Source organism: Thioalkalivibrio sp. AKL10 (genome assembly GCF_000381845.1).
GTDB lineage: Bacteria > Pseudomonadota > Gammaproteobacteria > Ectothiorhodospirales > Ectothiorhodospiraceae > Thioalkalivibrio > Thioalkalivibrio versutus.
Genome location: NZ_KB907147.1, coordinates 1 through 57,435, shown reverse-complemented (window position 1 = coordinate 57,435; position 57,435 = coordinate 1). Strand labels below are relative to the sequence as shown.

The 57,435-nt window shown below is 65.6% G+C and carries 49 protein-coding genes, 2 tRNA genes and 1 pseudogene (1 of these 52 only partly in view); 19 read left to right on the top strand and 33 right to left on the bottom strand.

The window, feature by feature from the left end; genetic code table 11:
- Positions 1–525, bottom strand: partial view of a phosphatidylserine/phosphatidylglycerophosphate/cardiolipin synthase family protein gene (locus G333_RS0113965; protein ID WP_019628729.1) — the 5' portion only. The gene continues 744 nt to the left of window position 1, outside the view; 525 of the gene's 1,269 nt are visible here — the first part of the coding sequence; its start codon is at positions 523–525; its stop codon lies beyond the left edge, outside the window.
- 183 nt (positions 526–708) lie between these two features.
- Between G333_RS0113965 and G333_RS0113960 the strand changes: the two genes are divergently transcribed.
- A complete protein-coding gene (locus tag G333_RS0113960; RefSeq protein ID WP_019628728.1) occupies positions 709–3,867 on the top strand; it encodes an error-prone DNA polymerase in 3,159 nt (1,052 codons plus the stop codon).
- A 44-nt stretch (positions 3,868–3,911) separates the two neighbouring features.
- Here G333_RS0113960 and G333_RS0113955 read toward each other — a convergent pair whose 3' ends face one another.
- Together G333_RS0113955 and G333_RS0113950 are read right to left on the bottom strand one after the other, a co-directional pair.
- Entirely contained in the window at positions 3,912–5,342 is a 1,431-nt protein-coding gene (locus G333_RS0113955; RefSeq protein ID WP_018169661.1) for a mannose-1-phosphate guanylyltransferase/mannose-6-phosphate isomerase, read from the bottom strand.
- A gap of 5 nt (positions 5,343–5,347) precedes the next feature.
- The gene (locus G333_RS0113950; protein WP_019628727.1) at positions 5,348–6,691 is read right to left on the bottom strand and encodes a phosphomannomutase/phosphoglucomutase; all 1,344 of its coding nucleotides are present in this window, start codon (positions 6,689–6,691) and stop codon (positions 5,348–5,350) included.
- Between the two features lie 183 nt (positions 6,692–6,874).
- On the opposite strand from G333_RS0113950, the gene G333_RS0113945 reads away from it, so the two are divergent.
- A complete protein-coding gene (locus G333_RS0113945; protein ID WP_019628726.1) occupies positions 6,875–7,636 on the top strand; it encodes a class I SAM-dependent methyltransferase in 762 nt (253 codons plus the stop codon).
- Between the two features lie 109 nt (positions 7,637–7,745).
- On the opposite strand, the gene G333_RS0113940 is transcribed toward G333_RS0113945, so the two are convergent.
- The 4 genes from G333_RS0113940 to G333_RS0113925 all read right to left on the bottom strand — a co-directional run bounded on the left by G333_RS0113940 (position 7,746) and on the right by G333_RS0113925 (position 11,371).
- Positions 7,746–9,020, bottom strand: a complete 1,275-nt coding sequence (locus G333_RS0113940; RefSeq protein ID WP_018951370.1) for a diguanylate cyclase — start codon at positions 9,018–9,020, stop codon at positions 7,746–7,748.
- Between the two features lie 84 nt (positions 9,021–9,104).
- Positions 9,105–9,497, bottom strand: a complete 393-nt coding sequence (locus G333_RS0113935) for a CBS domain-containing protein (RefSeq protein WP_018145798.1) — start codon at positions 9,495–9,497, stop codon at positions 9,105–9,107.
- An 11-nt stretch (positions 9,498–9,508) separates the two neighbouring features.
- Complete coding sequence (locus G333_RS0113930; protein ID WP_018145799.1) at positions 9,509–9,856, bottom strand: hypothetical protein; 348 nt, start codon at positions 9,854–9,856, stop codon at positions 9,509–9,511.
- Positions 9,857–9,859: 3 nt separating this feature from the next.
- Positions 9,860–11,371 carry a DUF1538 domain-containing protein gene (locus G333_RS0113925; protein ID WP_019628725.1) on the bottom strand — a complete coding sequence of 504 codons (1,512 nt, stop codon included), beginning with the start codon at positions 11,369–11,371 and terminating at the stop codon, positions 9,860–9,862.
- A gap of 60 nt (positions 11,372–11,431) precedes the next feature.
- Here G333_RS0113925 and G333_RS0113920 point away from each other — a divergent pair, with 60 nt between their 5' ends.
- Both G333_RS0113920 and G333_RS14405 read left to right on the top strand, forming a co-directional pair.
- Positions 11,432–12,136: an SDR family NAD(P)-dependent oxidoreductase gene (locus G333_RS0113920; protein ID WP_019611664.1), complete on the top strand. Its 705-nt coding sequence runs from the start codon at positions 11,432–11,434 to the stop codon at positions 12,134–12,136.
- Positions 12,137–12,230: 94 nt separating this feature from the next.
- Positions 12,231–12,878: pseudogene (locus G333_RS14405) on the top strand (OmpW family protein).
- A gap of 27 nt (positions 12,879–12,905) precedes the next feature.
- Here the strand turns inward: G333_RS14405 and G333_RS0113910 are convergent.
- Genes G333_RS0113910 through G333_RS0113900 form a run of 3 tightly spaced genes read right to left on the bottom strand, consistent with a single transcriptional unit; the run spans position 12,906 to position 16,443 of the window.
- Positions 12,906–13,328: an HIT domain-containing protein gene (locus G333_RS0113910; protein ID WP_019628722.1), complete on the bottom strand. Its 423-nt coding sequence runs from the start codon at positions 13,326–13,328 to the stop codon at positions 12,906–12,908.
- Positions 13,318–15,282 (bottom strand): M1 family metallopeptidase, encoded by a 1,965-nt coding sequence (locus tag G333_RS0113905; RefSeq protein ID WP_026340973.1) that lies wholly within the window; start codon positions 15,280–15,282, stop codon positions 13,318–13,320. The genes G333_RS0113910 and G333_RS0113905 overlap by 11 nt, the downstream gene beginning before the upstream one ends.
- A gap of 3 nt (positions 15,283–15,285) precedes the next feature.
- A complete protein-coding gene (locus G333_RS0113900) occupies positions 15,286–16,443 on the bottom strand; it encodes a ChaN family lipoprotein (RefSeq protein ID WP_019628720.1) in 1,158 nt (385 codons plus the stop codon).
- A 160-nt stretch (positions 16,444–16,603) separates the two neighbouring features.
- Here G333_RS0113900 and G333_RS0113895 point away from each other — a divergent pair, with 160 nt between their 5' ends.
- Positions 16,604–17,383 (top strand): FkbM family methyltransferase, encoded by a 780-nt coding sequence (locus tag G333_RS0113895; protein ID WP_019628719.1) that lies wholly within the window; start codon positions 16,604–16,606, stop codon positions 17,381–17,383.
- Positions 17,384–17,428: 45 nt separating this feature from the next.
- Entirely contained in the window at positions 17,429–18,232 is an 804-nt protein-coding gene (locus G333_RS0113890) for a creatininase family protein (RefSeq protein ID WP_019628718.1), read from the top strand.
- Between the two features lie 16 nt (positions 18,233–18,248).
- Here G333_RS0113890 and ribA read toward each other — a convergent pair whose 3' ends face one another.
- Positions 18,249–19,394 carry a GTP cyclohydrolase II RibA gene (gene ribA / locus G333_RS0113885; protein WP_019568336.1) on the bottom strand — a complete coding sequence of 382 codons (1,146 nt, stop codon included), beginning with the start codon at positions 19,392–19,394 and terminating at the stop codon, positions 18,249–18,251.
- A gap of 149 nt (positions 19,395–19,543) precedes the next feature.
- Here ribA and G333_RS0113880 point away from each other — a divergent pair, with 149 nt between their 5' ends.
- Positions 19,544–20,329 (top strand): RibD family protein, encoded by a 786-nt coding sequence (locus G333_RS0113880; RefSeq protein ID WP_018145809.1) that lies wholly within the window; start codon positions 19,544–19,546, stop codon positions 20,327–20,329.
- 52 nt (positions 20,330–20,381) lie between these two features.
- Here the strand turns inward: G333_RS0113880 and thrC are convergent, their stop codons facing one another.
- The 3 genes from thrC to alaC form a co-directional block, all read right to left on the bottom strand.
- Positions 20,382–21,524 carry a threonine synthase gene (gene thrC / locus G333_RS0113875; RefSeq protein ID WP_026289478.1) on the bottom strand — a complete coding sequence of 381 codons (1,143 nt, stop codon included), beginning with the start codon at positions 21,522–21,524 and terminating at the stop codon, positions 20,382–20,384.
- 39 nt (positions 21,525–21,563) lie between these two features.
- Positions 21,564–22,877 carry a homoserine dehydrogenase gene (locus G333_RS0113870; protein ID WP_018145811.1) on the bottom strand — a complete coding sequence of 438 codons (1,314 nt, stop codon included), beginning with the start codon at positions 22,875–22,877 and terminating at the stop codon, positions 21,564–21,566.
- Between the two features lie 73 nt (positions 22,878–22,950).
- Entirely contained in the window at positions 22,951–24,174 is a 1,224-nt protein-coding gene (gene alaC / locus G333_RS0113865; protein ID WP_018937712.1) for an alanine transaminase, read from the bottom strand.
- A 189-nt stretch (positions 24,175–24,363) separates the two neighbouring features.
- On the opposite strand from alaC, the gene G333_RS0113860 reads away from it, so the two are divergent.
- Complete coding sequence (locus G333_RS0113860) at positions 24,364–24,738, top strand: Mth938-like domain-containing protein (RefSeq protein WP_018145813.1); 375 nt, start codon at positions 24,364–24,366, stop codon at positions 24,736–24,738.
- Between the two features lie 55 nt (positions 24,739–24,793).
- On the opposite strand, the gene rpoS is transcribed toward G333_RS0113860, so the two are convergent.
- From rpoS to surE, 5 genes are read right to left on the bottom strand one after another with little or no spacing between them, the layout of a single operon-like run.
- Positions 24,794–25,870, bottom strand: a complete 1,077-nt coding sequence (gene rpoS / locus G333_RS0113855; protein WP_018650210.1) for an RNA polymerase sigma factor RpoS — start codon at positions 25,868–25,870, stop codon at positions 24,794–24,796.
- 23 nt (positions 25,871–25,893) lie between these two features.
- A complete protein-coding gene (locus G333_RS0113850; protein ID WP_019628717.1) occupies positions 25,894–26,664 on the bottom strand; it encodes a peptidoglycan DD-metalloendopeptidase family protein in 771 nt (256 codons plus the stop codon).
- A gap of 1 nt (position 26,665) precedes the next feature.
- Complete coding sequence (locus G333_RS0113845) at positions 26,666–27,250, bottom strand: YqaA family protein (protein ID WP_018145816.1); 585 nt, start codon at positions 27,248–27,250, stop codon at positions 26,666–26,668.
- Positions 27,251–27,309: 59 nt separating this feature from the next.
- Positions 27,310–27,975 (bottom strand): protein-L-isoaspartate(D-aspartate) O-methyltransferase, encoded by a 666-nt coding sequence (locus G333_RS0113840; RefSeq protein WP_018169643.1) that lies wholly within the window; start codon positions 27,973–27,975, stop codon positions 27,310–27,312.
- Entirely contained in the window at positions 27,965–28,735 is a 771-nt protein-coding gene (gene surE / locus G333_RS0113835; protein WP_018145818.1) for a 5'/3'-nucleotidase SurE, read from the bottom strand. The genes G333_RS0113840 and surE overlap by 11 nt, the downstream gene beginning before the upstream one ends.
- Positions 28,736–28,845: 110 nt before the next feature.
- Between surE and G333_RS0113830 the strand changes: the two genes are divergently transcribed.
- From G333_RS0113830 to G333_RS0113820, 3 genes are all read left to right on the top strand, one after another.
- Entirely contained in the window at positions 28,846–29,403 is a 558-nt protein-coding gene (locus G333_RS0113830) for a Smr/MutS family protein (RefSeq protein ID WP_018650212.1), read from the top strand.
- A gap of 252 nt (positions 29,404–29,655) precedes the next feature.
- A complete protein-coding gene (locus G333_RS0113825; RefSeq protein ID WP_018650213.1) occupies positions 29,656–30,264 on the top strand; it encodes a DUF3365 domain-containing protein in 609 nt (202 codons plus the stop codon).
- Positions 30,265–30,487: 223 nt separating this feature from the next.
- Entirely contained in the window at positions 30,488–30,919 is a 432-nt protein-coding gene (locus G333_RS0113820; protein WP_018650214.1) for a PAS sensor domain-containing protein, read from the top strand.
- A 7-nt stretch (positions 30,920–30,926) separates the two neighbouring features.
- Here the strand turns inward: G333_RS0113820 and truD are convergent, their stop codons facing one another.
- The 5 genes from truD to mrcB are packed head-to-tail and all read right to left on the bottom strand — an operon-like array spanning position 30,927 to position 37,575.
- The gene (gene truD / locus G333_RS0113815; RefSeq protein WP_019628716.1) at positions 30,927–31,982 is read right to left on the bottom strand and encodes a tRNA pseudouridine(13) synthase TruD; all 1,056 of its coding nucleotides are present in this window, start codon (positions 31,980–31,982) and stop codon (positions 30,927–30,929) included.
- A gap of 14 nt (positions 31,983–31,996) precedes the next feature.
- Entirely contained in the window at positions 31,997–32,680 is a 684-nt protein-coding gene (gene tsaB / locus G333_RS0113810) for a tRNA (adenosine(37)-N6)-threonylcarbamoyltransferase complex dimerization subunit type 1 TsaB (protein WP_018176882.1), read from the bottom strand.
- On the bottom strand, positions 32,671–34,632 hold the full coding sequence (locus G333_RS0113805) for an ATP-dependent DNA helicase (RefSeq protein WP_019628715.1): 1,962 nt from the start codon (positions 34,630–34,632) through the stop codon (positions 32,671–32,673). Before G333_RS0113805 ends, tsaB begins: the two co-directional genes overlap by 10 nt.
- A 19-nt stretch (positions 34,633–34,651) precedes the next feature.
- Positions 34,652–35,224, bottom strand: coding sequence for a tetratricopeptide repeat protein (locus G333_RS0113800; RefSeq protein WP_019628714.1), 573 nt, complete (start codon positions 35,222–35,224; stop codon positions 34,652–34,654).
- Positions 35,221–37,575: a penicillin-binding protein 1B gene (gene mrcB, locus G333_RS0113795; protein WP_155986128.1), complete on the bottom strand. Its 2,355-nt coding sequence runs from the start codon at positions 37,573–37,575 to the stop codon at positions 35,221–35,223. Before mrcB ends, G333_RS0113800 begins: the two co-directional genes overlap by 4 nt.
- A 140-nt stretch (positions 37,576–37,715) precedes the next feature.
- On the opposite strand from mrcB, the gene G333_RS0113790 reads away from it, so the two are divergent.
- From G333_RS0113790 to G333_RS0113775, 4 genes are all read left to right on the top strand, one after another.
- Complete coding sequence (locus G333_RS0113790) at positions 37,716–39,278, top strand: bifunctional aminoglycoside phosphotransferase/ATP-binding protein (protein WP_026340971.1); 1,563 nt, start codon at positions 37,716–37,718, stop codon at positions 39,276–39,278.
- A gap of 117 nt (positions 39,279–39,395) precedes the next feature.
- Positions 39,396–40,196, top strand: coding sequence for a hypothetical protein (locus G333_RS0113785; RefSeq protein ID WP_019628711.1), 801 nt, complete (start codon positions 39,396–39,398; stop codon positions 40,194–40,196).
- Positions 40,174–40,725 carry a C40 family peptidase gene (locus G333_RS0113780; protein WP_231368507.1) on the top strand — a complete coding sequence of 184 codons (552 nt, stop codon included), beginning with the start codon at positions 40,174–40,176 and terminating at the stop codon, positions 40,723–40,725. The genes G333_RS0113785 and G333_RS0113780 overlap by 23 nt, the downstream gene beginning before the upstream one ends.
- Positions 40,726–40,824: 99 nt before the next feature.
- Positions 40,825–41,343, top strand: a complete 519-nt coding sequence (locus G333_RS0113775; protein ID WP_018169632.1) for a DUF302 domain-containing protein — start codon at positions 40,825–40,827, stop codon at positions 41,341–41,343.
- A gap of 117 nt (positions 41,344–41,460) precedes the next feature.
- Here G333_RS0113775 and secF read toward each other — a convergent pair whose 3' ends face one another.
- The 5 genes from secF to queA all read right to left on the bottom strand — a co-directional run bounded on the left by secF (position 41,461) and on the right by queA (position 46,908).
- Positions 41,461–42,408, bottom strand: a complete 948-nt coding sequence (gene secF, locus G333_RS0113770) for a protein translocase subunit SecF (protein ID WP_018937722.1) — start codon at positions 42,406–42,408, stop codon at positions 41,461–41,463.
- Between the two features lie 14 nt (positions 42,409–42,422).
- Positions 42,423–44,291: a protein translocase subunit SecD gene (gene secD / locus G333_RS0113765; protein WP_019628710.1), complete on the bottom strand. Its 1,869-nt coding sequence runs from the start codon at positions 44,289–44,291 to the stop codon at positions 42,423–42,425.
- Between the two features lie 21 nt (positions 44,292–44,312).
- Entirely contained in the window at positions 44,313–44,642 is a 330-nt protein-coding gene (yajC, locus tag G333_RS0113760) for a preprotein translocase subunit YajC (RefSeq protein WP_018145833.1), read from the bottom strand.
- 84 nt (positions 44,643–44,726) lie between these two features.
- Positions 44,727–45,842: a tRNA guanosine(34) transglycosylase Tgt gene (tgt, locus tag G333_RS0113755; RefSeq protein ID WP_018937724.1), complete on the bottom strand. Its 1,116-nt coding sequence runs from the start codon at positions 45,840–45,842 to the stop codon at positions 44,727–44,729.
- Entirely contained in the window at positions 45,832–46,908 is a 1,077-nt protein-coding gene (queA, locus tag G333_RS0113750) for a tRNA preQ1(34) S-adenosylmethionine ribosyltransferase-isomerase QueA (protein ID WP_018650223.1), read from the bottom strand. The genes tgt and queA overlap by 11 nt, the downstream gene beginning before the upstream one ends.
- A 104-nt stretch (positions 46,909–47,012) precedes the next feature.
- On the opposite strand from queA, the gene G333_RS0113745 reads away from it, so the two are divergent.
- Both G333_RS0113745 and G333_RS0113740 read left to right on the top strand, forming a co-directional pair.
- A tRNA-Leu gene (locus tag G333_RS0113745) sits at positions 47,013–47,099 on the top strand.
- 68 nt (positions 47,100–47,167) lie between these two features.
- A tRNA-Thr gene (locus G333_RS0113740) sits at positions 47,168–47,243 on the top strand.
- Positions 47,244–47,472: 229 nt separating this feature from the next.
- On the opposite strand, the gene G333_RS0113735 is transcribed toward G333_RS0113740, so the two are convergent.
- Positions 47,473–48,861 carry a TolC family outer membrane protein gene (locus tag G333_RS0113735; protein WP_019628709.1) on the bottom strand — a complete coding sequence of 463 codons (1,389 nt, stop codon included), beginning with the start codon at positions 48,859–48,861 and terminating at the stop codon, positions 47,473–47,475.
- Between the two features lie 349 nt (positions 48,862–49,210).
- Here G333_RS0113735 and G333_RS0113730 point away from each other — a divergent pair, with 349 nt between their 5' ends.
- Both G333_RS0113730 and G333_RS0113725 read left to right on the top strand, forming a co-directional pair.
- Positions 49,211–49,939, top strand: a complete 729-nt coding sequence (locus tag G333_RS0113730) for a transglutaminase-like cysteine peptidase (protein ID WP_019628708.1) — start codon at positions 49,211–49,213, stop codon at positions 49,937–49,939.
- Positions 49,940–49,953: 14 nt separating this feature from the next.
- Complete coding sequence (locus tag G333_RS0113725; RefSeq protein WP_026340969.1) at positions 49,954–51,861, top strand: LapD/MoxY N-terminal periplasmic domain-containing protein; 1,908 nt, start codon at positions 49,954–49,956, stop codon at positions 51,859–51,861.
- A 464-nt stretch (positions 51,862–52,325) separates the two neighbouring features.
- Here G333_RS0113725 and G333_RS14400 read toward each other — a convergent pair whose 3' ends face one another.
- The 3 genes from G333_RS14400 to G333_RS14395 form a co-directional block, all read right to left on the bottom strand.
- Positions 52,326–54,578, bottom strand: a complete 2,253-nt coding sequence (locus G333_RS14400) for a retention module-containing protein (protein WP_155986127.1) — start codon at positions 54,576–54,578, stop codon at positions 52,326–52,328.
- A gap of 142 nt (positions 54,579–54,720) precedes the next feature.
- Positions 54,721–55,050, bottom strand: a complete 330-nt coding sequence (locus tag G333_RS0113715) for a hypothetical protein (protein ID WP_019628705.1) — start codon at positions 55,048–55,050, stop codon at positions 54,721–54,723.
- A gap of 102 nt (positions 55,051–55,152) precedes the next feature.
- On the bottom strand, positions 55,153–57,435 hold a 2,283-nt coding region (locus tag G333_RS14395; RefSeq protein ID WP_019628704.1), incomplete at its 5' end, for an Ig-like domain-containing protein.

Genomic DNA, 57,435 nt, shown 5'->3' with positions numbered 1-57,435 from the left:
GCCGGTATGACCGTCCACCACCAATAGCTTGCGGTGCGTGCGGTGATTGAAGCGCGACAACTGGTACCAGGACGGCTCGCGCCAGCGCACCAGCTCCACCCCGGCCTCTTCCATGCGCTCGAACATCTCCGGGTCAGCATCGCGCGAACCAAGGAAATCCAGCATGGCATGCACCCGAACCCCGCGTTCCGCCGCACGCGCCAGGGCCTCGGAGAAGATCGCCGCCTGCTCGCCCCAGTACTCGTATACCTCGAAGGTGACCGAATGCTCGGCGTTTTCGATCGCCTCGATCTTGGCCGCGTAGATGGCCTCGCCGTCCTGTAACAGGTCAATGCGGTTGCCGCTCACGATCGGCTGCTGCAGGAGCAGGCCCATGTCCCGCCGGAACTGCTCCGACGAAGTCCCGTACTCCAGCGCCAGCGGCTCTTTCAGCCGGTCCGGTTTCGGCAACGCATTGAACAGCACCACATTCCCCAGCGCAAAGATCAGGGCAATCAACACCATCGGGAGCAGGACGTAGCGCATGGGGTCTCCAGGCACGCAGCGAATACATGAGGATTTTCGCTCAGTGTACACAGACGATTACAACAAACTGGGGAGCGGTTCGTCAGAGGCCTGGAATCCCGGCACCACGTTCAAGCGTAATGGGTTGGCGATCCCTGCGGTCATTGTGGGGCGATTTCCAAATACTGTATATATCGACAGTATATGGAAATCGAAGCCCATACCCCCACTCGCAAGCATCCTGTCGCCCCCCCGGCCTATGCCGAACTGACGACGCTCAGCAACTTCTCGTTCCTGCGCGGGGCTTCGCACCCGGAGGAACTGGTCGAGCAGGCGCAGGCACTGGGCTACCGCGCGCTGGCGCTGACCGATATCGCCTCGCTGGCTGGTGTAGTACGAGCGCACTCGGCAGCAAAGGAATGTGGGTTACACCTGATCCTGGGGGCGACCTTCCGGCTGGCCGATGGCCCCACCCTGACGCTTCTGGTGCGCAATCCCACGGGATACGCCGCCCTGTGTCGATTGATCACTCGGGCCCGCGGCGCGGCGAACAAGGGACACTACCACCTGACGCGCGCCGACCTGGCTACCCTGCCCGCCGAGAGCCGCACCGGCTGGCACAGCCTGCTGCGGGTCGAGGCCGACAGCCCAGGGGCGTCGCTCGCCGAAGCGGCCCACTGGCTGTCCGGATGGGCCGCCCCAGGTCAGGGCCACCTGGCCGTGAGCCAGTTGCGTACCCCCGAAGATGCCACCCTGACGGCCCGCGCCCGGGCGCTGGGAACCGCCACTGGACTCCCGCTCGTCGCCTGCGGCGACGTGCACATGCACCGGCGCGGCCGGCGCGCCCTGCAGGACGTGCTTACTGCCCTGCGCCTGCGTTCGACGGTCGCGGAGGCGGCGCATGAACGCTTCCCCAATGGGGAACGCTGCCTGCGCCCGCGGGCCGAGCTGGCCACGCTGTATCCCGCCGCCTGGCTTGAGGCCAGTGTGACCATCGCGCGGGACTGCGACTTCTCGCTGGACGCGGTCACCTACCGCTACCCCACCGACCCGTTGCCGAAGACCATGACCCCGTCCGCCTACCTGCGCGAGGAGACCCTCAAGGGCGCGCTCAAGCGTTGGCCCGATGGCATCCCGGCCCCGGTGCGCGAACAGATCGAACGCGAACTGGGCATCATCCGCGAGTTGGGCTACGAGCCGTACTTCCTGACCGTCTACGACATCGTGTGCTTTGCCCGAGGCCGCGGGATCCTGTGCCAGGGGCGCGGCTCGGCCGCCAATTCGGCCGTGTGTTATGCCCTTGGTATCACCGCGGTCGATCCCTCGCGCTCCAGTATGCTGTTCGAGCGCTTCATCTCCGCCGAGCGCGGCGAGCCGCCGGACATCGACGTCGACTTCGAGCACGAACGCCGCGAGGAGGTGATCCAGTACATCTACCGGCGCTACGGCCGCGAGCGCGCCGCGCTGGCCTGCACGGTGATCCGCTACCGCCGCCGCAGCGCCCTGCGCGATGTCGGCCGGGCGCTGGGTATCTCGCGTGCACGGCTGGATGCGCTGACCGCCAACCTCGCCTGGTGGGACGACGGCATCCCCGCCGAGCGCTTGCGCGAGGTCGGGCTGGACCCGGACGGCGCGCTGGCCCGGCAGTGGCAGACGCTGACCGCCGAGCTGCTCGGCTTCCCGCGCCACCTGTCGCAGCACACCGGCGGCTTCGTGATCGCCGACGGCCGGCTGGACGAACTGGTGCCCATAGAAAACGCGGCGATGCCGGAGCGCTCGGTGATCCAGTGGGACAAGGACGACCTGGACGCGGTGGGCCTGCTGAAGATCGACGTGCTGGCGCTGGGGATGCTTTCCTGCGTGCGCCGCGCGCTGGAGCTGATGGCGCATCACCGGGGCCGCGACTGGGGCCTGGCCGACATCCCCGCCGAGGACCCGGCCGTCTATCGCATGCTGCAGAAGGCCGACACCCTGGGCGTGTTCCAGATCGAGTCGCGCGCGCAGATGAGCATGCTGCCGCGCCTGAAGCCCGCGAACTTCTACGACCTGGTGATCGAAATCGCCATCGTGCGCCCCGGCCCGATCCAGGGCGAGATGGTGCACCCGTATCTCAAGCGCCGCGCCCACCCGGAGCGGGTGCGCTATCCGAACGCAGAGGTAAAACGCGTGCTCGGACGCACGCTGGGCGTGCCGATCTTCCAGGAGCAGGTAATCGAGCTGGCGATGGTCGCGGCCGGTTTCTCCGCCGGCGAGGCGGACGGGCTGCGCCGCGCGATCGGCGCCTGGCGCCGCACCGGCCAGCTCGCGCGCTACCGCGAGCGCCTGATGGACGGCATGCGCGAACGCGGCTATCCGGAGAGATTCGCCGAGCAGCTGTACAAGCAGGTCCTCGGCTTCGGCGAATACGGCTTCCCCGAGTCGCACTCGGCGAGCTTTGCGCTGATCACCTATGTCTCGTCCTGGCTCAAGTGCCACGAGCCCGCGATCTTCGCCTGCGCCCTGCTGAACAGCCAGCCGATGGGCTTCTACGCCCCGGCGCAGATCGTCGCCGACGCCCGCCGCCACGGCGTGGAGGTCCGCCCGGTGGACGTGCGCCACAGCGGCTGGGAGTGCACGGTGGAACCGCTGGCCGGGAGCGACGCGCTGGCCCTGCGCCTGGGCCTGAACCGCGTCGGCGGGCTGGCCCGCGACGTCGCCGAGCGCGTGGTCGCCGCCCGCGTTGAACGGGCCTTCGCGGACGTCCCGGACCTGGTGGCCCGCGCCGCCCTCACCCGCGCCCAGGCCAATCGCCTGGCCCGCGCCGACGCCCTGAAGGGCCTGGCCGGCAACCGCCACCAGGCGCGCTGGGCGACCGAGGCGGTGGAGGAACCCCTGCCGCTGTTCGCCGAGGGACCGGGCGAGACCGTGCGCGAGGCCGACGTGACCCCGTTGCTGCCCCGCCCGGATGCGGTGGACGACCTGGTGCAGGACTACGCCACCACCGGGCTGAGCCTGGGCCCGCACCCGCTGGAACTGATGCGCCCGTCCCTGGAACAGCACCGCCTGGCCACCGCTTCCAGGCTACTCGAACAACCCAGCTACAGTGGCGCGCGCTACGCCGGGCTCGTGATCACCCGCCAGCGCCCCGGCTCGGCCAACGGCACGGTATTCCTGACCCTGGAGGACGAGACCGGTACGTTGAACCTGATCGTCTGGCCGGACCGGGTGGAACGCTTTCGCGCCGAGGTCCTGCACGGCCGCCTGCTGGAGGCCCACGGCGAGTGGCAGTACAGCGAGGGCGTCGGCCACCTGATCGTGCAGCGCCTGATCGACCGCAGCACCTGGCTCGGCGAACTCGCCACCCACTCCCGCGACTTCGGCTAATTCCGACCTATCGAACGCAAACTCTTGCAAGCATATCCATCACATCAAACGCGGCCGTAGAGGTCCTCCAACCGCACGATGTCGTCCTCGCCGAGGTAGCCACCCGACTGGATTTCGATCAGTTCCAGCGGGATCGAGCCCGGATTCTCCAGCGAGTGCAGTTGCCCGATCGGCACGTAGGTCGACTGGTTCTCGGTCACCAAATAGGTCTCCTCGCCGTTTCGCACCTTCGCAGTACCGCTGACCACCACCCAATGCTCTGCGCGATGGTGATGCATCTGCAGCGAGAGCTTCGCCCCCGGTTTTACGGTGATGCGCTTGACCTGGTAACGGTGCCCCACATCGACGCATTCGTAGCACCCCCATGGGCGGTACACCGAGGTGTGATCCACGTGTTCACTGCGGTTGTCCGCTTTCAGGCGCTCCACGATGAGTTTGACGTCCTGGACGCGGTCGCGGTCGGCAACCAGTACGGCGTCACGGGTGGCGACCACGGCCAGGTTGCGCAGGCCAATGCCGGCGACCAGCAGGCCGTCGGCATCCACCACGCAGCCCTCGCTATCTTCCAGCAAGCAGTCCCCACGCAGGGTGTTGCCCTGCTCATCCATGCCACGCACGCCCGCCAGAGCGGACCACGAGCCGATGTCGCTCCAACCGGCGGCCAGCGGTGTGACGGCGGCGTGCTCGGTGCGCTCCATCACGGCGTAGTCCACCGAGATGTTCGGGGCCGCGGCGAAGGCCTCCGGGTCCACCCGCAGGAAGTCGAGGTCCTCGCGGGCTCCCTCCAGCGCGGCGCGACAAGCCTCGACGATGCCCGGTTCGAAACGCTGCAACTCCTGCATGTACAGCGAGGCGCGGAACACGAACATGCCGCTGTTCCAGAGGTAATCGCCACTGTCGACGTACTCGCGCGCGGTGGCGGCATCCGGCTTCTCGACGAAACGCGCCACTCGCGCCCCGGCTTCCCCCAGGGACTCACCCTGCTGGATGTAGCCATAACCGGTCTCCGCAGCAGTAGGCACGATCCCGAAGGTCACCAGGTGGCCCGCCTCCGCCAGCGTCATGGCTCGCGCCACGGCGGCCTGGAAGGCCTCGGGATCACCGATGTGGTGGTCCGCCGCCAAGATCAGCAACAACGGGTCGCGCCCTTCCGCCTGCGCCTGCAATGCCGCCAGGGCGATCGCCGGGGCGGTATTGCGCCCCTCCGGCTCCAGCACGATACGGGCATGCTCCACACCTGCCGCCCGCAACTGCTCGGCCGCCAGGAAGCGATGCTCGACGTTGGCCAGCACCAGGGGCGCCGACGCGCCCAGGCCGTCCAGCCGCTCGGCCGTCTGCTGCAGCAACGTCTGCTCCCCGGTCAGGGGCAGGAACTGCTTGGGGTAGTGACTGCGCGACACCGGCCACAGCCGAGTCCCCGATCCGCCGGCCAGGATCACCGGCTGCAGTTCCGTCCGGCTTTGCGTATGTTCCATCGGCCTTACCCCCGTATCAGGCGTGAAATCTCGTCCACGCGGCGTTCCAGCAGGGCCGGATCGGCGCGGGTCTCCACATTCAACCGTAGCAGCGGCTCGGTATTGGAACTGCGCAGGTTGAAGCGCCAGTCCGCGAATTCCAGGCTGACGCCATCCGTATGATCCAGCCCCACGGCTTCCGACGCGTAGGCCTGCATCACCCGATCGGTGGCGGCGGCGGCGTCCTCGACCTCGAAGTTCAGCTCGCCACTGCAGGGGAAGCGCGCCATGCGCTCGGCCACCATCTCGCCCAACGCCTGGCCGCGTCGGCCCATGAGCTCGGCCACTCGCAACCAGGGCAACATCCCGGTATCGCAGTAGTAGAAGTCCCGGAAGTAGTGGTGAGCACTCATCTCGCCCCCGTAGATTCCATCCTCGTGGCGCAGCCGCTCCTTCATGAAGGCGTGTCCGGTCTTGGACTGGATGGGTTCGCCCCCCGCAGCACACACCATCTCAATGGTGTTCCAGGTCAGGCGCGGATCATGGACGATGCGCTCCCCGGCGTGCCCCTCCAGGCATGCCTCGGCCAGCAGGCCCACGATGTAATACCCCTCGATGAAGTTGCCTTGGGCGTCGAACAGGAAGCAGCGATCAAAGTCGCCGTCCCAGGCCACGCCCAGATCGGCGCCGTGCTTGCGCACCGCCTCCGCGGTGGCCGCGCGGTTCTCCGGCAGCAATGGATTGGGAATGCCATTGGGGAAATGCCCATCCGGTTCGAAGTTGACGCGGATCAGCTCGAACGGGAGATGCGGCTCCAGGGCCTCCAGCACCGGCCCCGCCCCCCCGTTTCCGGGGTTCACGACCACCTTGAGTTTCGGCAAGGTTTCGCGGTCGACCGAAGCCAGCAACCGGGAGATGTAGTCCGCCCGATGATCCAGGTGCCGGACCTGCCCGTGGGGCATGGGCCGGAAGTCACCGCGCTCGGCACAGACGCGAATCGCCTGCAGCCCGGAATCCCCGCTGATCGGGCGCGCATCGCTGCGTACCAGTTTCAGCCCGTTATAATCCAGCGGATTGTGGCTGGCCGTCACCATGACCCCGCCACCGGCCCCGTAGTGCGCGGTGGCGAAATACACCTCCTCTGTGCCACACATGCCTATATCGGCGACGTCACTCCCGCCCGCCGTAAGCCCTTCGGTGAGCGCTCGCGCCAGTTCCGGGCTGGAAAGGCGGATATCGTGCCCGACGACTGTGCGTCCCGGCCGGATCTCCTCGGCGAAGGCGCGCCCGATCGCTCGCACCACATCCGGATTGAGCTGGTCCGGCACCCGCCCACGTATGTCGTAGGCCTTGAAACAGTCGATCTTCATGCACGCCCCTTGCCGGCATCATTCGCTTCCCGCACCGGACAGAAATCCGTTGCGTACACCTTCATGATACATAGCCAAAGGGCTCCGCGAGGCCATGCCAGCATCACTGGCGTGAGTGCCGTTACTTGACGCTCTACACGCATACCCCCGAGCATGGTGGGTTTATACAACGAGGAAAAGCCGATGAGTGAGCCGCAAGTGAAGACCGAGGAGAAGAAACAGCATTTCGACGATATCTACGTCGCCGAGACCCCGGTGCCGTTCAAGGAGCGCATCATCGACGCGCTCGACTACATCTCCGACGACTTCAACCGGCAAACCTTCGACCGGCTGATCCTTCCCTGGGCCGAGCAGCAGGCCGCCACCGGCAAGACCCTGAACTACGTAGATCTGTGCTGCTGTTTTGGCAACACCACCATGGCCGCCATCCACAATATGGATGTCGAGGCGATCCGCGCCAACTGGGCCGACGAGCAGGCCTGCAAGACCGTCGCCGCCCCGCGCCGTCTGCCGATGAAGACCACCGGCATCGACATCTCGGGCAACGCGCTGGCCTATGGCAAGAGCGCCGGGCTGTTCGACGAAACCTTCGAGGCCGACCTGAACCAGCCCGCACCGGAGACCCAGGCCGCGATCGAAAAGGCCATGGCCGACGCGGACATCGTGATCTCCACCGCATCGCTGGTCTATCTGGACCCGCCGGCAATCGAGAAGCTGATCCGCTCCTTCGCCGACACCCCGCGCGAGGGCTACATGCTGGTCAACTTCCTGAACCCCTTCGCCCTGGAAAAGGCCGACGCGACCAAGCGCCTGCTGCTGGAACACCTGGAATTCGTCGGTAGCACCGCCAGCCGCCATCGCCGCCTGTCGCCGCTGGAGCAGGAGAACTATCCGGGCGAAGACTGGGCCCTGCTGGAGATCTGGGTGCTGCGCCGCCGCGCGTAGTCCGGACGCTGCCAATCTCGGGGCATGGCATCCCCGACAGGACGGGCCGGCCCTTTTGGGGTCGGCCCGTTTTCGTTAGGGCCGCCGCCGCACTACCGGAACCGCGGCCTCAGAGCAAGACGACGCGGTTGCGCCCCGCCTCCTTGGCCTGATACATCGCCTCGTCCACGCGGCGGGCGAAGGTCTTGGGGGTATCGCCCTGGCGCATCTCGGTCACCCCGAAACTGGCCGTAACCGACACCGGGCACGCCGTTTCCATGGCCGCGACGGCCTTGCGCAGCTTTTCGGCCATAGCCTCGGCGCCCGCGCCAGGGGTCTCCGGCACGACGACCATGAACTCCTCCCCGCCCCAGCGCCCAAGGGCATCCGCCTCGCGCAACGCGCCCTGAACCGTATCGGCCAGCCTCTTGAGGACGTCATCTCCGGTCTCGTGGCCGTAGTCGTCGTTGAAGTCCTTGAAATGGTCGATATCGAACATGATCAGGGAAAGGGGCCGTCCGTAGCGGCGGCTGCGCTCCATCTCCGCCTCCAGCGTGTTGCCCAGGCTCAGGCGGTTGGCCAGCCCCGTCAGCCAGTCGGTATGCGCCAGTCGCCGGATCTCGTCCTCCATGCGCACTCGATCGGTCACATCCTTGCTGATCGACACGTAGTGCGTCACCCGGCCATGGGCATCGGTCACCGGACTGATGCTCTGCTCCATGTTCATCAGGGTGCCGTCGCGGCGGCGGTTCACGAACTCGCCACGAAAGGCTTCGCCGCGCGCGAGCGTATCCCACATCTCGCGATAGAACCCGGGCTCCTGCTGACCGGACTGAAGGAACCGCGGATTCTTGCCTACCGCTTCATTCCGGCTGTATCCGGTCTGCTCCTCGAAGGCCGCGTTCACATAGGTGATCGTGCCTTCGGGATCGGTGATCAGCACGGGGTCCACCGACACCTCAAGCGCCGTCGACAATAGCCGCAGCTCGTCATCCCGCCGCCGCTCCTCGGTAATGTCCTTTTGCACCGAGACAAAGTGGGTGATGTCACGGTCGTTATCGCTGGCATATATGGGCGAGATGTGCCAGCGAACCTCGTACGAGGAGCCATCCTTGCGGTAGTTGACCGTTTCGCCCTCGAAATACTCGCCACTGACGAGGGCCCCGCGCAACCTGTCCAGAACAGCGCGCGAGGTTGCCGGGCCCTGAAGGATACGCGGGGTTTTCCCCAGGGCTTCTTCCCGCGAATACCCGGTCATGCGCTCGAAACCGGCATTGACGTAAACGATCCGCGGACCGCCGTCCAGATCGGCGTCGGTAATGACGACCGAGTTGTACGATTGCTCGATAGCGGCATCCAGCAGTCGGAGTTTCTCGAACCCCTCGATGATCGACACGGACGCCATATCGGGCCTTCTGAAAAAAATGAACGCACGACACGGGGTCATGCGCGAGGTCACTGAAATCCGACCCGCTTGGGGCGGCGCGGTTCAGTCCATGTCCGCCATCTCGAGGATCGACCCGACAATGTCGCTGGTCGTCACGATCCCTTCCAGCTCGTTGCCCTTCAGCACCACCAGCCGCCGGATCCCCTGGCTCACCATGAGCCGCGCGACGTACTTCACATCCATCTCGGCGGGCACCGTGATCACCGGTTTCGTGCAGACATCATAGACATTCGAGAGGTCGATATCGCCCTCTTCCGCCACGATCGTCTTGAGGATGGTCGTATAGGTGATGATGCCGTAGGCATCGTGGGCGTGCTGCTTCTCCACCACCAGCGACTTGACGCCATGCTTGCGCATCAGCTGCATCGCCTCGCGCAGCGGTGCCAGGGGAGACACCGTGACGACATTGGGTCTTAGAATTTCGCTTACCAGCATGTTGCTCTCCGTCAGAGTTCTTCCTTGACCTGTTCCTGGAACTGCTCGATCTGCTTGCGCCCGATACCGGCGAGATGGGCCACATCCACCGTAAAGGCCACTCCCCGCGGGTCATTGGCCAGGTCCAGCTCCCTCGAGATGCACTTGAGCACGTCCAGGGCCACCTTCTTCTCCAGCACCCACAAGAGGACCGACTGACTGCCCTCGTAGGTCATGCCGAGAAACGTCCTGCGGGCCTCGGCGCCAATCCCGCGCGCATCCATGATGGTTACGCCACCAGCGCCCGCTTCCTTGGCCGTGGCAATCGCCTGTTCCTCCAGATCATCCGAGAGGACGGCCACCAGTGCAGAAAATCGCATTGCTCACTCCTCCTGCCGCTCGTCGCGAGCGGACCAGCGTTCGTAAAGGTCCACGGCGATCGCGTAGAGCATCACCGTGACGATGGGAAATATCGACGCGAACGCGATCAGACCGAAGCCGTCGATCAGTACGTTGCGATCCTCCAGGTGCGTCGCCAGGCCGATCCCCAGAGCCGTCACCAGGGGCACAGTCACCTCGGAGGTGGTCACCCCGCCAAGATCGAAGGCCAGTGCCACGATCTGCTTGGGCGCCAGGATCGTGAGCACGATCACCAGCAGGTAGCCGCCCATGATGTAGTGGTGGATGGAGTCCCCCGCCAGAATGCGGTGCACTCCGATGGTGATGCCAATGGCCACGCCCAGCGCCACCAGGATGCGGATTACATTGCCGCGCAACGAACCGCGAGCGGCCTCCTCGGCCTTCTGGCCAATCGCGATCAGCGCCGGTTCCGCCATGGTGGTCGCGAACCCGATGGAAAAGGCGAACAAATAGACCCACACGAACAGTTCGTTGGTAATCAACTGCTCGGCCATGCTCTCGCCGATCGGGAACAGGCCCAGCTTCAGCCCCACCACGAAGGCATAAAGCCCCAGCACCACCAACACGAAACCGAACATCACCCGCGGCAGATACGGGATGCGCTTGCGCAGCACGAAATACTGGAACACCACGATCACCGCGATGATCGGTGCCACGTCACGCAGCATCAGCAACAGGTCCATGCCCATCGCGGACAGCCAGTGCCGCTCGCCTGCGCCTGGCACATCGGTTCCCGGATCCATGGCCGCTGTCTCGGCGCCGGTTGGAGCCGCGATCTCCGCTCCTGTAAACACGATGATCCCGTAGATCTGCACCGTGATCATCGGCACCATCACCGCCAGCGCCACCAGCCCGAAGCCGTCGCGCAGCGGGTTACGCCCGCTTATGGAGGCCGCCAGCCCCAGGCCCAGTGCCGCCACGAGCGGCACCGTCACGATGTTCGTGGTCACCCCGCCCGAGTCGTAAGCCAGGCCCACGATCTCCTCGGGGGCGAAGAAGGTCACCAGCACCACCAGCACATATCCGGTCAGGATGTACCAGTGCAGCGGATGTCCGAGCACCGTGCGCAGGATCCCCAGCGCCACCACGGCCCCTACCGAAAGCGCGACAATCAGCCGCAGCACCATGCCCTCGATACGGCCGTCGCTGATCACCTCCGCCTGCTCCGCCACCGCGATCAGTGCCGGCTCCGCGATCACCGTCGCAAACCCGAGCGTAAAGCCGAAGGCCATCAGCAACAGCAACGATCCCCGCCGCGCCAGTGCGTTGGACAGGTTCTTGCCGATGGGGAAGATCCCCATCTCCAGGCCCTGCAGGAACAAAGCTACGCCGAACACCACGATGGCCAGGCCCACCACCATCGACAGCAGGCCATCCGGCACCGTGCGCAGCACCAGCGCCTGGAACACCGCCACCACGATCACGATCGGAGCGAGGTTGCGTGCCGCATGACCCAGGGTGTGGAGAAAATTCATGCGCTCCCTAACCGAGGCGCCGCCCCGGAATCAATCGCAAGTGTAATGGTCCTACGCTGCATGGAATCCCTGCAGATACCCTATCGCGCTGTAGTCATCGGCGCCACGGGCGGCCTCGGTGCCGCGTTTGTCGACCACCTGGAGAACGACCCGAACTGCGAACGCGTGGTCGGCCTCGGACGCCAAAGCACCCCGTCCGTGGACCTGCTCGACGAGGCCAGTATCGAACACGCCGCCGCCTGGCTGCGAGACCAGGCACCCGAGTGGGACCTGATCCTCGACGCCACCGGGATCCTGACCATCGACGGCCACGGCCCGGAGAAGCGCCTGCGCGATCTCGACCCGACGATCATGGGCCGTGCCTTCGCCATCAACGCCATCGGCCCTGCATTACTGTTCAAGCACCTGGCACCCCTGCTCCCGCGGGGCCGCAAGGGCATCCTGGCCACCCTCTCGGCCCGGGTGGGCTCCATCGAAGACAACCACCTGGGCGGCTGGGTGAGTTATCGCGCCTCCAAGGCCGCGCTCAACCAGATCGTGCGGACCACGGCCCTGGAACTACGCTTCAGCCATCGCCATGCGCTGGTGATTGCGCTTCAGCCTGGCACCTGCGACACCCGTCTATCGGAGCCGTACCGGTCACGCGCCCCGGAGGTCCTCAGTCCCGAATACGCAAGCGAACGTCTGCTCGGTGTCCTGGACCATCTGGAGGCCGACCAGTCCGGCAGCTTCCACGACTTCGAGGGCCAGCGCCTGCCTTTCTGAACGCTCACCCGCCACAACCATAATCTGCATCAACAACCGCTAATACCGATGGCGGGATAGTGCCTGCGAACATACACCGATTCGGAGGCTCGACATGCAACGTTCCACCACCCTGCGCGCTCTGACCCTGGCCGGCCTGCTGGCCCCCGCGGCCATGATCCCGGCCCACGCGACCGCTGCCAACGCCGATGTCTCCGCTGGCGACTGGCTGCTGCGCGGCGGCCTGACCTACATCTCGCCCAAATCCGACAACGGTGACTTGATCAACGGAGCCCATAGCGTAGACGTCGGCTCCAGCACCCGCCCCACTGGCACGGCAACGTACATGTTCACCGACAATTTCGGCTTGGAGTAGTTGCTGGTTGGTATCCCGTTCAAGCATGACATCGCCCTAGAAGGGTCCAGCGTCGGCAGCACGCGCCATCTCCCGCCGACGCTCAGCGCGCAATACCACTTCAACACCGGCACGGCTTACCGCCCTTACCTGGGCGCAGGCATCAACTACACCTACTTCTTCGACGAAGACACGGAGAGCTCCCTTGGGGAGGATATCGACCTCGGTGATTCCTGGGGTATCGCGCTGCAAGCTGGTATCGACCTGGCCGTAACTGACAGCTGGTTCGTCAACGCCGAGGTGCGCTGGATCGAGATCGAGAGCACCCCGCGCCTGAACGGGGAGCGCATCGGCACGGTCGAGATCGATCCCTGGACCTTCGGGATGAACGTCGGCTACCGCTTCTGAGGCTAGCCACGACCGTCTGACGCCGGCCTAGCCGCCGACGTCTCCGACGAGGCCGAGGACCCGCGCAATGCGGTCCTCGGCCTCTTGCGTTTCCAGCCCGCGCGATTTCGGGGCACCCCAAACGGGGCCGGGCCAGGCCGGGTCCCTCTCGCAGCGCGCTACATGATGCAGGTGCAGCTGCTCCACGATATTGCCAAGCTTGGCCACGTTCAGCGCCTTCGGGGCGAAGGCTCGCTCCATCGCCCGCGCCAGCGCACCGGACTCGCGCGCCAGCTGGATGGCATCCTCGGGGGCCAGTTGATGCAGTTCGCGCACATCGGCGCGACGCGGCACCAGGATGAACCAGGGATAGTCGTGATGATCCATCAACCGCAGCCGCGAGAGTGGCCACTCGGCCACAGCCCAGGTATCGGCCTCCAGGCGTGAATCCAGCAGAAATTCATTCGTCATCATCAAACTCCTGCCATATTCCCGGCCGGGACCAGAGGCCGGTCTGCCATTCGCCGTTCGCGCCGGGCAACAGGTAACTGTAGTGGGATCGATGCCGCAATGCGGCCAACACCTCGCGCCGTGTATCCGCATCCGCCCCGCTGATCACAATCAACCGGGAATCCGGTACGGCCCAGGCCCGCGCACCCGGACCGATCTCGCCTGCATTCGCCAGTGCGACCGGGTCGCTCGGCAAGTCATGCCGCCCCAGCCAGCCGGCCACGGAGGAATGCGAGCCCAGCACGATCCGCATGCCTTCTGCGTCGTCCGCGGAGCCCGGCACTCGACCCAGCCAGGGGGCGACCTCGGAGGGTTCCGCATCCTCCAGCGCCACCACCCGGGCTTCCGGGTCCAGCGCCCCCTGACGCAGGATGGCGGGCGACTCATCCGCTGCCAGATGGCGGAACATTCGCCAGTCGGGGTCGATGGCAATGGCCAGGGGACGGCTGGAGGTCTCCAGCGAAACCCCCTTCTCTGCCGCATTCAGCTCGACCCAATGCGTCTCGCGGCCGTTCTCGGTTTCCAGCTCCAGCGGCACATACAGCTCCCAAGGGGCCTGCTCGTCGCGTTGTTGCAGCCGGCCCTGTACTCGCCAACCGTCTCCCCGCGCCTCGCGGCGCTGTCCCGTCAGTTCCAGCGCAGGCGCGCCAGCGCGCTCTACCCACTGGGAAAAGAAGGGCCGCAGGTCTTCATCCGTCGTTCCGTCGAACGCCCCGATCACGGCGTCCCAGTCCGCCTCGCGAAAGCGCCATTCGTCGTACAGGGCCCGCGCACCCGACAGCAGCGCCTCGCGCCCGATTCGATCCTCCAGCATTCGCCACAGCATCGCGCCGCGGTGATAGCCGGCGATGCGAGCCGCCCCGGAATTTCCACCCCGGAAGCTCCCGTGCGCGCGATCTTCCCCGGCCGGCAAGGCCGCGTAATCGCGCAGCCACTGGCCCCGTTCGTCCCGCCCTTCGCCGCGGTCACGCTTGAACTGATAGTCGGCCATGTAGGTCGTCAGCCCTTCCGACCAGTTGCCTGCGGAATAATCCACGTACGCCCCGGTTCCCCACCAGGCGTGCAGGACCTCGTGGCCCAGCGAGGTGTGCGGAATGAATGGCAGCGGAATCACACGCTCCCCCAACAACGTAAAGCCGGAAAACGCCAGCCCCACGGGCTGCGTACTCGCGGCGATCGTGAAGGTCGCAAACGGGTACGGGCCGATCTCGCCATTGAAGCGCTGCAGGTATTTGGCCGCCTGCTCGCGATAGGTCTCCCCGAATCGCTCCTCGAGGCCGACCGGAAACAGGGTGCGTACCTCCACATCTCCAACCCGCAGCTCGGCCGACTCCCAGGGGCCGGTAGCGATCGCCAGGGCGCGACCAGCGGGGTGCTCGAACGTGGCATGGTATTCGTCACCCCGGCGCTCCTCGGCCACGCGGGAACCGGAAGCCACCCCGAGATGGCCACCAAGGCTCTTCAATTCGATCCGCACAGCGTGGGGCTCGGCATCGGGACGGCGCGGATACCAGTCGGCGCCCGGCGGCAGATACCCGCCGTCCGGGCCCAGATATCCGCCCCCGGGACGTGCCTGGTCCGGTGCCGAAAGACGCGCCCCATAGCGGATCGCCAAAGGCCCGTCATCCGCACCCGGCTCGCGCGCCAGTTCCAGCCAACCATCCTCGCTGCGGTCGAACTCGACTACCTGCCCGCCAAGCGTCACCGCATCCACGGCAATGCCCGGATCCAGCCGGAACCGGCGCAGCGAGGCCGGATCGATCCGGGCCGGATCCGCCTCGAACCGCCCCTCCAGCCGCGCCTGGCTGGGATCCAGTTCCACCTCCAGTGTCACACCATCGTATGGCGTGTCGGCCGAAGCCGCTCCACTGGCCAGCCACAAGGCAACACTGCACACCCACAACCCCGGGCGCATGCGTCAGTCCTCGCGCGGAAAGCGTGCCACGCGCTCAAGCCGCTCGCCCTCACGCTCGATCTGCAGTGGCAGCCACATGCCCGGTGGCGTCGCTTGCACCACGCGTTGCAGATCGCCAGCGGCACGGATGGTCTGTTCGCCTGCCCGCAAAACACGATCTCCAGCCTCCAGGCCGGCCGCCTCACCAACCGACCCCTCCTGCACACGCAGGATGCGAATCCCCGGCGCGTCATCGGACTCCAGGTGCACGCCCAGCATCAAACTCGAGCGTTCAAAACGCTCGTCGTGTGGCACGCCGAAGACGGCGTCCGCAAGCGCCGGATCGCTATCCGCACAACCCCCGGGCTCGCGCGGCAACAACACCGCGGCCTCGGTCACGCCCAGATCCGCAAGTTGATGCGGCACCCCATAGCCGTATTCCAGGTGCCCGGAGCCAATGATCGCGACCACCAGTGGCGGCGTATCGCCGCCCGCCTTGATGCGCGCCGCAATCCCGCCGGCCATCATCCGATCCCACGCCAACTGCGTCGCGATAAACCGTTCCGAATCCGGTCCCATGCCCGCTGGGTGACGTTCCAGCACGGCCTCAAGATAGTCACGGTAGCCCTGGCTCGCCGCGGCCGGGGCCGACACCCCATCGCGCGTATCGGCATCCACGGTATCCCAGCCCTCGTGACCCAGACGCTGGATATACTCCCGTTCCAGGTTCAGCGCCAGCAGCGGCACGTCGTGAATCCGGGCAAAGTGCAGGATCGGCCAGTACAACTCCGGGTCGAAACCCCAGTGCTCGTACCAACCGCTCTTCTCCAGGAATGCCTCCGGGTCCAGCTCGCCCGCGACCCAGGCATCCAGCACCGGCTGCCTGGAGCGGGGCAGCATCTCCAGCCCGATCACCATGTCCGGGCGCTGACCATGCAGCGCAGAAAGCGTGCCCAACTGCCAGCGATGATGATCCATCCGGTCGTGGCGCTCGCCCAGCAACACCACCTCGCGGGTGGCAAGGTCGGCATACAGCTCGGCGGCATCCAGCGGCTCGCCCGCCGGCGTGGACCACGCCCCCGGAGCCGGACAATCACTACCCGCCTTCACGGTACCCCCCAACAAGGCCGCGAGCAGGCCAACCGCGCCCACCCATGTCCCAACCCGAAAACCCGCCTGCATGCAGTACTCCTCGTTGCGAACCCACTACGCGCGGGACCATTTTCCAACGCCCACTCTTCCACGAACCCGGAGACCGGGTACCGGCACGGCCAAACTATCCAGAAGACCCTGCGGCGCCTCCAGCGTTCCCCCGAGACCTCCGCTCGGTTAGCCTGAAAGGATGAGCACACCCCCGCAAAACCCACGCCACCTGGCCTGGCTGGATCAGACCATCGGTGTCCTGCGATCTCTGATCATCTATCGCCGCCCCGGACGCCAGCGCGGACTACAGCATATGTATGCCCCGTTTATTCAGTCCGGGGATCTGGTGTTCGACATCGGAGCCCATGTCGGCGACCGCACCCGCGCCTTCGCCGATCTTGGCGCGCGTGTGGTCGCACTGGAACCGCAACCGCAGCTCCTGCCCTGGCTGCGCCGCGCGGTGCGCGGGCGCCCGGGCATCTCGATTCGGCGCGAGGTGGCCGGGCCACGTCCTGGTACCGCACAGCTGCAGGTCAGCCGACGTCACCCGACCGTCTCCTCCGCCTCGCGTTCCTGGGTGCGATCACTGCGCACTCGCAACCGCAGCTTTGAACACGTACGCTGGGACGAAGAGATCGTGGTGCCCATGGTCACCCTCGACCAGCTCATCGCCGAATACGGGCCTCCAGCATTCTGCAAGATCGATGTGGAGGGCATGGAGGCCGAGGTTCTGCGCGGCCTGAGCCACCCCATCTCCGCCCTGTCCTTCGAGTTCGTGGCCGGCGCGCTGGACGTCACCCGCGACTGCCTCGACCAGCTGGCGGAACTGGGCACGTACGAATACAACCTGATCCGCGGCGAACGCCGCCAGTATCACTTCGCCGACTGGCAATCCGCCGCAGCGATCCTTGCCTGGCTGGAGCGACACGGCGAAAACCTGGGTTCGGGCGACCTGTACGCCCGCCGACACGATGCTTGATGGGGTCGCCTTGACGGAACCAGTGCGAGCGGCAAGGCTGAGCCTATGAACTCCGACAACCTCCCCTGGTGGCAACACCACACGAGCGACGGGATCGCCGCGCTCGCCGCCCGCGATGCCGTCGCGATCCTGCCCCTCTCGGCCATCGAACAACACGGCCCCCACCTGCCGCTGGATACCGACTACCGCATCGGGCTGGGCCTGCTGCAGGCCGCCTGCGAGACCATGCCGGAGGACCTTCCGCTCACGGTCCTGCCGCCGGTGGCGATCGCAACCAGTACCGAACATACCGGCTTCCCCGGCACCCTGAGCCTGCAGCCCGAAACCGCATTGGCCACCTTGCGGGACATCGGCGACAGCGTGTCCCGCAGCGGCCTGCGGCGCCTGCTGCTCGTCAACAGTCATGGCGGCAATACCGCGATCTGCGACCTCGCGGCCCTGGAGTTGCGCCGCGCCCACGGCATGCTTGTGGTCAAGCATCACTACTTCACCCAGCCCCCGCCGGACGCGTCCCGCATCGCGCCCGACGAGCTTCGCCACGGCCTGCACGGCGGCTTGATCGAGACCGCGATGATGCGGTTCCTCGCTCCGGAGCACGTGCGCATGGAATCGGCCCTGGACGCGCCTTCACTGGGCGCGGCGCTAGCAGAAAAGCTGGAAGTCCTGGAACCCGAAGGGCGCGCCGCCTTCGCCTGGATGGCGGGTGACCTCCACCCGACCGGTGTCGTCGGGGATGCCCGCGGCGCAACCGCCGAGTTGGGACAGCAATTAGTGGAGCACTACGCTCGCACCCTGGCCGCGACGATCCGCGACGCCGCGCGGTTCGACCTGATGCATCTCGCGCCCTGAGAGGGAGCGAGGTGCGTCAGCCGCGCTCGGCCTCCGAGGCCAGCAGCTCCTGGAGCCAGTGGCCGCCACGGTCGGCCTTGGTGCTGAGGTAGCGCAAGTTGTGCGGATTCAGCTTGCCATGCACCGGCTCGCGTGCCACCACGTCGATGCCACCGGCACGCAGGGCATCCATTTTTCCGGGATTGTTGGTCAATAGCCGCACGCTGTCGATGCCGAGGAACTCCAGCATCTCCACCGCCGCGTCGTAGCGCCGGCCATCGGCCTCGAAACCCAGCTGGCAATCGGAATCGATGGTATCCAGTCCGGCCGTCTGCATGGTATAGGCGCGCAACTTGTTGGCGAGTCCAATACCACGACCCTCCTGCGCGAGATACAACAGGACGCCGCCGCCCGAGTCATTGATGGTTTTCACGCCCTGGCGCAGCTGATCACCGCAGTCGCAGCGGAGGCTGCCGAACAGATCCCCGGTCAGACAGGCCGAGTGCAGCCGGACCGGAACCGCATCCGGCCAGTCACGGGGCTCCCCTATCAGTACCGCGACGTGCTCCAGGATCCCGTTGCCCTCGCGGAACAGCATAAACCGGGTCACCGGCGCGTCCGCCAGCGGCACCGGGGCCTCACTGACATAGGCCAGTTCCAGGCGCGGGTGCTTGGCCACCGCGCGCGCCTCCTGCTCGTCGACGTCGAGGAACATGCCGTCCGCCAGCGCCGTGCGAATGGCCTCCGGCACCGGCTCGGGGACCGGCGCGGCCACCACCGCCGGCAACAGACGCCCCGCACGCACAAGCTCCAGGGCCGCGACCTCTGCGGGAAGCGCACGAACCACCGTGGGCTGCCCAATCGCGGCGTACGGGTGGGTGGTCTCGTTCGAGGCCTCCGGGGCGCTGGCCAGTGTAAACAGGGCCTCGGGATCGGTATTCGGAGCGAATTCCAGGGCGACACCTTCCCAGCCTTCCTGCAGCGGCTGGGACCAGCCCATTGCAGAGGCGCGGTGCGCGGTTAGAATCAGTCGAGGCGCGGACCCGGTCATGTGGGTCAGGCGATCCAGCAACACAGGGGTCAGCCCCTCGACGGCCGCAACGAGTACACTCGACTGCGAACCACTCACCAGGACCGGATGGCCCCGGCGAAGATCAAAGATCCCGCGATCGGCGTTGTGCATCGGGTGCTTCCATACGGAGTTTTGTTTATGACCAGCCCGCAAACCGCGAATTCCCCGGAGGCGGCTCCCGGCTTGGCCAGGCAGGTCGAAGACGGCGTTAGCCTACCCCAACTCGCTACTTGCGGTCCCGTAACCCCGGGGATTGCGGCATGACGGCCTATCCGGTAACCGAGGAGCAGGCCTGGCGCTGGCTGCTGGCACAGCGGGCCGATCCCGGGTGCTGCCCCCTGCCCGGCCCCCTGGCACCGGGTGCCCACGAGCTGCTGGATCTCTACGGCCCGATCGTCGAGGCCCCCAGCATCACCGTGGCCCAGCTCGGCCAGAGCCTGGACGGGCGCATTGCCACCGCGAGCGGCAAGTCGCACTACGTCACCGGCCCCGAGGATATCGAGCGCCTGCATCGCCTGCGGGCCCTGGTCGATGCCGTGATCGTCGGCGCCGGCACGGTCGTGGCCGACGACCCTCGCCTGACCGTGCGCAAGACCGAGGGCCCCAACCCGGTCCGCGTGATCCTGGACCCCGATGGCCGCATTCCCGCTGATGCCCATGTCTTTCGCAATGCCGAGGTCCGGACCATTGTCCTGCACGCAGCCGGGTATGGACCCTGCGGCCTGCCCGAGCATGTCGAATGCCTGGAGATGCCCACCGGGGCCGACGACCGCTTCGACCCCGCCAGGATCCGCGGCCAACTCGCGGAGATGGGCCTGCATCGCCTGCTGGTCGAAGGCGGCGGCCAGACGGTCTCGCGCTTTCTCGAGGCCGACACTCTGGACCGGCTGCACCTGACCATCGCACCCATGCTGATCGGCTCTGGGCGTCCGGGTGTAACCCTGCCGGAGATCGATTCGCTGGATCAGGCGTTGCGCCCGCCTTGCCGTATCTTCCGCCTCGGCGGCGACACCCTCTTCGACCTGGACCTGCGCAGCAAGCCCTGACCCGACCCAGATTCGCTCTTCGCCATCGCGTCACGCGCGATGGCGGGGTGCCTCAAACCAGGTTGTCGCGGATCGCGCGGGAGACCGCGTCCAGCTCCGCCGGGACCTTGGCTGGCTGAATCACGCTCTGGGCGATGGCCGTATCCGGGTCCTTCAGGCCGTTGCCCGTGAGGGTGCACACCACAGTGGAGCCTTCCTGGATCTTGCCCTCGCGGATGTCGCGTAGCGCACCCGCCAGCGACGCGGCAGAAGCCGGCTCGCAGAACACGCCTTCCTTTTCCGCCAGGAGCTTCTGCGCAGCCAGAATCTCGTCGTCCTGGCACTCGTCGAACCAACCGCCGGATTCCTCGCGGACCTTCCACGCCATGTCCCAGGACTGCGGATGGCCGATACGGATCGCGGTCGCCACGGTGTCCGGGTTATCGACCATCGCCCCCCGCATGAAGGGTGCGGATCCCGCCGCCTGATAGCCGACCATGTGCGGACGGTTACCCACCATGCCGCCACCGGCATACTTGCAGTGGCCCTTGCAATAGGAACAGGCTTCGGTCACGTCGTCGCTGCTCTTGGCCGCCATCTCGCTGTACCCGATCCAGTGCGCGGTGATGTTCCCCGCGTTGCCCACCGGCAGGCAGTGGTAGTCCGGGGCACGGCCCAGTTCCTCGACGATCTCGAAGGCGGCCGTCTTCTGGCCCTGCAGGCGATACGGGTTCACCGAGTTCACCAGCGTCACCGGCGTATTGGAGGCAACCTCCTTGACCAGACGCATGCCGTCGTCGAAGTTGCCCTCGATCTGGATCACCGTGGCGCCGTGCATCATCGCCTGGGCGAGCTTGCCCAGGGCGATCTTGCCGTCCGGGATCACCACGAACGCGGTAATGCCCGCACGCGCCGCATACGCGGCGGCAGCGGCCGAGGTGTTGCCGGTGGAGGCGCAGACAATCGCCCGCGAGCCCTCCTCGATGGCCTTGGTCACGGCCATGGTCATCCCCCGGTCCTTGAACGATCCGGTCGGATTCAGCCCCTCGAACTTGACGTAGATCTCGACCTCGCGCGTGAGCTCGCGCGGGATGTTGTTCAGACGGATCAAGGGCGTGTTGCCCTCGCCCAGCGAGATGATGCGCGTGTCGTCGTGTACCGGCAGGCGGTCACGGTAGCGCTCGATCAGTCCGGTATAGCGATGTCCAAAGGCCATGGTGTTCTCTTCGTCGTTGCGAAAGGGATAGAGCGCCAACTAGCGCGCCAGTCCTTCCATGCGGATACGGGTAATCGGGGTCAACAGATGATCCAGGGCCTCGATCGCGGCAATTGCCTCGTTCATCGCGCCCTCGCGAACCTTGTGCGTCAGCATGATGATCGTGGCCTCGCCGCGCTCCGGGTCCGGCTCGCGCTGCAGGATCGCCTCGATGCTGATGCCGTGCTCGCCCAGGATCCGGGTAATGTCGGCCAGTACGCCGGGGCGGTCCTGGGTGCGCAGGCGCAGGTAGAAGGAGGTCTCCACCTCGGCAAGATCCAGCACCGGTTTGTCCGACAGGGCATCCGGCTGGAAGGCCAGATGCGGCACGCGGTTCTCCGGATCCGTGGTCAGGGCGCGCACCACGTCGACCAGATCGGCCACCACTGCGGAGGCGGTCGCCTCGGCCCCGGCGCCGGCGCCGTAGTACAGCGTCGGGCCGACCGCATCCGCGTTCACCAGTACGGCGTTCATCACGCCGTCGACGTTCGCGATCAGCCGGCGCTCCGGGATCAGCGTCGGATGCACCCGCAGTTCGTAGCCCTTCGGCGTCCGCCGGGCGATCCCGAGGTGCTTGATGCGATAGCCCAGTTCCGCGGCGAAGCCGACATCCTCGCGGGTGATATCGCTGATCCCCTCCACCGCGACACGGTCGAACTGGAGCGGGATGCCGAAGGCGATCGAGGCCAGGATCGCCAGCTTGTGCGCGGCGTCGATCCCCTCCACGTCAAAGGTCGGATCGGCCTCGGCATAGCCCAGTGCCTGGGCCTCGGCCAGCACGTCCTCGAAGTCGCGACCCTTGTCGCGCATCTCGCTGAGGATGAAGTTTCCGGTTCCGTTGATGATCCCGGCCAGCCACTCGATCTGGTTGCCGGCGAGACCCTCGCGGATGGCCTTGATGATCGGGATGCCACCGGCGACTGCCGCCTCGAAGGCCACCATCACGCCCTTCTCCTGGGCGCGTTCGAAGATCGCGTTGCCATGCAGCGCGATCAGGGCCTTGTTGGCGGTGACCACGTGCTTGCCCGCGTCAATCGCGGCCAGTACCAGGCTCAGGGCGAGATCCGTCCCGCCCATCAGTTCGACGACAACCTCGACCTCCGGATCGTTGACGACCTCGGCCGGATCGGTCGTCAGGCGGATCTGCGAGCAATCGCATTCGCGCTCGCGCTGGATGTCGCGCGCGGCGGCCGCCACGACCTGAATGTCGCGACCCGCGCGGCGAGCGATCTCGGTGCCGTTGCGCGCGAGCACGTTGATCGTCCCGCAGCCGACAGTTCCCAGTCCCAGAATTCCGATCTTTACCGGCGTCATAGCCTTGCTGTCCTTGACGTCGGGCACCAGCGGCGCCCCGTGTTCATTGCGTTGAGGGTCTGCGGCGCTCGAACTAGCTGCCCGAACCCGGATTTTCCTCGGAGGCGTCGGCCAGGATCGAGTCCGCGCGGAACATCGCCTTGATCCCGCGCAGGGCCTGACGCGTACGCTGTTCGTTCTCGATCAGGCTGAAGCGCACGTGGTCGTCTCCGTAGTTGCCGAAACCCACCCCCGGCGAGACCGCCACCTTGGCGTCGCTCAGCATCTTCTTGGCGAACTCCAGCGAGCCCATCTCGCGGTAGGGCTCGGGGATCGGCGCCCAGACGAACATGGTCGCCTTCGGCTTCTCGACCTGCCAACCGAGCTTGTTCAGCCCCTCGCAGAGGACATCACGGCGCACCCGGTAGAGCTCGCGAATCTCCTCCACGCAGTCCTGCGGGCCCTCCAGCGCCGCGATCGCAGCGACCTGGATCGGCGTGAAGGTGCCGTAGTCCAGATACGACTTGATCCGCGCCAGCGCCGCGACCAGGGTCGCGTTGCCGCACATGAAGCCCACGCGCCAGCCCGGCATGTTGTAGGTCTTGGACAGGGTGTAGAACTCCACCGCAATGTCCTTCGCCCCCGGCACCTCGAAGATCGAAGGCGCCTTGTAGCCGTCAAAACTGATCTCGGCATAGGCCAGGTCGTGCACGATCCAGATGCCATGTTCCTTGCAGATCGCCACGACCCGCTCGAAGAACTCCCGATCCACGCACTGGGTGGTCGGATTCGCCGGGAAGTTGAGGATCAGCATCTTCGGCTTCGGCCAGGAGTCCTGGATCGCCCGCTCCAGCTCGGCGAAGAAGTCGACATCCGGCGTCAACGGCACATGGCGCACATCCGCGCCGGCAATCACACAACCATAGGGATGAATCGGATAGGCCGGATTCGGCACCAGCACCGCATCGCCCGGCCCCAGGGTCGCCAGCGCAAGGTGCGCCAGGCCTTCCTTGGAACCAATGGTCACGATCGCCTCGGTCTCCGGGTCCAGATCGACGTCGAACCGGGTCTTGTACCAGCGCGTGATCGCGCGGCGCAGCCGCGGGATGCCCTTGGATACGGAATAGCGGTGGGTATCGCCGCGTTGCGCCGCCTCGCACAGCTTGTCCACGATGTGCTGCGGCGTCGGCTGGTCCGGGTTGCCCATGCCGAAGTCGATGATGTCCTCGCCGCGGGCGCGGGCCTCGGCCTTCAACTGGTTCACGATGTTGAAGACGTAGGGCGGGAGGCGCTCGATACGGGGAAAGACGTCGGTCACGGATTCTGGGTCCTGGTTGGGGCCTTGGGGATCGCTTTGCAGGGCCAAAACGGCCCCTCCGGATGCCGCACCGGAAAGCGCGCCAAAGTATAACCCGGGCCCCCGGCTGTCAACGAACCGAGGTTCGGACACCCCGCCGGACGGGGATGGAATCTTGAGCCTTTCGCGGGCTCGGAGTAGCGTAAAGGGATGCTGTTTTCCGAAGTCACCAGCGAAGACTCCTACATCGTGACCGGCTATGAGTCGGGGCGCGTCGGAATCAACCAGATTGCGCACAGCCGCAGCCTGATCGTGCGCCCGCACGAACTGCGCACCGACTGGCCAGTCGACTCGGTCGAACAACTGGGCGTGGATCACCTGCAAGCAATACTGGACGCGCCGCCCGAGGTCCTGCTAATCGGCACCGGTACGGTCCAGCAATTCCCGGACCGCGCGGTCTGGCGTCATCTGCGCTCGCAGGGCCTGGGGGTGGAAATCATGGATACCGCGGCCGCCTGCCGCACGTACAACCTGATCATGGCCGAGGGCCGCGACGTCGCCGCTGCCCTGATCATCAACGGATAAGCGACACGTCATCCTCCAGCAAAGTGGAGGGCACGGGCGCTTTCCGGCAACCCGCTCAGGAACTCGGCAGGACCTCGTCACCCTTCATTCCACGCGACTCCAGCAGCTTCCGCAGCCGCTTCAGCGCATCCATCTGAATCTGCCGCACCCGCTCCCGGGTCACGCCGATCTCCGCCCCGACCTGCTCCAGGGTCGAGCGCTCGAAACCGTGCAGCCCGAACCGGCGCACCAGCACCTCGCGCTGTTTGTGGTCCAGTTCTTCCAGCCAGGCATCCACCAGATGATGAAGATCCTGATCCTCCAGCAAAGTGGAGGGCTCGGGCGCATTCACGTCGGCAAGGATATCGGCCAGCGAGCGATCGCCGTCCGGGCCCGACGGCAAATCCATCGAGGTGGAGGGTTCGGACATCGCGCGCAGCTTCTGGATCTCCGCCACCGGCCGGCCCAGGCGCTCCGCCAGCTCTTCCTCGGTGGGGTCGCGGCCCAGTTCCTGCGTCAGGTTGCGCGCAATCCGCGCGTGCATGCGCAACTCCTTGCTCACATGCACCGGAATGCGGATGGTCCGCCCCTGATTCATCAGGGCCCGTTCGATGGTCTGGCGGATCCACCAGGTGGCGTAGGTGGAAAAACGAAAGCCGCGCTCCGGGTCGAATTTTTCCACCGAGTGCATGAGGCCGAGATTGCCCTCCTCGATCAGGTCAAGCAGCGGCAGACCCCGGTTCAGGTAGCGACGGGCGATCTTGACCACCAACCGAAGATTGCACTCGATCATGCGCCGGCGGCCACTCTCATCTCCCTCGCGCGCCAGACGCGCGTACTTGCGCTCTTCCTCGGGGGTCAGCAGCGGGCGGTATTCGATATCGCGCAGGTAGATCTGGATCGCATCCAGTTCCGCGGGACGGGCGTCGCGCAGGGTTTTCGGCCGTACCGGAGCGCCTTCTTCCGGTTTCAAGCCGGCGGTGACGTCGGGTAGCACCGCCTCCGAGACGTCTTCCGGATCTTCGGATTCCTCGATCTTTTCGACCGGATGGGCCAGATCCTCGGGCACCTGGGTCGCCTCCTCCGGATCCGGATCGTGGGTCTGGTTGTCGTTGTGCAGTTCCGGAGCGGCCGGTTGCCGGGTCTTGGCCATGTAGTGTCCTGCTCTCGATCGAGTCAGCGGTCCGGGAGGTATCGCGCCGGGTCTACCGGCGTCCCGTCCACCCGGATCTCGAAGTGCAACATCGGGCGCTCGGCCCCCGATGACCCCAGACGCGCGATGGTGTCGCCCGCCTGCACCTGGTCACCCTCGCTCACCAGCAATTCATCGTTGTGCCCGTAGGCACTGAGGAACCGCGCGTCGTGCTTGAGGATGATCAATCGACCATACCCCACCAGGCCGCCACCTGCATAGACCACTTCCCCGGCCCGCGTTGCCCGTACGTGATCCCCCCGTTCGCCGCCGATCGCAAGCCCTCGGCGCGTGCCGCTGCTGGAGAATCCGCGCAGCACCTCGCCCGCCGCTGGCCATTGCCAGCCACCCGGATCGGAGGGCGGCGGACTCGAAGTCGACGAGCTTGAGGTAGAGCCGGACGAGGTTCCGCCACCGCTGTCGCGGCCAGAGGCGCCCGAGGATGGTTGCCGCGTGCTCGGCGCTGAAGAGGCCTGTGGCGCGCTGGGCGGCGACGAGCGCGCCGCACCTCGCAGCCGCAGGCGCTGACCGGGATGGATGACATAAGGGGCACCGATGGCATTGCGTCGGGCCAGATCGCGCCATTCCAAGCCGTAGCGCTGGGCAATGCGATACAGCGTCTCGTTGCGCTGCACCACGTGGGTGTCCGGCATTGAGGCCCCGCTGGGCGCACGCGCCGCACAACCGGCCAGGACACTCGCAACCAGGACCAGCACCAACCCCGTCACCAATCCCTGAACCAGGCGCCGGCGCATGTCAGTCCATTACCAGATAGATCGCCATGGCCACGGCCAGCAGGATAATGGCCGCCCAGCCCAGACGCTCCATATACGGTCGCAGATGGCGCTCCGCACGCGGCCCGGCCCAGGCCATGAACAACGCGACCAGGAAGAAACGCAGCCCGCGCCCCACCAGCGACGCGATCAAGAACGGCAACAGGGCCATCGAAAGCGCCCCGGCGGTCACGGTGAACAGCTTGTAGGGGATCGGTGAAAAGCCGGCGACCAGGACGACCCAGACTCCCCAGGTGTCAAACCAGGCCTCGGCCTGGCTTAACTCCTCGCCGTACCCGACCTGATGCAGCCAGGGCCCGATCCACTCGAACGCCAGCCACCCGATCAGGTACCCGAGCAAACCGCCAAGCGCGGAAAACAGGGTGGTCAGCGCGGCCAGCCGCCAGGCGGAACGCGGCTGCGCCGCCGCCATCGGCGCAAGCATCACGTCCGGAGGGATGGGAAAGAACGAAGACTCGGCAAACGAGAGCCCAGCCAGATAACGCGGCGCATGACGATGGCGGGACCAGGCCATCACCCGGTCGTAGAGCGGCTCGAAGAGCTTCATCGATGCCGTACCACCGCGACCAGTTCAGCCACAAATGCCTCGACCTGCACGGTCCGCCGTCATTGCTCGGCCCCCGGAAGCATCGGCACGAACATCACCGCATCCAGGATATCGCGCACATAGGCCTCTTCCGTCCGGGTATAGCGCACCAGCTGCTGACGCCCATCCGGGCCTTCCACCGGCGCGACCAGGCGCCCGCCCAGCGCCAGCTGGGTCAGCAATGCCTCGGGGACCTCCTTCGGCGCTGCGGTCAGGATGATGCCGTCGAACGGCGCCTTGTCCGGCCAGCCGTCGGCCCCGTCACTGTGCCGAAGATTGACGTTGTTGATGCCCAGACGGCTCAACAGTTCACGGGCGTTCCGGCTGAGCGCCTGAATGCGCTCCACCGAGAACACCCGATCCACGATCTGCGCCAGGACCGCCGCCTGATAGCCGGAGCCGGTCCCGATCTCCAGGACCGTCCGAGGGCGCTCGCCCTCGAGCAGTGCCTCGGTCATGCGCGCGACGATAAAGGGCTGGGAGATGGTCTGGCGATGTCCGATCGGCAACGCCGTGTTTTCGTAGGCGCGATGACTCAGCGCCTCCTCCACAAACAGGTGGCGCGGAATCGAACGGATCGCCTCCAGTACTCGCGGGTCGCGGATGCCCTGCCCCTCCAGCAACCGGACCAGTCGGTCACGGGCACGCTGCGAGGTCAAACCGGCGCCGGTGGCGTCAGGAACCATGTCCAGCCTCCGGGAGCGAGTCGTCCAGCCAGCGTCCCACCGTGTCGATGGCGTCAAAGCGCGTGAGGTCCACCTGGATCGGCGTCACCGAGACGTAGCCCTCGCGCACCGCGTGGAAGTCGGTACCCGGGCCGGCATCCTGTTCCGACCCGGCCGGCCCGACCCAGTAGATCGGGCGCCCGCGGGGGTCCTCGTCCGCGATCATCGGCTCCGCCCGATGGCGATGCCCCAGGCGCGTGGCCTGCACACCACGGATCTCGGAGCGCGGCAGATCGGGCACATTCACATTCAGGATGGTGGCCGCCGGCAGCGGCACGCGGTTGATGCGGTCCAGCAATTCAACCACTACGCTTGCCGCAGCGTCGTAGTGCTGCAGATCCGGACCCACCAGCGACACCGCAATCGACGGAAGCCCCAGAAAGCGTCCTTCCATCGCAGCTGCCACCGTGCCGGAATACAGCACGTCGTCGCCCATGTTCGCACCGGCATTGATGCCGGAGATGACCACATCCGGCTCCTGCTGCAACAACCCCGTGATCGCCAGGTGCACGCAGTCCGTCGGGGTCCCGTCGACCTGTACATCACCGCTCTGGAGGTGACGCGCCCGCAGCGGCCGCACCAGCGTCAGGCTGTTGCTGGCACCGCTGCGATCCCGGTCCGGGGCCACCACGTGCACCTCGGCAATCCGCCGCAGATGCGTCGCCAGGCACTGGATGCCCGGGGCGTGAATTCCATCGTCGTTGCTAACCAGAATGCGCATGCAGGAACAGGGCCGTTGGGAGGGCGTTCAATATACTGGAAACCGTCCAGGGAGACGCTCTCGAATCGACTCGATCGCGCCCGCCCCCCGAAAAGTGCGAGTATCCTGCCATGAACTCCGGGGATGATCCCAACGATTTCGACGAATTCCTGCAGGCCGTTGGCAACGTGCGACGGCTGCACAGTGATCAGGCCGATGTCCGTCCCCCGCCTCCCGCAGCCCGGGCACGCCAGCGAGAGGCCGACGAGGCGCGCGCCCATGCCGACTGGCTCAGCGATCCGCTTAACGCCGCCGATCTGCAACCGGGCGATGAACTCCGCTTTGCCCGCCCCGGCATCAGCCCGCGCGTCTTCCGCAAGCTGCGGGGCGGACACTACCGCGTACAGGACGAGATCGACCTGCACGGCCTGTTCGCCGACGAGGCGCGCCGCGCCATTGGCCTGTTCCTTGACGATGCCCGCCGGGGCGGCGCGCTGTGCGTACGCATCGTGCACGGCAAGGGCCTGCGCTCACGCCACAAGGGCCCGGTACTCAAAGGGCTGACCGACCACTGGCTGCGCCAGCGCGACGATGTCCTTGCGTTCTGCTCCGCGCGGCCGACCGACGGCGGCACCGGTGCCGTCTATGTCCTCCTCAAGCGCTCCCGGAGCCCGGATCCCGGCCGCTGAAACCCGCATCCAGAGACCATCTTCCACGCGACAAACGGCGCCCTCACATACGCCTTTCGATATATTCGCATTTTGCGATTTGGATGCTTAGACTGGATCCAGACCCGCAAGGCGGACCCCGGAATCCTGACCCGGATTCATCTATCATTTGGTGAACACCGACCTTGCACTTTATCCACGATCGGTCCATGCTTTGTACAGGTCTTGTACAGACACAGGACGCAACGGACTCTGCACTACGAGGTATTTGCCATGAAGAACTGGAAGCTTGCCCCCCTGGCCCTCGGCCTGATCGCCTTCTCTGCCGCCAGCGGCCAAGCGGGCGCAGACAGCATGCCGCAGCTCTCTCAGGACGATCTGCAAGAGCGCATCGCTGCCAATCGTGACGCCATTCAGAAGTTTGCCAGCACCCTCCAGGGCGAACTGATGTCCGCCATGCAGTCCGGCGGCCCCACCGAGGCGATCCAGGTCTGCAACGAGCGCGCCCCTGCAATTGCGCGTGACATCTCGGCGGAAACCGGCATCGAGATCGGCAGAACCAGCCTGAAGCTGCGCAACCAGGACAACGCCCCCGACCGCTGGGAACGCCTGACCCTGCAGGGTTTCGAAGCCCAGCATGCGGCTGGCACTCCAGCCACGGATCTGCCGCCGCGCTTTGGCGTGGTCGAATCCGATGATGGTGACCCGAAATTCCGCTTCATGGCGGCCATCCCGACCGGCGGCGCCTGCCTGACCTGCCACGGCTCCGACGTCAGTGGCGACGTCAAGCACGCGCTGGAACGTCTCTACCCCGACGACCAGGCGACCGGCTTCCGCGAGGGTGACGTGCGCGGCGCCTTCACCGTGACCCAGGAAATGTAGGCATTCCGGGACCATCGGGCCCGAGTCCCGGGCCCATCGGAAGAGGCCGCCCCCGGGCGGCCTTTTTTGTGGCCGGGACCATCCCGGGGCGCCCACCACAGCCTCCATCCTTGAGCACAACCGCACCGGAACGTGCTATTTTCGTGCCATGGAAGCCGAGAAGGGCGCCCAAAAAAACGCCCCTCCGCGTGCACGACCCCCAGACCTGACCGAAACGCCATATATGACGCGAACCATAGATGCCGAACTGCTTGCCCTCGCCGTGGATGCCTCCAATGACGGTATCGTGATCGCCGAGCGCGAGGGCGACGACAATATCCTGATCTACGTGAATCGTGCCTTCGAGGAACTGACCGGCTATCGCTCCGAGGAGATCCTCTACCGCGACTGCCGCTTCCTGCAGGGGGAGGATACCGACCAGGGCGTGCGCCAGGAGATTCGTGCGGCCATCGACGAAAACCGGCCTTGCCGTGTGACCCTGCGCAACTACCGCAAGGACGGCAGCCTGTTCTGGAACGAGCTGTCGCTGACCCCGGTGTTCAACGACGAAGACCGACTCACCTACTACATCGGTATCCAGAAAGACATCACCGACCGCGTAGAAGCCGAGCAGCGCGCCGAACGCGCCGAACGCAAGCTCAAGAACTCCGCCTGACGCCGACTCAGGCGCGATCCGCTGCCCGCGGGACGCAGATCGCCTCAAGCACACCGGTCGCATACTCCCCGGCCCCCAGCTCCAGCGTCAGCCACAGGTCATGCCCCTCCCAGCGCCACTTCACGGCGCCTGGCACCATGCGCAGCGCGCGGCGCGCCGCCTTCACGTCCGCCTTGGCCAGTCCTTCCGCCAACGCCGGCTCGCCAGCGGCCATCGCTGTCTCCAGTGCCTCAACCTCGCCTTCCGTCTGCATCGCACCCTTGCCCCATAGCGGCCCCGTCGGATGGAGATCCAGCCGGGCAGCGCGCGCCTCGATCTCGGCATCCACCTCCGCCACCGGAAACACGCTGCCCGAGCCTTCAAGATTGGCCACGTCGCCCGGCAGCAACCGGTCCCAGTCGCCGCGGCGGACCCGCTCGGCCAGTACCGCGTTGAAGATCGCGGAACGCGCGGCGGACAAGAGCAGACTGCGCTGGTTGCGGCTGCGCGGCGCGCGACCGCCCCCCAGCCAGGCCCGCGCCTTGGCCAGGTTGTCGCGGCCAAAGCGTTGCGCCCCGAAGTAGTTGGGAATCCCCCCGCTACGGATCGCCTCGAGGATCTGTTCCGCGGCCGCGCGATCGCCCTGCACATCACCCAGACGGATCTCGAAGCGATTGCCCGCCAGGTGCCCAGTACGCAACTTGCGCGCATGGCGGGCAATCTGCAGCACCCGCATCCGGCCCGCCTCCTCCCCGCCTTCCTGGGCGGCATTCCAGGCCTCGGCACGGGCCGTCCAATCCGGCTCGGACTCCGGCGGGCATTGCACGCTGAACCACTGGAGCGTCACCGCCTGGCGGTCCTTGCGCCCGGCGTAGCTGACCTTGCCCCGGCCTGCGCCCGACTCGCGCGCCAGCCAGACCGCCACGTCCTCGCTGTTCAGCAGGCGCTTCTCGATCTCCAGCCAGACATGTTCCCCCTCACCTTCGGGCGTCGTTGCCGGCAATTCCTCAACCCGGAAATCTTCCGGGCATGCCTTGATCATCGCGGTCAGGGGCGGGCGCCAGGGGTAGGGTGTCGCGTTCATCTCGGGCTCCTGACTCATCGGGGGGATGCCGGCCGGGCAACATCGTCGCGCACATAGACCGGCTGCGCGTCTTCAGGCGCCACCGCCTCGCCGCGCTCCCAGGCATCCACTGCCAGCAGCGCAACCTCGCGCGCGTCGGGCAACGCGTCGGCGTCCACCGCCTCGCTCGCCAGCCCCTGCGCGGCGGCCAGATCGGGGAAGGTGGCGAAGGCCGACCCCAGCCCATAGCGCTCGCCCACCGGCCAGGCCACGACCAGGCTCTCCGGTGCGGCCACCTGCTCCGGCCCAAGGCCCACGCGCTCGCCCTGAACCGGACAAAGGCTCCAGTACACCTCCCCCATGCGTGCATCCAGCGCCGCAAGCACGGCCGCCGGCCGGCGATCGTCGCGCAGCGCCTGTTGGGCCAGCGCCTGCAACGTGGAGACGGGAACCACCGGGCGGTCCAGGGCGAAGGCAATCCCTTGCGCCACGCCCAGCCCCAGGCGTACACCGGTAAACGCACCCGGCCCCCGTCCGACGGCCACGCCATCCAGACTGCTGCGCGGCACGTCCGCCTCGCGCAGCAATTGCTCGATCTGCCCCAGGATCAGCTCGCCATGCCGGCGCGCCGCGCGCTCGCGCACACAATGGATCTCGCCATCAAGATAAAGGGCTGCCGAACACTGTTCGGAAGCGGTCTCCAGTGCGATCAAGCGCATATGTTGCGTCCCCGGGCATGCGCGAGAAAACGCAGCGCGGCGGCCGGCTCCCGCGTACGGTGAAACGCCGGCAGGCTGGCCAGAAAGCGCCGGCCGTAGGATTTTCCGGTTAGCCGCGGATCACACAAGGCGAGGATGCCCGCATCGTCGGCGTCCCGAATCAGCCGCCCCGCGCCCTGTTTCAGCGCCAGCACGGCCTGCGGCAGGGTGAATTCCATGAACGGGGAACGCCCCTCCGCCTCCAGCGCGGACGCGCGGGCCTGCAGCACCGGGTCATTCGGCGCGGCAAACGGCAAACGATCAATGATCACCACCGACAGTGCCTCGCCGCGGATGTCGACGCCTTCCCAGAAACTGTGCGCCCCCAGCAGCCACGCATTGCCCGACTCGCGAAAACGCGCCAGCAGGTCGCCCCGCGGCTGCTCGCCCTGCACCAGCAGTTCGCGATCGGCCGGCAACTCCGCACGCAGGATCGCCGCCGCTTCCTGCAATGCGCGATGGCTGGTAAATAGGAAGAATCCGCCGCCCGGGTTGTCACGCAGCAGCGGCCAGGCCCAGGCGATGCAGGCGCGGGTATAGCCCGGGTCGTTCGGATTGGGCAGCGGGGGCTGTGGGTGGACCAGGCAGGCCTGATTGGGGAAATCGAACGGGCTGTCCAGGCGTTCGCTTGCAACATCGGCCGGCAGGCCGAGTCGGCGCGCCGCATGGCCGAAGTCCTCGCCCACCGCCAGGGTGGCCGAGGTAAAAATCCACGCCGCCGGCCGCGCGGCGCGCCGCTGTGCCAGCGGCCGTGCCGCATCCAGCGGTGTCCGGTGCAAGATCAGGCTCTGACTGAAACGCTCCGCCCAGGCCACCGTGTCCGGGGTCTCCTCGCGCCAGTCGCGCAGGCGTTCCAGCAACAGGGCGCTGCGCCCGCGCAGCTGCTCCAGGCCTGGTGCCCGTGCGGCCGCGGCCTCCAGCGCGTCGCCGACAAAACCGAGGTTCGTGTCGAGCCGATCCAGCAACGGATCGAGCTCGCCGCCGGGACTGACCCTATCCCAGCTGGAGCGGCCCTCCCAGGTGCGCGAGGCATCCAGAAGCTCGGCCACACTCGCCTCCAGCTCCGCGATGCGCTGGCGGATATCCAGCATCTCCGGGGCATGCTGTTCCTGCTCGCGCCGGGTGTCCCGTGCCAGTTCGCGCAACGCGCGCGTGCCGACCGCAATGCCAAAAAACGACCCGGCGATATCCGGCAGCTGATGAGCCTCGTCGACAATCACCGCGTCGACCTCCGGCAGGAGTTCGCCGAAGCCCTCTTCTTTCAGGGCCATATCCGCGAGCAGCAGGTGATGATTGACCACCACCACGTCGGCCTCCTGTGCGCGCTTGCGGGCCTGCACCACGAAGCAGTCGTTGTAGCTCGGGCATTCCCCTCCCAGGCAGTTGTCCACGGTCGAGGTGACCTGCGGCCACAACCTGGAGTCCTCCGCGAGGATCCCGGCCTGCCCCAGGTCGCCGGTAGGGCTTGTACGCGCAAACCGCTGCAGGGCCTCGATGACCGGCAACTGCTCGCGCCGCACGGGGCTGCCGGTCGCCCCCCCGGCCTCGGCCGCGGCCAGTTCCAGGCGGTAGTGGCACAGATAGTTGGCGCGGCCCTTCAGCAGCGCAGCCCGCGGGCGGTATCCCAGGGCCTCGCAAACCACCGGCAGGTCGCGATCGAAGAGCTGGTCCTGCAGGGTCTTGGTTCCGGTGGAGATCAGGGCACGCCGGCGCGACTGCAGGATCGGCACGAGATATGCGAAGGTCTTTCCCACCCCGGTCGCGGCCTCGACCAGCAGGGCGGTGGGCGCAGTCGCCAGCGCCTCTTCGACCGCCACGGCCATGCGTTGCTGTGGCTCGCGCGGACGGAAGCCTTCGACCGCGGTGGCCAGATCCCCGCCCGGGCTCAGGGCCCGTACCGCCGCCGACTCCACCGTTACCGCGTTCGACGAGTCAGACAATGTCGGCTTCCAGGCGGCGGATCGCCTCGCGGGCCTCGTCGGCCCCGGCCGCGTCGCCCTGCGCCTCGCGGGCCTTCAGGATCAGTCGCCAATTCTGCAGGGCCAGTTCGCGGTCTCCAGCGCCCACCATCTGCAACGAACGACCGGCCAGACGCTCGGCCTGCTGGTAGCGCCCCTGTTCCATGCGCAGCGCGGCCATCTGGTGCCACAGCCCGGCATCCCGCGGCGCAATCCGCAAGGCGCGCTCCAGACGCTGCTCCGCGCGCGCGGTGTCCCCGGCCTGGCGCGCGGACTCGGCCTGCTGGGCCAGGTTCAGGGCCGCGGCGGGTGTCGCCGCGCGTTCCGGCTCACGGGGTTCGGCCCGATCTTCGCTGGGCGCTGCATCCTCCCCGGTGATCTCCCCGTCGTCAGGCACCGGGGCACTCGCATCCCGGGGCGCCGGCGTCGCACAGGCGGCGAGCAGCGCGGCCAGCGCAACAGCACCCAGCCACTGCGCCGGGCGCCACGCCGAACCGGCGGGCAGCGTGACGCGAAACGGGGATCGTGCGGTACACAACATCTTCACCGGAATAGCCTCTCGAACCAGCCTTGCGGGCTGGAATCACTGCGCAGATCACACTCGGCGCGTGTCTCGGGGCTCGAATTCTGCCAGAACGGCAGCCTCTTCACCGACTCGCAGGCGTGGTCATCGCTTTCCACACGCAACCCGGAGGCAAGATCGACCCCCTGATAGTCGATGCCGGGGTGGCCCTCCAGGCGCAGGGATTGCACCCCGATCCCCGCCATGATCTCCGCCCACACCGGCGCGGCGGACACCCCACCGGTCAGACCGGTGGGACGGTTATCGTCCATACCCAGCCAGACCACCGCCACATGGCGATCATCAAATCCTGCAAACCAGCTATCGCGAAAGTTGTTGGTGGTCCCGGTCTTCCCGGCCACGACCTCACCGTTCAGGCGCGCATTGATCCGGCTCCCAGTACCTTCCCGGGTCACGTCATGCAGCGCGTGGGTCAACAAACGCACCGCACCATCCGACACCGCGCCCTGCAGGGACAGCCCGTAGTGCGAGAGCATCTCGTCGTCCTGATCCAGCACGTCGCGGATCACCCGGGTTTCGGTCGCATAGCCACCGTTCGCCAGGGCCTGATAGAGCCCGGCCACCTCCAGTGGCGAAAGCTCGATCGCACCCAGCGCCAGCGACGGCAGCGGGGCCGGCGTGCGCTGCAGACCCAGCGTCTGCAGCAAGCTGACCACTTGCGAAATCCCGATATCCTCGGCCAGACGCACCGTAGCGATGTTGTACGACTGCACCAGGGCCTCCCACGCGGTCACCGGCCCCCGGTATTCGCGGTCAAAGTTGCGCGGTGTCCAGGGCTCGCCATGCGGCAGCTGCAGGGTCAGCGGGCTGTCGTCGAGGAGCGTCGCCAGGGTGTATCGGTTCGGGTTGGTCAGGGCCGCGAGGTACACGAACGGCTTGATCACCGAGCCGACCTGACGCTGGGCCTCCACCGCACGGTTATAGCCGGGATAGCGCGGGTTGCGATCACCGACCACCGCCAGCACCTCGCCGGCCTGCGGGTCGGTCACGACGGCCGCGGCCTGCAGATCCTCGAGGTCGGTGCCGCCCCCGCGACGCCGGACCAGGTCGTCCACGCCACGTACCAGCCGTTCCTCGAGACGCATCTGGACGACCGGATCCATGGTGGTGAAGATCCGCAGGCCCTCGCTGCGCAGGTCCTCGTCCGCGTAATCGGCGCGCAGCTCGCGGCGCACTAGATCCAGGAATGCCGGGAAGCGGCTGCGTCCTTCCGGCATTACCGGGGAGACGTCAAGTGCCGTCGCCAGCGCCCGGTCCACCCGGTCGCGCTCGGCCAGTCCCGTCTCGGCCATCGCCTCCAGCACCCGGTCCCGGCGCTCCGTGGCACGTTGCGGATAGCGTCGGGGGTCATAGTAACTGGCCCCGCGCGCCAGCCCCACGAGCAGCGCCAGCTGGTCCAGACGCAACTCGTTCAACGGGCGCTGATAGTAGAACTGCGCAGCCTGACCGAAGCCGTGGATCGCCCGTTCACCTGTCTGCCCCAGAAACACCTCGTTCAGGTAGGCCTCGAGGATCTCCCGCTTGTCATAGCGGTGCTCCAGCAACAGGGCCATCACCGCTTCGTTCAGCTTGCGCGTCAGCGTCTGGTCACGGGTCAGGTAGAAATTCTTCACCAGCTGCTGCGTCAGGGTGCTGCCACCCTGCACCGTGCGTCCGGCCCGCAGGTTCGCGACCGCGGCCCGCCCGATGCCGACCGGGTCCACCCCCCGATGGGACATGAAGCGGCGGTCCTCGATCGCCAGCAAGGCCCCGATCAGCTCGCGCGGCACCTCGTCAATATCGACCAGGATACGGTCCTCCCCGTGGGTCGGATAGATACTCCCGATCAGCAGCGGCTCCACTCTCATCAGGTCCACATTGCGCCCACTGGACTGCTCGGTGACCGACTCCACGCGGCCCTCGGACAGGCGCACCCGCACCGAATGCGCCGGCTCCCGACCGTCGGCAAAGGTGAACGGCCGGGTGGTCAGGCGCGCGCTACTGCCTTCGATGCGGAACTCGCCGGGCCCGGCGCCATCCGGGGTCTGGCGATAATTCAGGGTGCGCAGCTCGGTCTCCAGCGCATCCGCGGTCAACGACCGCCCCGCATAGAGCTCCAGGGGCCGCGCATACACCCGCGCCGGCAGCGCCCAACGCTGCCCCTCGAACCGCTCACGAATCTCGCGGTCCAGTTGATGCACATAGATGCCACCCACCGTAAGGCCGGCGAGCAGCAGCCCCGCCAGGGTCCAGCTGCCCGCACCGAACAGGCGCCGGAGTCGGCCCCTTCGGGGCGCGCTTCGCTTGCGGGGACGTGTAGTGGCTTTTCGCGGCATGGCGTGTGATGGGCGAGGTGACCGAAACGGCAGCAATGGTACCCTGATGCGTAAGCGAAAACGGGTGCATGGCCGGCGATTCCGGGAAAAAGACCCGGCTCCCGATGCCCAACACCCCCACGGCCTACTGCGGAGCCCCGATGACCGAACTGGAACAGCACCACAAGCGCCTGCACCAACTGGTCGCGGACCGCGGATTTCCCGCCCCGGTGCCGGATGCCGACACCGTGCGCACCATCGAAACCCACATCTCCACGGTCATCCTCGCGGGTGAGGACGCCTACAAGTTCAAGAAGCCGCTGAACCTCGGTTTCCTCGACTTCTCCACCCTCGAGGCTCGCCAGCACTACTGCGAGACCGAGCTGGAGGTCAATCGCCGTCTGGCACCCCAGATCTACCTGGAGGTTGCCACCCTCAATGGCGACGATGCCCACCCCGTCATCAACGGCGAGGGCCCCATCCTCGACTACGCCGTGCATATGCGCCGGTTCGACCGCAAACGGCAGCTGGACCACCTTCTGGACAAGGGCCAACTGCCCGCCGCCGCCATGGATGCACTGGGGCACTACATCGCCGCCTTCCACGAACGCACCGAACGCACCGATGCGCAGTCCGAGTACGGCACCGCAGAGGCCGCCACCCAACCGATGCTGGACAACTTTCCGGCCCTGAAGGAGACCGTTCGTGGTGCGTCGGACCGGGCACGCCTGGAACGGCTGGAACAGTGGACGCGATCGGAAATCAATCGATTGAAGGCTACACTTGAAGCTCGGCATGACGAGGGTTTCGTGCGCCATGGCCATGGCGACCTGCACCTGGGCAACCTGGTTTATGTCGATGACGAGAACGGCGAGGAAGTGCCGGTCGCCTTTGACGCGATCGAGTTTGACCCCGCCCTGCGCTGGATCGACGTGATCTCCGAGATCGCCTTTACCACCATGGATCTTCTGGCCCGTCAGTCGCGCGCCCACGCCTGGCGGCTACTCAATGCCTACCTGGACGGGCGCGAAGACTTCGACGGTCTCGCGCTCCTGCCGTTGTACCAGGTCTACCGTGCGCTGATCCGGGCCAAGGTCCAGGGCATTCACGGGGCCGAGGCGCAGCTCCCTTCCGACGAACAGGCGGCCCACCAGGCGGAGATGGGCCGCTATCTAGCCCTCGCCGAGCGCCTGACCGAACCTGGATCCCCCCGCCTGATCCTGATGCATGGCGTCTCCGGCAGCGGCAAGACCGTGATCAGCACACAGATCATCGAAGCCCTGGGCGCCGTGCGCCTGCGCTCGGATATCGAACGCAAACGCATGTCCGACGCCGTCTCCTACAGTGCCGACGCCCGGGCCCAGATCTACGGCCATCTGCGCGAGCGCGCCCAACGCCTGCTGGCGCTCGGCCTGACCGTGGTGGTCGACGCCACCTTCCTGACCCAGGACCAGCGCGCCCCGTTCCAGCGTCTGGCACTGGAGCAGGCGGCCGGCTTTGCGGTGGTTGCCTGTCGCGCCCGGGACGAAGTACTGCGCGAACGACTCGAGGCCCGCACCCGTGCGGGCCGTGATGCCTCGGATGCCGGCGTCGAGGTGATGGAACAGCAACAGCCGCAGCAGGAATGGCCCGCCCCCGAGGAGGGCCGCATCGAGGTGGCCCCGGAGGCACCGCTGGATCCGGACGCGCTCGCCCGCCAATTGCTGCAACCCGTCGCAAGCTGAGCGACCGCGTACAATCAGCGATAGACAGACCCCGGATACTCCGTCAACTTCGAGACACAGTAACTGGCACGCTCGCCCTCGAGCCCGGAACCCGACCAGGAAACCGCAGGAGCCCCCATGCATCATCACCGCCCCGGTCCGCTCGACCGAATCCGCCGCACCCTCACGCCCATTGCTGTCGGCGGGTTGCTGGCCATCGGCTCCACCGCCCAGGCCGATGCCCTGCTGCACTACGTCGACGACGAAGGACTGGAGAGCCAGATCCTGGTGCGCGGCGACATCGTGCGCATGGAGCTCAACGAGTCCATCAGCGGCACCTCCGGCTACATGCTCTTCGACGCCAGAACCGACCAGCTGACGGTCGTGGACGACACGGAACAGACCTACACCCCGCTGACTCGCGAGGTGATGGACCAGCAGATGCGCGCCATGACCGACATGGTCAGCGACCTGCGCCGGCAAATGGAGCAGCTCCCACCCGAGGTGCGCCAGCAGCTCGAGGAGCAGCTGGGCATCGGGGCGGAGGGTTTCGATGCCGAGATCGACACCCGCGCCACCGGCGAACAACGCGAAATCGGGGACTTCGTCTGCGACGATTACGAGGTGCTGATCGACGGACAGGTGCAAAGCACGGTCTGCGTAACGGAGCCGGATACCCTAGGCCTGGGCAACGCGGATTTCGCGACCCTGGGTGCCCTGATGGATCGCCTGTACGAGCTGTCCCTGAGCGCCCTTGAGGCCGGCGGGCCGATGGCCTCGCAGATGGGCGCCTCCCTGCTTCCGCGCGTCGACGGCATCCCACTGCAGGTCAGTGAAAAGGGCGGCGTGACCACGCGGCTTGCCGGCATCTCCACCGACGACCTCAGCGCCGCACTCTTCAGCGTCCCCGACAGCTATGCCGAACGCGATCTTTTCTGACACCCGGCGCCGACGGCTGCCGCTTGCCCTGGCCGGCCCCGGGCTTCTGCTGCTTGCGGCCTGCAGTGCGGGCCCCGAACCCCGCGGAGGGGACACCGCGCCCGTTGCCACACCCGAAGGCCTTGCGGACGGCCCAATGAGCCCCACGCCCGAGGCTGGCCTGGAACGCTCCGAGGTCGTGCTGACCGCCCTCGGTCACCTCGATACCCCGTACCAGTACGGCGGCACCGAGGCCACCGGGCTGGACTGCTCGGCCCTCGTCCAGCGGGCCTACCGCGAGGCCGGGCGCGCCGTCCCGCGCACGACACGCGACCAGGCCCGCGCCGCGACCCGACGCGAGGGGCCGCCCACCCCGGGTGACGTGGTGTTCTTCGCCATTAACGGGAATCAAATCGACCACGTCGGGGTCTACGTGGGAGACGGCCGCTTCGTGCATGCGCCCAGCGCACGGGGTCAGGTTCGCATCGAGCATCTGGACAACCCGTACTGGGCGCCCCGAACCCGCTTTGCCGGTCATTTCTTCAACTGACCGCGATCAGAGCCCGCCCGTCGTCGCCGGATCCACCGCTGACGGCGCGCATACAACCCCATCCTGGCCAGGCCTGGAATCACAATAGAGGAAGGAACCATGAAAACACTCACCGGTATTTCGCGCACCCTGCGCCACTCCGCCCTGGCGATCGGCCTGGGCCTCGGTCTCGCCGTTGGCGGCACCGCAAGCGCCTATGAGACGTTCATGGAGACCGACGAACGCGTCATCTTCACGACCGAAGGCGAATACGACTTCTACTTCGAGATGGTCGAAGAGGCCATCGCCGCTGAAGGCCTGGTCATCAACAACGTCGGCTACATCGCCAACATGCTGGACCGCACCGGTGGACAGGAAAGCGGCGAAGGCATCTACCTCAACGGGCAATCGGTCGACTTCTGCAGCGCCACCTACTCGCGCGCGACCATGGAGGCCGATCCGCACAACATGCTCTTCTGCCCCTACATCATCACGGTCTACGAGCTCTCCGAGGAACCGGGCACAATCTACATGGGCTACACGCCGGTTCCCGAGGTCGGCGACAAGGACTCGAAGGAAAGCCTGCGCGCCGTCAACGAACTGGTCGAGCGCATCATCAAGGAAGCCCTCGCCTTCTGATCCCAGGGACCATTGTCGCAACGAAAAATGCCCGGCAGCCTTGCGGCCCCGGGCATTTTTATGTCCCCTGTCCTACATATGGCTAGGACAGGGTGATTCGGACAGGCATGAACCGGGTCAGGGCGTCTGATCCTCTTCCGCCCCTTCCTTCTTCACCGGCAGCAGGACCTGACGGTCGACACCCAGCATCAACGCTGCGGTCGCCGCGATGAAGATGGACGAGTACGTCCCCACGACCACCCCGATGATCAGCGCAATCGAGAAGTTCTGCAGGGCCGCCCCACCCAGGAAGGCGAGCGAGAGCAACACCAGCAGGGTGGTCATGCTGGTCACGATGGTCCGCGCCAGGGTCTTGTTCACCGCATTGTTCATCACCTGTTCCGTGCTCTGCTTGCGCAGCACACGGAAGTTCTCGCGTATTCGGTCGTACACCACGATGGTGTCATTCAGCGAGTAGCCAATCACCGCCAGCACGGCGGCGAGCACCCCCAGGTCGAACTCCATCTGCAGCAGCGAGAAGATCCCCAGCGTGATCAGCACGTCGTGCACCAGCGCCAGCACCGATCCAATGGAGAAGCGCCACTCGAAACGCACTGCCACATAGATCAGGATGCCGGCCAGCGCATAGATCATCGCCAGACCGCCCTGCTCGCGAAGCTCCTCGCCGACGGCCGGACCGACGAACTCCACCCGACGAAGATCCGGATCGTCCGGCCCGCCATCCCGAAGAGCATTCAACACCCGGTTGGACAACATCGCCGGGTTGTCGTCGTCTTCGCTTGGCGGCAGGCGAATCAGGACATCGCGCGAGGTGCCGAAGGTCTGCACCTGCGCCCCCTCATAGCCGCCCGCCGACAGGGTCTCGCGGATCGTATCCAGCTCCACCGCTTCGGGGTAGCCCACTTCCACCAGGGTCCCCCCGGTGAAGTCGATCCCGAAGTTCAGCCCGCGGGTGGCCAGCAGCGCCACCGAGATAATGATCAGGACCAGCGAGATCGCGATCGTGATCTTGCGCTTGCCGAGGAAATCGATGTTCGATTCAGCGAAATTCAGATGCGGAAGCATAGTTTTCTCCGCGCTCAGATGGCCAGGCGCGTCAGCCGACGCTGGCGCCCGTAGGTCAGATTGACGATTGCGCGGGTCACGATGATCGCGGTGAACATCGACGCGATGATCCCGATCGACAACGTGATGGCAAAGCCCTTGATCGGCCCGGTACCGAACAGGAACAGCACCAGCGCCGCGATCAGCGTGGTCACGTTGGCATCCGCGATGGTGGTGAACGCTCGGTCATAGCCCGACGAAATGGCCGCCTGGGGTGACAGTCCGTTGCGGATCTCCTCGCGTATGCGCTCAAAGATCAGCACGTTGGCGTCCACCGCCATGCCGACGGTCAGCACGATCCCCGCAATCCCCGGCAGGGTCAGGGTCGCCTGCAGCATCGACAAAACCGAGACGATGAAGATCAGGTTCAGTGCCAGCGCCACGTTCGCGATCAGTCCAAAGGCGCGGTAGTAGAGGATCATGAAGATCATCACGAGGATGAATCCGATCACCACCGACTGCATGCCGCGATCGATGTTCTCCTGGCCCAGGCTCGGACCCACCGTGCGTTCCTCGACAATCGACATCGGCGCGGCCAGCGCACCGGCGCGCAGCAGCAGCGCGAGGTTGCGCGCCTCACGCGTGGTATCCAGACCCGAGATCTGGAAGCGTCGGCCCAGCGGCTCGTTGATGCGCGCAACGTTGATGACCTCTTCGCTGCGCGAGGTACGCATGACCTGCTCGCCGTCTTCCTCCACCGTCTCGGTGGTCGTCTCGATGAACACCGACGCCATCAGGCGGCCCACGTTATCCGAGGTCACCCGCGAGAAGATGCGCGCCCCCTGGCCATCGAGATTGATGAACACGGCCGGGCCGCCACTATCCTGGGCAATCCCGGAAGAGGCGTCGGTAATGTAGTCACCGGTGAGCATCACCTGGCGCTGCAGCAGCACCGGGGTCCCGTCACGCTCGCGGTACAGACGCGTCCCGGACGGTGCGCGGCCAGATTCAGCGGCCTCCATCGGGTCACCGGCCTCGGAGACCAGGCGGAACTCCAGCGTGGCGGTCGCGCCGAGCACTTCCTTGGCCCGCGCAGTGTCCTGCACGCCGGGGAGCTGAACCACGATCCGGTGCTCGCCCTGCTGGGCAATGATCGGCTCGGCCACGCCCAGCTCATCCACGCGCGAGCGCAGGGTAGAGATGTTCTGCTGCAGGGCCTGACGGCGCAGCTCGGTCAGGTGGTCATCGCTCAGGGTGCCCACCATGCGGGTGGTGTCGCCGCTACCGCGGATCTCCCATTCCAGCTCGCCGCGATATTCACGGGTCAGCCAGCTCTCGGCTGCCGCGAGGTTTTCCTCGTCCGCGAACATGACGGTCAGGTCACTGGAACTGCGCTCGATCGTGTCGAACGTCAGACGCTCGTCGCGCATCCTGCCGCGCAGCTCGTTGGAGTAGCGTTCCATCGCCGTTCCGATCACGGCATCCAGATCCACCTCCATCAGGAAGTGCACCCCGCCGCGCAGGTCCAGACCCAGTGCCATCGGCTGACCGTTGATCGCGCGCAGCCAGTTCGGCGTCGCCGGGGCCAGATTCAGGGCGACGGTGTAGTTGTCATCCAGGGCATTGCGCAGGATCTCCGCGGCGAGCGACTGCTCGTCGCTGGTCTCGAAGCGCAGGAGTAGCTGCCCGTCGTCCTGCTCCTCCACCTGTTTCGGCGTCACGCCCTGGGCACCCAGGATGGTGCCCATCAGGTCACGGATGTTCCCGTCGATCTCGCCGGTGACCGGATTACCGATCTGCACCGACGGGTCTTCCGGGAACAGGTTGGGCGCGGCATACAGCCCCGCGCCCAGAACGACCACGACGATCAGGGCGTACAGCCACGCCGGATAGGAATTGCGCATATCAAAAACCCTGGAGGGCGTTTAGAGATCTTTCAGCGTGCCCTTGGGCATCACGGAGGCGACCGACTGCTTCTGTACCGCCACGTTCACGCCGTCGGCAATGTCGACCTTGATGAAGTCGTCGCTGACTTCGGTAATCTTGCCGGCCACACCGCCGTTGGTGACGATCTCGTCGCCCTTGGACAGGGCCTCGACCATGGAGCGGTGCTCCTTGGCGCGCTTGCTCTGCGGGCGGATGATCAGGAAGTACATGATCGCAAAGAAAATAACGATCATGATCAGGAACTCGATCATGCCGCCGCCGGCCGCTCCACCTTCCTGGGCATGCGCTGCAGAAATCAGAAAGTCCATCGAAACACTCCGTCTTCGGTTCAGATTCGGACGCCACCGGGGAGCTCGGGCCACACCCGGCGAGCGAAAAAAATACCGCGCGGATTATGGCACAGGCGGGATCGCCATGCCGCGTCGGCCGTAGAAATCGGCCACGAACTCGCTCAGCGCGCCGGCCGCGATCGCCTCGCGCAATCCGCGCATCAAATCCTGGTAGTAATGGAGGTTGTGGGTCGTCGCCAGGCGCGAACCGAGGATCTCGTTGCACTTGTCCAGGTGCTTCAGATACGCCCGCGAATAGTGACGACAGGTGTAGCACCCGCATTCCGGATCGACCGGGCCGACATCGTCGCGGAAGCGCGCATTGCGAATGCGCAGCACGCCCTCGCGGGTATAGAGGAACCCGTTGCGGGCGTTGCGGGTCGGCATCACGCAGTCGAACATGTCCACGCCGCGTCGCACGGCCTCGACGATGTCCTCCGGCCGGCCCACCCCCATCAAGTAACGCGGACGATCCTGCGGCAGCAGCGGCAGGGTGGCATCCAGCGTCTGCAGGCGCTCGTCCTCCGGTTCGCCCACCGACAGCCCGCCGATCGCGTAACCGTCAAAGCCGATCGCCTGTAGCCCCTCGGCCGACTCCCGCCGCAGGTCCGGGTACATCCCGCCCTGCACGATGCCGAACAACGCCGCCGGGTTGTCACCGTGTGCCGTGCGCGAACGCGCTGCCCAGCGCAGTGACAGCTCCATCGACTGGCGCGCCTCGTCCGCGGTGGCCGGGTATGGCGTGCACTCGTCAAAGATCATCACGATGTCCGAGCCCAGCTCACGCTGCACCTGCATCGAGGACTCCGGCGTCATCAGCACCTTCGAGCCATCCACCGGCGACTGGAAACGCACACCCTCCTCGCTGATCTTGCGCATCTCCGCGAGCGAGAAGACCTGGAATCCGCCGGAATCGGTCAGGATCGGGCCCTCCCAGTGCATAAAATCGTGCAGGTCGCCATGCGCCCGGATCACCTCCGTGCCCGGGCGCAGCATCAGGTGGAAGGTGTTACCGAGGATGATCTCCGCGCCCAGCTCGCGCAGCTCCTCCGGCGTCATTGCCTTGACCGTGCCGTAGGTTCCCACCGGCATGAAGGCCGGGGTCTCCACCGTCCCGCGCGGGAAGTGCAGACGGCCGCGGCGCGCCGCGCCATCGGCGGCCAGATTCTCAAACTCCATCGGACTCTCCCGCGGCGGTGGTCATACTCGGGGGCAGATCATCGCCCTGCCCCGGCGCCAGCCACATCGCGTCGCCGTAACTGAAAAACCGGTAGCGCTGCGCCACCGCGTGGGCATACGCATCCAGGATCCGGCGATAGCCGGCAAATGCCGCCACCAGCATCAACAGCGTGCTCTGCGGCAAATGAAAATTGGTCACCATCCGGTCCACCACCCGAAATCGATCCCCCGGCTGGATGAATAGCCGCGTCTCGCCCTGGAACGGCGCCAGTTCTCCCCCAGCGGCCGCGGTCTCCAGCGAGCGCACGCAGGTCGTACCGACCGCGACCACACGCCCGCCACGCGCCTTGCAAGCCGCTACCGCCGCGCAGGCCTCGGGGGACACCTCCAACCACTCCGCATGCATCTCATGCGCCGAAGTGTCCTCGACCTTCACCGGCTGGAAGGTCCCCGCCCCGACGTGCAGGGTCACCGTCGCGGTCTCCACCCCCGCCGAGCGCAGGCGCCCCAGCAGGGCATCATCGAAATGCAGGCCTGCCGTGGGGGCCGCAACCGCACCCTCGCGCGCCGCGAACACGGTCTGGTAGCGATCGGCATCATGCGCCTCGTCGGCGCGCTCGATATAGGGCGGCAGGGGGATGTGTCCATGCTCGCGCAACAAGGCGAGCACATCGTCGGCATCAACCAGGGCCAGGCGGAAGAACGGGCCCTCGCGGCCGGTCACTTCGACGGTAAAGGCATCCGCCAGGCGTAGCCGGGCCCCGACCTTCGGCGCCCGGCTGGCGCGGACCATCGCCAGCACTTGGCCGGGCGACTCGATTCGTTCGACCAGAACCTCCACCTGTCCCCCGCTCTCCTTGCGCCCGAAGACACGCGCCGGAATCACCCGGGTATCGTTCAGCACCAGCAGGTCACCCGGCCGCAGAAGATCCTCGATCTCTGCAAAGCGAGCGTCCCGCGGGCGCTCTTCCTCCAGGACCAACAGACGCGAACCCGCCCGGTCCGGTAGCGGATACTGTGCAATCAGCTCCGGCGGGAGCTCGTAATCGAAATCGGCAACACGCATGGCGCGCGATCCTACCACGCACCACTCGACGCGGCGCGGAGTGCGGAAGATCGCTCTGCCCCGTTTGTGCCGCAGAGAACCTGCGCTACACTACGGCCCCACAAGCCGGGATGGCGGAACTGGTAGACGCGCCGGATTCAAAATCCGGTTCTGGCAACAGAGTGCGAGTTCGATTCTCGCTCCCGGCACCAAATCTTCTCGGGCCCGCCGCCAGGCCCAAACCCCAGGGAAGCATCCAATGATGCGCCCCAGGCACCAGGCCGGTGTAGCTCAGTTGGTAGAGCATCTGATTTGTAATCAGAGGGTCGCAGGTTCGACTCCTGTCGCCGGCTCCATTTTTTCAGTTAGTTAATCAGACTCCGTGAATGAGCCCCGCTGGCACACATCAAGCTGTTAGCGTTCTGGCTGCCCGGCCTTTGACTTCCCCGGATCAGGTCCACGCATGGCAAGAGCTCTCCGCGACACCCGGGGCGGTTCAACGTGCTGCTAGGTCCAGACGCCACCATTAAAAAGGGCCAGCCCGAAGACTGACCCTTTCTTCAAACCCGCGAGACCATCCGCCTCCTAGCGGAAGATGCTCTCATGACGCGTTTCCGTCATCTGCGGGGCGTCGGCCGGACAGACCGCTTCCGGATCGATCCGCGCAGCCTCGTCCACGAGGCCGAGGTCCGCCGCAGTCGGCATGTCGCCACGTGACACATCCAGGTACTCCAGCAGGCGACCCAGCCCGTTCAAGGCACGAGCCTTGGCGATCTCCATGTCATGCTGCGCATTTACGTGAGCACGACTCGCCTCGAAGTATTCGTTCTCGGTATCCAGCAGATCCAGCAGGCTTCGCTGCCCGATGCCGAACTGCTGACGATACGCCGTGCGAACACGATCGGAAGAGTCCCGATGCTGACGCAGAAAACGCAGCTGACTCTCGAGCGAACGGATATCGTTATACGCCACGGAAACCGTCTGGCGCACATTGCGGCACACCCCTTCCTGCTGATCGCGCGCCTGATTGAATTCTTCGGTGAACTGGCGAACACGCGCCTGATCCGCCCCGCCGCGGAAGAGGTTAAAGGACATCACGACCAACGCGGAAGTGTCGCGAATACGGGTATCATCGCGCTCCAGGACGTCGTTTTCATAGGCGTGACGCAGCTGAAGATCGACCCGCGGATGGAACGCAGAGCGTGCGACATTGCGCTGCTGCTGGGCGGCCTCCATGTTGCGCAGCGAGGCGAACATCGCCGGGTTCTTGGTGATCGCCTCGGTCAGGGCCTCCTGCGCCGTGGCTGGAATCGGCTCGTCGGAGAACGTCCCCACGAGATCCACACGTTCGTCTGCAGGCATCTGCCCGACCACGCGGTAGTAACGCGCGTTGACGTCGTGAAGGTTTTGCCGCTCGGTCAGCAGATTCGACTCCGCCAGGGCCAAACGGCCAGAGGCCTGTTCGAGATCCACTCCCCGGCCAACACCCCGATCGGTCTGATCCACGATTTGATCGTAGACGTCCTTGTGGGCGTCGTAGTTTTCCTGCGCAAGCTCAACCAGGGCGCGCTGGCGTTGCACATCCGCAAAGGCCCGCACCGCTTCCAGCGCGGTCTCCTCGGTCGATTCACGCAGCTCGAAGTAGCGCACGCGCTGGATCTCGCCCAGACGCCCAACCTCGCTGGCCGTCTCGAAGCCGTCATACAGCATCTGCGTCAGCGTGATGTCTACCCCGCGCGGGTTGCGCGAGAAGTTGTTGAAGTTGTCGTTATTGGACCGCTGGCTCTGGTACCCAGCACGGGCGTTCAGATCGATCTCGGGCATAAACCGGCCACGCGCCCCGGTCTGCTCCTCGCCCGCCGCACGAAATGCGTGCCAGCGTGACTGTACGTCCGGGTTGGAAAGCACCGCTTCCATCGCGGCGTCCCGCAGCGGTTCTGGCGGCTCGGCCTGTGCTGTCCCGCCGACGACCATCGCTACGGCTGCTGTCAGTGCCAGCAAGGTTCCCTTGCCGGCCTTAAACCCAAATCCATTCACCATGATGTGTCCCCCCACATGTCACTTGAAAGCCCACCCATTGGTTCGCGGGCAAGCGCGCTTCACTACTCGAACAAACTACTTGCAAAAAAGTCTTCAGGCTATGGGCTGCTCTTTCGCTGCGCAAACAGAAGCAAAGATCCCACCTAACGCTTGGCAAACGCCTGGAAGCCCCGCGGACCACCACCTTCAACTCGTGTAGCCCGTCTGTTTCTGGCTTTCCCGGACTACGTGGCCCATCATTTGCCTAACAGCGCCATTCTCAGCCACCGGAGGGCACGCCAACGTGCTCCGCTCTCGTGCCCGCAATTCGCCGCTCGTAATCAAGCACCTGGCCTTTGCTCTGGTTCTGGCGATGTCGGCATGGGTCTTCGGCACCCCACAGGCGGGGCTTGATGACCTGGCGCAACTCGAAGAGGTCGCGGCCATCCGCTACGGTCCCGAGGCCGCCGAACGGGTCCGGCAGTGGCGCAACCTGCTCGAGGAATTAGCCGGCGAAGACGAACGGGTGCAAGTCGCGCGGGTGAACGAGTTTTTCAATCGCATGCTTCGCTACCAGGATGACCAGATCACCTGGGGCCAGGAGGATTTCTGGGCGACCCCGCTGGAAGCCATGGACAAGGGCGCCGCCGACTGCGAAGACTTCAGCATTGCCAAGTACGTGAGTCTGCGCAAACTGGGAATTCCGGATGAGCGCCTTCGCCTTTTCTACGTGCGGGCGCGTATGGGTGGGCCGGGCAGCAACATCAGTCAGGCGCACATGGTGCTCGGGTACTTCACGGACCCCCGAGGCGAGCCCGAAGTGCTAGACAACCTGATCACCCGCGTCGAACGCGCCTCGCAGCGCGACGATCTCACGCCTATCTTCTCGTTCAATAGCCAGGGCCTGTGGCCCGATGGAACCACCCAGTCCGCAGGCGACCCCACCGCCCGCCTGTCCAGGTGGCGCCGAGTCCTGGACCAACTGGACGAGTATGGCCTGAACCTCAACCAACCGATCACCCCGACCCCATAAACAAGGGCGCAGCCATGACACTGAGAAAACAACTCTGGGTTGCCATCGCAATCATCATGTTGCTCGCACTGCTGGTAAGCATCGTGGCGAGCACCCTTTCGGCGCGCAACTACCTGGCCCAGCAGCTCCTGACCAAGAACATCGACAATGCAGCCTCGCTGGCACTATCGCTGTCCCAGCTGCCCAAGGACGATACGACCGTTGAATTGCAGATTGCCTCCCAGTTCGATACCGGCCACTACCGCCATATCCGGCTCGAGGATCCCACGGGCGATCTCATGCTGGAACGACGCAATCCCGAAGCGCCTCGGGGTGTCCCGATGTGGTTCATCGACACCCTGAATTTCGATGTCCGCCCCGGGGTGGCACAGGTGTCCGATGGCTGGTCGTCCTTTGGCACGCTGATCGTCGAGAGCCAGACCAATTACGCATACGAAGAACTCTGGGCCGGCACCCTTCGATTGACGGCAATCTTCACGGTGGGGCTCTTGGTCATCGGTCTACTGGGGTCGTTCTTGCTCGGACGACTCATCCAGCCCCTCCGGCAAGTCGTGGACCAGGCCGAAGCGGTAGGTGCACGCCGCTTCATCACCACCCCGGAACCGCGCACATGGGAATTCCGCGCCCTGGTACGCGCGATGAACCAACTGACCGAGCATGTCCGCGCCATGCTCGTTGAAGAGTCGAGACGACTGGAACGCCTGAAGACCCGACTGCAGCACGATGACGTGACGGGCCTGCTGGCCCGGGAGCCCTTTCTCGCCCGCCTGCAGGCCACGCTGGATAACCGACATGCCGGTTCTTCCGGCAGCCTCGTGGTGCTCCGCATCCACGACCTGGCCACGATCAACCAGATCGTCGGCCACCAGAATCTCGATGCGCTGCTCGCGCGAATCGCGAAGGTCGTGGAACAGGCCGTCGCCCATACCGAGTATGGTGCCGCCGGACGGCTCAACGGCTCCGACATCGCGGTCTTTGGTGACAGCATCGCGGACAGTCACCGCTTCGCACAGTCCCTGCTGGGCGGCGTTCGGGATACGCTCGGCGACGACGCACCCGACGCCCTGACGCTTCATGTTGCCGCGACCCTCTACCACCCCGAAGACACCACCGGGGAGGTTCTTGCCCGAGCGGATCTCGCGTTGGCGCGGGCGGAACTGGAGCCCGGCGATGCAGTCGCCCACGAGCCCCATGCCGCCCTTCCCTATTCGGACCAGCATCAATGGCGGGCGGCCATCACCGACGCGCTTGACCAGCACGGGGTGGAGCTGGGTCGGTTTCCAGTGATCGATGCCGACCAACAGCTGATGCATCACGAAGCGCCGATGCGCCTGTTACTCGACGGCGAACTGCGACCCGCGGGCTATTTCATGCCCTGGGCGGTGCGCCTCGATCTGATCCGAAGGCTCGACGACGCCGTCCTGGAATCGGCCTTGTCCCGGCTGAAGACCGTCGGCGAACGCCTGGCCATCAACCTCTCGGTGGACAGCCTGCGTGACACCCACTTCCGTCAGACCCTCGAATCCCGGCTACAGCAAGACCCCCAGGCGGCGGGACGCCTGTGGGTCGAGTTTCCCGCTCGCGGCGCACTGGCACACCCAGCGGAACTGCGCGATCTCTGTCGAATCGCCCGCCTGACGGGGTTCACCGTGGGGCTCGAACACGCAGGACCGGAAGCCTTTCAGGCGCACGACCTGACCACCTTTGGCCTCCATTACGTCAAACTGCAGGCTTCCCTGACCCACGGCGTGCATCGCTCCAGCGAGACCAAGGCCCTCATACGCGGGCTTTGCACCCTGGCGCACTCCATCGGGATCCTTGTGATCGCCGAAGGCTGTGACAGCAGCGACGACATCGATCCGCTGATGGATGCCGGCATCGATGCCATCACGGGTAGCGCGGTCCGGGAGCCGACGCGTTAGGGCATCGTGCCGGATCGCAGGCGTCTGCATGGTCACCCGTGCACGGAGCCAACTGTCCGACTGGCCCCAGGCCGGAACGAGAGTCAGCTAGGCCCAAGGATCGTGCGGGCCAGGGTCGAGCTCGCGTCTCCAGCGGCCCCCTGTTTCGTCATCCCGGAAACCGCGTAGCGGTTATCCGGGATCTCCGCGCTTGGGGTTGCCCCGACGGGGGAGATCCCGGCTCTTCGCTTCGCTCCGGCCGGGATGACTGGGCAGGGGTAAGGGGCCTCAGGAGGGTGACATTCCCAAGAAGGCCTGACTCAAAGTGGCCCGGAACGGTCCATGCACGTCCCCGAATGAGCCCCGCCACTGGCTGATCCTCGTTTCTAATCCGGACTTCACTTGCTCGGAGATTCCATTCCGGAAAAGAAAAAGGCCCGGGCCGCACCGCGGCGGAGGGCCCTTGATTCCGATGGCAGGGACCGCTACTGATCGATGGAGAGATGCCCGTTTTCGATCAGGGTCTGGATAAAGTCGTACGACGAGTCGAAGCCATTCATGCTGATCCCTTCCAGCGTGATGGCGTAATCGGCACCGTCCGCGTCACTCCCCAGCATGCCGCCCGAGCTGATGTGCAGCACGGTGTCCTCGCCCTGCGCTTCCGCCATCAGGTACTGGTCGATCGTCTCCTGGCTCGCGCTGGACAGGAGCTCGCCGAGCGTGATCTGGGCACCGGGGTCGTTGCTCTCCAGGCTGAAGCCCTGGATCACGAAGCGTGCCGGATCCTCCATGCTGCCTTCACCACCCTGCGACACGACAAAGATGTCCTGATCCGAATCGACCGTCAGGAAATTCGCACCGAAGACAAAGGCCTCTTCGCCACCCGCGGGATAGAACTCCGCATCCTCGCCCTGAACCACCTGCACCGAAAGGTCGACTGGCTTCACCGCGAACGCGCTTTCGTCCCCACTGGCTCCAGGACCCGTACTCCCACCCTGGAATGCAATGAAGGAGAACGTCTCGCCACCGAGCTCCAGGAAGCCATTCTCGTCCACATCGCTGGCCAGATCGCGGGCATCACCGATCCGCACACCCTCGGCGTCGTACAGGTGATAGGAACCGCCGTTAATGGCGCCCTGGATCTGGAACACGGCCGTATCGGCCGGGCTGACCAGCGTAAAGAGCAGGGCCTCGCCGAACTCGATCGCGTTGGGGTCATCCGAAGCCCCCTGATGGTCGATCGCGAAAAATCCATCCTGATGCGAGACGGCTGCACTCTGCGAGCCGGTCTCCTTCAGGTTGTTCGCATTCGCCATCGTGCCCTGAACGTCACTGCCGCCAACCGTGTGGGCAGAAGCCAGCAGATCCAGAACCGGTTCCGGCGGCTCTTCGCCACTCGGCTCGGGCACGGGAGCCACGCCACTGCCAGTATCCACGAGATCGTCCATCCCGGACAGGACCACGGTGCCCTCGATCGTTACATTCAGCTGATTGCCATCCACCAGGCCGGCGCGAATCGCTGCGGCCCCGGCCTCGGTCAGAACCACCACCCAGTTACCCGAGCCGTCCTGGGCCAGCGCCAGGTAGGCTGTATCCCCACCCACGATACTGTAGGCGATCGCCCCGGCCAGCGACGGGTCCAACCCGTCCAGGTTCAGGGAATGCGACACGTCGAACACGACATCCCCAGCAACCGCTTCACTCGCCTCCTCATAGCCGTAGCCAGTCGATACCACAACCGAAACGGTCAACGTCGGATCGGCATCCGGCGGCGGCTCCACGACCACATCGGGTACCGGTGCAAAGGCGCTGTCCACGTCCACGAGATCGTCCATCCCGGACAGGACCACCGTGCCCTCGATCGTTACATTCAGCTGATTGCCATCCACCAGGCCGGCGCGAATCGCTGCGGCCCCGGCCTCGGTCAGAACCACCACCCAGTTACCCGAGCCTTCCTCGACCAGCGCCAGGTAGGCTGTATCTCCACCCACGATGCTGTAGGCGATCGCCCCGGCCAGTGATGGGTCCAACCCGTCCAGATTCAGGACGTGTGACACATCGAAAACCACGTCACCCGCAGCGGCGTCATTCGCATCTTCGTAGCCGTACCCCGCTGTCACCGAAACGGATACCGCAAGCGTCGGGTTCGCAACAGGGGGGGGATCCACGGGCGGCGGATCGACAGGCGGAGGTTCCACCGGAGGGGGATCTACCGATGGATCGGTCGGTGGCGTACCGGGCGGAATGCCCGTCTCGACCGCTTCGCCCCCGGGGACGGCTACCGTCTCGCCCAAGGCATCCGGCCGATCGAAAGCGTTCACCGGGAAGGTGTAGTTAATCGGCTCCACAGGCTCGCTAATGCGCGCGACGCGTACAAACCCGGCCCCTTCGCCCTCACCGCCCTCCAGGCCGGCTGCGGGAGGTGCGATCAGCGCGTCCAGTGACTCACCGCGGTCGAGGGCGGCAATCACTTCTTCCGCCGTCGGGATCTCCGGATTATCGGCCCGCCCGCTCTCCGCCAGGGCCTCGCCCATCAGGGCCTGCTGGCCCTCGCTGAGAGAAACGCCGGCACCGTCCATCCCTTCCAGTTCCACCGACGCGCCGCGCAGCGGGATCACTTCTTCGCCCGCATACACCGGATCGCCCACGCCAAGCACTCTCGAGTTGCCCTCGGCGTCCCGGGCTATCACCGTCCCGGTCAACGCCTGAACAGTAGCTACCACAGCATTCACAGCCATTCTCCCCCTCCTACGCCGATCCTGCAGACCGGCCCATACGAACGCTCACCTGTAACTTTTCAATCGAGCTGTCGCGGATCCCCTGATTGTGCCACCACGGACACACTCGACCCTATCGCGCCCCATCTACTTCCCGGCCGGTCTAAAGCAAGCCCTCATCGTCTTCCACCAAGTTCAGACGTTGCGCCGAGGCACGAAGATCCTTGCGCCCCAACAGCTTCTTCTGTGCCGCCTCCGGGAGATCCGTAAACCGGATCACGCCCTTGTCCGTGAGCACCTCGACCAGGTCCTCCAGCACTCGAATCAGCTCCAGGTCGGAGGCCTGCAACGCGGCCGGCGCGGGCTCGCCGACATCCCCGCCGAGAAACGCCACCATCTCCGGTGCATCCGCTGCCACGAACTCCGTGCAAGCGGCATCCGCCTCGCGGCTCACCTGGTCGATCCTGCCTTCCGCATCCCGCCTCACATACATGCGCGGCCCCTCCGGCCGTTTCCGACTCCGCTGCCCAGACTACACCCCCAGACACCAAAAAGCCCCGCCGACCCAGACCGGCGGGGCTCCCAACACGACCGATTACTGGTCGATCTTCAACTGATCATTGTCCAGCAGATGCTGAACTATTTCATCCGAGCCGCTGAACGACTTCCCTTCCAGAAGGATGATCTGATCGGCATTCTCCTTGTCACCGCCTAAGACGCCTTGGGAGTTAACGTAAAGCACCGTATCATCACCATCCTCCTCAGCCACAATATAGGCACTAAGGTCAACTCCATCGCCTGCTCCTTGGAGCAAGTCTGCAATATCTAGCACATTCTCGCCTTCGCCAAAGTTCCTGACAAGATCGATCGCAGGTACATCTGTAGATCCCTGATCGCCCTCCTGCCAGAGGAAGGTATCATTGCCAGCCCCACCAACCAAAATATCGTTACCTGCGCCGCCGACAAGGGTGTTGTTACCCGCGTCGCCATACAGAATATCGTCGCCATCGCCACCAATCAATAGATCATCCTCAAGCCCGCCAACGATGAGATGGTCACCTTCGCCCGCTTCCAGTTCGTTGGCAAGGTTGGTCTCTCCAAAAACAAAGTTCTTCACATCGGTCGACTCATTCCCAAATTCATCAATGGAATGCACCTTAAGCTGCCCCGTCCGGCCTACCAACTCGCCAACATCAAAGCTCCAACTCCCACTTGAATCAATGATCGTCTCACCGAGAAGGATCTCATTGCCATCTTCATCAAGTTGGAGAATATCCACACTGGAGTTTGGCATACCCGAACCATTGAGCACGACTTCTCGGAAACCTACATCAGTATCAAATTGATCATCAATGAGATAGCTGGTTGTGGAGAAAATTGTACTCCCTATAACATCATCTGAATCAATAACAACGTACGTTTTCTGGCCGTTTACAGTGCCCTCCAGAATTAGTATATCCTTTTCTTCACCCGTGACCGAAAAATAGTCAGAGCGCGTAACAGTCATCTCTGCAGAGCGAGTTTCACGCACTTCTTGCCTGTTCCACGGAGGGCCAGTGAACTCTTCCCACGCGACTGAATAGATGTCGCCTACAGCCATAAGAGACGTGCTGTTGCTCCCATCTACACTGGTTATAGAGAGATTCCCCGTTTGATCAATCTGATTTGAATTCAACCTCGCACCCGGCCCGCTCGACGTGTTGTCGACGGTAGAAGTAACGCCAAACTGGCTATCTGAAAGACCGCCATCCCAGATCCGCTCAGTTACCTCTACGCCCACCTCTTCCTTAAGTGCAAAGTCAGTAATGGAAATCGATGGGACGATAACACCCGGGGCTGTTGCTTGCGCATGGGCTTCGTTGCCAAAGGCATCGCTGACAGATGCCTCAGCAGTATATTCTCCAACGGCTAACGGACGCTCAACGTCTACTGTCCATGTGCCATCGTTCTGCACGTCACCGGTGACCGTTTGCTCCATTCCATCGGCATCGGTCACCACCACGGTCACGGTCGCACCGATCTCATCGGAGGTACCGGTGATTTCTGGCGTAGTGTTGTTGGTATTGATCGGCAGATCGTCGAATGCAAGCATCGGCGCGGTCACGTCGATCGCGCCGTCGTCGGTCGCGGTGGTTTCGTTACCCACCGCATCGCTGACCGTCGCTTCCACCTCGTAGTCACCTTCGGCCAGCGCATCGTCTACATCCACGCTCCAGGTGCCGTCCGCCTGCACTTCGGCCGTCAGGGTTTGCGTGCCTCCATTGGCATCGGTCACCTCCACGGTCACGGTCGCTCCGATTTCATCGGAGGTGCCGGTGATGGTCGGCGTGGTGGTGTTCGCGTCCGGCGCATCCACCGTCAGCATCGGCGCGGTCACGTCGATCGCGCCGTCGTCGGTCGCGGTGGTTTCGTTACCCACCGCATCGCTGACCGTCGCTTCCACCTCGTAGTCACCTTCGGCCAGCGCATCGTCTACATCCACGCTCCAGGTGCCGTCCGCCTGCACTTCGGCCGTCAGGGTTTGCGTGCCTCCATTGGCATCGGTCACCTCCACGGTCACGGTCGCTCCGATTTCATCGGAGGTGCCGGTGATGGTCGGCGTGGTGGTGTTCGCGTCCGGCGCATCCACCGTGAGAGTTGGAGGGGTTGTATCCAGCTCGGCGGTGTCCTGGGCGGTGATGTCATTACCGTTGTTGTCGGTCGCCACCGCATCGATGGTCAGCGGGCCGTCGGTCAGGCCGCTGACGTCCACGCCGGCAACGCTGTAGTCGCCGTTTTCATCCACGATGGCCGTGGCCGTCACGGTGTTGCCGTTCTGGTCGGTGATGGTGATGCTCACCTCACCGTTTTCAGCCACGTCGGTGCTGGTACCGCTGAT

What these genes read in the sequence shown, in the direction of transcription:
- G333_RS0113960 (WP_019628728.1), top strand. Translation starts at nt 709, where the DNA reads ATGGAAATCGAAGCCCATACCCCCACTCGCAAGCATCCTGTCGCCCCC.
- G333_RS0113955 (WP_018169661.1), bottom strand. Translation starts at nt 5,342, where the DNA reads ATGGAACATACGCAAAGCCGGACGGAACTGCAGCCGGTGATCCTGGCC.
- G333_RS0113950 (WP_019628727.1), bottom strand. Translation starts at nt 6,691, where the DNA reads ATGAAGATCGACTGTTTCAAGGCCTACGACATACGTGGGCGGGTGCCG.
- G333_RS0113945 (WP_019628726.1), top strand. Translation starts at nt 6,875, where the DNA reads ATGAGTGAGCCGCAAGTGAAGACCGAGGAGAAGAAACAGCATTTCGAC.
- G333_RS0113940 (WP_018951370.1), bottom strand. Translation starts at nt 9,020, where the DNA reads ATGGCGTCCGTGTCGATCATCGAGGGGTTCGAGAAACTCCGACTGCTG.
- G333_RS0113935 (WP_018145798.1), bottom strand. Translation starts at nt 9,497, where the DNA reads ATGCTGGTAAGCGAAATTCTAAGACCCAATGTCGTCACGGTGTCTCCC.
- G333_RS0113930 (WP_018145799.1), bottom strand. Translation starts at nt 9,856, where the DNA reads ATGCGATTTTCTGCACTGGTGGCCGTCCTCTCGGATGATCTGGAGGAA.
- G333_RS0113925 (WP_019628725.1), bottom strand. Translation starts at nt 11,371, where the DNA reads ATGAATTTTCTCCACACCCTGGGTCATGCGGCACGCAACCTCGCTCCG.
- G333_RS0113920 (WP_019611664.1), top strand. Translation starts at nt 11,432, where the DNA reads ATGGAATCCCTGCAGATACCCTATCGCGCTGTAGTCATCGGCGCCACG.
- G333_RS0113910 (WP_019628722.1), bottom strand. Translation starts at nt 13,328, where the DNA reads ATGACGAATGAATTTCTGCTGGATTCACGCCTGGAGGCCGATACCTGG.
- G333_RS0113905 (WP_026340973.1), bottom strand. Translation starts at nt 15,282, where the DNA reads ATGCGCCCGGGGTTGTGGGTGTGCAGTGTTGCCTTGTGGCTGGCCAGT.
- G333_RS0113900 (WP_019628720.1), bottom strand. Translation starts at nt 16,443, where the DNA reads ATGCAGGCGGGTTTTCGGGTTGGGACATGGGTGGGCGCGGTTGGCCTG.
- G333_RS0113895 (WP_019628719.1), top strand. Translation starts at nt 16,604, where the DNA reads ATGAGCACACCCCCGCAAAACCCACGCCACCTGGCCTGGCTGGATCAG.
- G333_RS0113890 (WP_019628718.1), top strand. Translation starts at nt 17,429, where the DNA reads ATGAACTCCGACAACCTCCCCTGGTGGCAACACCACACGAGCGACGGG.
- ribA (WP_019568336.1), bottom strand. Translation starts at nt 19,394, where the DNA reads ATGCACAACGCCGATCGCGGGATCTTTGATCTTCGCCGGGGCCATCCG.
- G333_RS0113880 (WP_018145809.1), top strand. Translation starts at nt 19,544, where the DNA reads ATGACGGCCTATCCGGTAACCGAGGAGCAGGCCTGGCGCTGGCTGCTG.
- thrC (WP_026289478.1), bottom strand. Translation starts at nt 21,524, where the DNA reads ATGGCCTTTGGACATCGCTATACCGGACTGATCGAGCGCTACCGTGAC.
- G333_RS0113870 (WP_018145811.1), bottom strand. Translation starts at nt 22,877, where the DNA reads ATGACGCCGGTAAAGATCGGAATTCTGGGACTGGGAACTGTCGGCTGC.
- G333_RS0113860 (WP_018145813.1), top strand. Translation starts at nt 24,364, where the DNA reads ATGCTGTTTTCCGAAGTCACCAGCGAAGACTCCTACATCGTGACCGGC.
- rpoS (WP_018650210.1), bottom strand. Translation starts at nt 25,870, where the DNA reads ATGGCCAAGACCCGGCAACCGGCCGCTCCGGAACTGCACAACGACAAC.
- G333_RS0113850 (WP_019628717.1), bottom strand. Translation starts at nt 26,664, where the DNA reads ATGCGCCGGCGCCTGGTTCAGGGATTGGTGACGGGGTTGGTGCTGGTC.
- G333_RS0113845 (WP_018145816.1), bottom strand. Translation starts at nt 27,250, where the DNA reads ATGAAGCTCTTCGAGCCGCTCTACGACCGGGTGATGGCCTGGTCCCGC.
- G333_RS0113840 (WP_018169643.1), bottom strand. Translation starts at nt 27,975, where the DNA reads ATGGTTCCTGACGCCACCGGCGCCGGTTTGACCTCGCAGCGTGCCCGT.
- surE (WP_018145818.1), bottom strand. Translation starts at nt 28,735, where the DNA reads ATGCGCATTCTGGTTAGCAACGACGATGGAATTCACGCCCCGGGCATC.
- G333_RS0113830 (WP_018650212.1), top strand. Translation starts at nt 28,846, where the DNA reads ATGAACTCCGGGGATGATCCCAACGATTTCGACGAATTCCTGCAGGCC.
- G333_RS0113825 (WP_018650213.1), top strand. Translation starts at nt 29,656, where the DNA reads ATGAAGAACTGGAAGCTTGCCCCCCTGGCCCTCGGCCTGATCGCCTTC.
- G333_RS0113820 (WP_018650214.1), top strand. Translation starts at nt 30,488, where the DNA reads ATGACGCGAACCATAGATGCCGAACTGCTTGCCCTCGCCGTGGATGCC.
- truD (WP_019628716.1), bottom strand. Translation starts at nt 31,982, where the DNA reads ATGAACGCGACACCCTACCCCTGGCGCCCGCCCCTGACCGCGATGATC.
- tsaB (WP_018176882.1), bottom strand. Translation starts at nt 32,680, where the DNA reads ATGCGCTTGATCGCACTGGAGACCGCTTCCGAACAGTGTTCGGCAGCC.
- mrcB (WP_155986128.1), bottom strand. Translation starts at nt 37,575, where the DNA reads ATGCCGCGAAAAGCCACTACACGTCCCCGCAAGCGAAGCGCGCCCCGA.
- G333_RS0113790 (WP_026340971.1), top strand. Translation starts at nt 37,716, where the DNA reads ATGACCGAACTGGAACAGCACCACAAGCGCCTGCACCAACTGGTCGCG.
- G333_RS0113785 (WP_019628711.1), top strand. Translation starts at nt 39,396, where the DNA reads ATGCATCATCACCGCCCCGGTCCGCTCGACCGAATCCGCCGCACCCTC.
- G333_RS0113780 (WP_231368507.1), top strand. Translation starts at nt 40,174, where the DNA reads ATGCCGAACGCGATCTTTTCTGACACCCGGCGCCGACGGCTGCCGCTT.
- G333_RS0113775 (WP_018169632.1), top strand. Translation starts at nt 40,825, where the DNA reads ATGAAAACACTCACCGGTATTTCGCGCACCCTGCGCCACTCCGCCCTG.
- secF (WP_018937722.1), bottom strand. Translation starts at nt 42,408, where the DNA reads ATGCTTCCGCATCTGAATTTCGCTGAATCGAACATCGATTTCCTCGGC.
- secD (WP_019628710.1), bottom strand. Translation starts at nt 44,291, where the DNA reads ATGCGCAATTCCTATCCGGCGTGGCTGTACGCCCTGATCGTCGTGGTC.
- yajC (WP_018145833.1), bottom strand. Translation starts at nt 44,642, where the DNA reads ATGGACTTTCTGATTTCTGCAGCGCATGCCCAGGAAGGTGGAGCGGCC.
- tgt (WP_018937724.1), bottom strand. Translation starts at nt 45,842, where the DNA reads ATGGAGTTTGAGAATCTGGCCGCCGATGGCGCGGCGCGCCGCGGCCGT.
- queA (WP_018650223.1), bottom strand. Translation starts at nt 46,908, where the DNA reads ATGCGTGTTGCCGATTTCGATTACGAGCTCCCGCCGGAGCTGATTGCA.
- G333_RS0113735 (WP_019628709.1), bottom strand. Translation starts at nt 48,861, where the DNA reads ATGGTCGTCGGCGGGACAGCACAGGCCGAGCCGCCAGAACCGCTGCGG.
- G333_RS0113725 (WP_026340969.1), top strand. Translation starts at nt 49,954, where the DNA reads ATGACACTGAGAAAACAACTCTGGGTTGCCATCGCAATCATCATGTTG.
- G333_RS14400 (WP_155986127.1), bottom strand. Translation starts at nt 54,578, where the DNA reads ATGGCTGTGAATGCTGTGGTAGCTACTGTTCAGGCGTTGACCGGGACG.
- G333_RS0113715 (WP_019628705.1), bottom strand. Translation starts at nt 55,050, where the DNA reads ATGTATGTGAGGCGGGATGCGGAAGGCAGGATCGACCAGGTGAGCCGC.